At 59.8% G+C, this 57,671-nt stretch carries 37 protein-coding genes (1 of these 37 only partly in view); 25 read left to right on the top strand and 12 right to left on the bottom strand.

Annotated elements, in window-relative coordinates; all coding sequences use genetic code 11:
• The 4 genes from VGN12_20640 to VGN12_20625 form a co-directional block, all read left to right on the top strand.
• Window positions 1–892, top strand: partial view of a ParA family protein gene (locus tag VGN12_20640; GenBank protein HEY4311868.1) — the 3' portion only. Its footprint begins 23 nt before the window's first position; the window shows 892 of its 915 coding nt (coding positions 24–915); its start codon lies off the left edge, out of view; it ends in the stop codon at window positions 890–892.
• On the top strand, window positions 879–1,445 hold the full coding sequence (locus VGN12_20635; GenBank protein ID HEY4311867.1) for a hypothetical protein: 567 nt from the start codon (window positions 879–881) through the stop codon (window positions 1,443–1,445). Before VGN12_20640 ends, VGN12_20635 begins: the two co-directional genes overlap by 14 nt.
• Before the next feature lie 859 nt (window positions 1,446–2,304).
• Complete coding sequence (locus tag VGN12_20630; GenBank protein HEY4311866.1) at window positions 2,305–3,840, top strand: hypothetical protein; 1,536 nt, start codon at window positions 2,305–2,307, stop codon at window positions 3,838–3,840.
• A 121-nt stretch (window positions 3,841–3,961) separates the two neighbouring features.
• Window positions 3,962–4,942 (top strand): SGNH/GDSL hydrolase family protein, encoded by a 981-nt coding sequence (locus tag VGN12_20625; GenBank protein HEY4311865.1) that lies wholly within the window; start codon window positions 3,962–3,964, stop codon window positions 4,940–4,942.
• Window positions 4,943–5,116: 174 nt separating this feature from the next.
• Here the strand turns inward: VGN12_20625 and VGN12_20620 are convergent, their stop codons facing one another.
• The 3 genes from VGN12_20620 to VGN12_20610 form a co-directional block, all read right to left on the bottom strand.
• Window positions 5,117–5,341, bottom strand: coding sequence for a hypothetical protein (locus tag VGN12_20620; GenBank protein HEY4311864.1), 225 nt, complete (start codon window positions 5,339–5,341; stop codon window positions 5,117–5,119).
• Between the two features lie 425 nt (window positions 5,342–5,766).
• The gene (locus tag VGN12_20615) at window positions 5,767–6,234 is read right to left on the bottom strand and encodes a hypothetical protein (protein HEY4311863.1); all 468 of its coding nucleotides are present in this window, start codon (window positions 6,232–6,234) and stop codon (window positions 5,767–5,769) included.
• 295 nt (window positions 6,235–6,529) lie between these two features.
• Entirely contained in the window at window positions 6,530–7,162 is a 633-nt protein-coding gene (locus tag VGN12_20610; protein HEY4311862.1) for an MT-A70 family methyltransferase, read from the bottom strand.
• 940 nt (window positions 7,163–8,102) lie between these two features.
• Here VGN12_20610 and VGN12_20605 point away from each other — a divergent pair.
• From VGN12_20605 to VGN12_20570, 8 genes are all read left to right on the top strand, one after another.
• Window positions 8,103–9,032, top strand: a complete 930-nt coding sequence (locus VGN12_20605) for a hypothetical protein (protein ID HEY4311861.1) — start codon at window positions 8,103–8,105, stop codon at window positions 9,030–9,032.
• 1,062 nt (window positions 9,033–10,094) lie between these two features.
• Window positions 10,095–11,120 (top strand): AAA family ATPase, encoded by a 1,026-nt coding sequence (locus tag VGN12_20600; GenBank protein HEY4311860.1) that lies wholly within the window; start codon window positions 10,095–10,097, stop codon window positions 11,118–11,120.
• A gap of 50 nt (window positions 11,121–11,170) precedes the next feature.
• Window positions 11,171–12,031, top strand: coding sequence for a DUF58 domain-containing protein (locus tag VGN12_20595; protein HEY4311859.1), 861 nt, complete (start codon window positions 11,171–11,173; stop codon window positions 12,029–12,031).
• The gene (locus VGN12_20590) at window positions 12,028–12,903 is read left to right on the top strand and encodes a hypothetical protein (protein ID HEY4311858.1); all 876 of its coding nucleotides are present in this window, start codon (window positions 12,028–12,030) and stop codon (window positions 12,901–12,903) included. Before VGN12_20595 ends, VGN12_20590 begins: the two co-directional genes overlap by 4 nt.
• Entirely contained in the window at window positions 12,900–13,820 is a 921-nt protein-coding gene (locus tag VGN12_20585; GenBank protein HEY4311857.1) for a vWA domain-containing protein, read from the top strand. Before VGN12_20590 ends, VGN12_20585 begins: the two co-directional genes overlap by 4 nt.
• The gene (locus VGN12_20580) at window positions 13,814–14,854 is read left to right on the top strand and encodes a vWA domain-containing protein (GenBank protein ID HEY4311856.1); all 1,041 of its coding nucleotides are present in this window, start codon (window positions 13,814–13,816) and stop codon (window positions 14,852–14,854) included. Before VGN12_20585 ends, VGN12_20580 begins: the two co-directional genes overlap by 7 nt.
• Window positions 14,855–14,974: 120 nt before the next feature.
• Window positions 14,975–15,691, top strand: coding sequence for a hypothetical protein (locus VGN12_20575; GenBank protein ID HEY4311855.1), 717 nt, complete (start codon window positions 14,975–14,977; stop codon window positions 15,689–15,691).
• A gap of 80 nt (window positions 15,692–15,771) precedes the next feature.
• Window positions 15,772–19,776 carry a hypothetical protein gene (locus tag VGN12_20570; GenBank protein ID HEY4311854.1) on the top strand — a complete coding sequence of 1,335 codons (4,005 nt, stop codon included), beginning with the start codon at window positions 15,772–15,774 and terminating at the stop codon, window positions 19,774–19,776.
• A 44-nt stretch (window positions 19,777–19,820) separates the two neighbouring features.
• Here VGN12_20570 and VGN12_20565 read toward each other — a convergent pair whose 3' ends face one another.
• The 5 genes from VGN12_20565 to VGN12_20545 form a co-directional block, all read right to left on the bottom strand.
• On the bottom strand, window positions 19,821–21,560 hold the full coding sequence (locus VGN12_20565; GenBank protein HEY4311853.1) for a hypothetical protein: 1,740 nt from the start codon (window positions 21,558–21,560) through the stop codon (window positions 19,821–19,823).
• Between the two features lie 145 nt (window positions 21,561–21,705).
• Complete coding sequence (locus VGN12_20560) at window positions 21,706–23,448, bottom strand: hypothetical protein (GenBank protein HEY4311852.1); 1,743 nt, start codon at window positions 23,446–23,448, stop codon at window positions 21,706–21,708.
• Between the two features lie 408 nt (window positions 23,449–23,856).
• Window positions 23,857–25,299 carry a DUF1501 domain-containing protein gene (locus VGN12_20555; protein HEY4311851.1) on the bottom strand — a complete coding sequence of 481 codons (1,443 nt, stop codon included), beginning with the start codon at window positions 25,297–25,299 and terminating at the stop codon, window positions 23,857–23,859.
• Between the two features lie 76 nt (window positions 25,300–25,375).
• A complete protein-coding gene (locus tag VGN12_20550) occupies window positions 25,376–28,450 on the bottom strand; it encodes a PSD1 and planctomycete cytochrome C domain-containing protein (protein HEY4311850.1) in 3,075 nt (1,024 codons plus the stop codon).
• Between the two features lie 243 nt (window positions 28,451–28,693).
• On the bottom strand, window positions 28,694–29,335 hold the full coding sequence (locus tag VGN12_20545; protein HEY4311849.1) for a DUF2585 family protein: 642 nt from the start codon (window positions 29,333–29,335) through the stop codon (window positions 28,694–28,696).
• Between the two features lie 360 nt (window positions 29,336–29,695).
• Between VGN12_20545 and VGN12_20540 the strand changes: the two genes are divergently transcribed.
• A complete protein-coding gene (locus tag VGN12_20540; protein HEY4311848.1) occupies window positions 29,696–30,292 on the top strand; it encodes a DUF1080 domain-containing protein in 597 nt (198 codons plus the stop codon).
• Window positions 30,293–30,367: 75 nt separating this feature from the next.
• Here VGN12_20540 and VGN12_20535 read toward each other — a convergent pair whose 3' ends face one another.
• On the bottom strand, window positions 30,368–32,104 hold the full coding sequence (locus tag VGN12_20535; GenBank protein ID HEY4311847.1) for a class I adenylate-forming enzyme family protein: 1,737 nt from the start codon (window positions 32,102–32,104) through the stop codon (window positions 30,368–30,370).
• Window positions 32,105–32,277: 173 nt separating this feature from the next.
• Between VGN12_20535 and VGN12_20530 the strand changes: the two genes are divergently transcribed.
• The 4 genes from VGN12_20530 to VGN12_20515 all read left to right on the top strand — a co-directional run bounded on the left by VGN12_20530 (window position 32,278) and on the right by VGN12_20515 (window position 37,175).
• On the top strand, window positions 32,278–34,653 hold the full coding sequence (locus VGN12_20530; protein HEY4311846.1) for a protein kinase: 2,376 nt from the start codon (window positions 32,278–32,280) through the stop codon (window positions 34,651–34,653).
• A 155-nt stretch (window positions 34,654–34,808) separates the two neighbouring features.
• Complete coding sequence (locus VGN12_20525; GenBank protein HEY4311845.1) at window positions 34,809–35,063, top strand: hypothetical protein; 255 nt, start codon at window positions 34,809–34,811, stop codon at window positions 35,061–35,063.
• Between the two features lie 83 nt (window positions 35,064–35,146).
• Entirely contained in the window at window positions 35,147–36,175 is a 1,029-nt protein-coding gene (locus VGN12_20520; GenBank protein HEY4311844.1) for a hypothetical protein, read from the top strand.
• A gap of 94 nt (window positions 36,176–36,269) precedes the next feature.
• The gene (locus tag VGN12_20515; protein HEY4311843.1) at window positions 36,270–37,175 is read left to right on the top strand and encodes an alpha/beta hydrolase; all 906 of its coding nucleotides are present in this window, start codon (window positions 36,270–36,272) and stop codon (window positions 37,173–37,175) included.
• Window positions 37,176–37,213: 38 nt separating this feature from the next.
• On the opposite strand, the gene VGN12_20510 is transcribed toward VGN12_20515, so the two are convergent.
• Window positions 37,214–38,683: an inorganic phosphate transporter gene (locus VGN12_20510; protein HEY4311842.1), complete on the bottom strand. Its 1,470-nt coding sequence runs from the start codon at window positions 38,681–38,683 to the stop codon at window positions 37,214–37,216.
• A 382-nt stretch (window positions 38,684–39,065) separates the two neighbouring features.
• Between VGN12_20510 and VGN12_20505 the strand changes: the two genes are divergently transcribed.
• The 7 genes from VGN12_20505 to VGN12_20475 all read left to right on the top strand — a co-directional run bounded on the left by VGN12_20505 (window position 39,066) and on the right by VGN12_20475 (window position 53,741).
• Window positions 39,066–40,415: a PQQ-binding-like beta-propeller repeat protein gene (locus VGN12_20505; protein HEY4311841.1), complete on the top strand. Its 1,350-nt coding sequence runs from the start codon at window positions 39,066–39,068 to the stop codon at window positions 40,413–40,415.
• A gap of 242 nt (window positions 40,416–40,657) precedes the next feature.
• A complete protein-coding gene (locus VGN12_20500; protein ID HEY4311840.1) occupies window positions 40,658–42,367 on the top strand; it encodes a molybdopterin-dependent oxidoreductase in 1,710 nt (569 codons plus the stop codon).
• Between the two features lie 293 nt (window positions 42,368–42,660).
• A complete protein-coding gene (locus VGN12_20495; protein HEY4311839.1) occupies window positions 42,661–45,015 on the top strand; it encodes a tetratricopeptide repeat protein in 2,355 nt (784 codons plus the stop codon).
• A 192-nt stretch (window positions 45,016–45,207) separates the two neighbouring features.
• A complete protein-coding gene (locus VGN12_20490) occupies window positions 45,208–48,600 on the top strand; it encodes a hypothetical protein (protein HEY4311838.1) in 3,393 nt (1,130 codons plus the stop codon).
• 172 nt (window positions 48,601–48,772) lie between these two features.
• Entirely contained in the window at window positions 48,773–51,220 is a 2,448-nt protein-coding gene (locus tag VGN12_20485; GenBank protein ID HEY4311837.1) for a hypothetical protein, read from the top strand.
• A 59-nt stretch (window positions 51,221–51,279) separates the two neighbouring features.
• A complete protein-coding gene (locus VGN12_20480; GenBank protein ID HEY4311836.1) occupies window positions 51,280–51,858 on the top strand; it encodes an HD domain-containing protein in 579 nt (192 codons plus the stop codon).
• 260 nt (window positions 51,859–52,118) lie between these two features.
• Window positions 52,119–53,741, top strand: coding sequence for an acyl-CoA synthetase (locus VGN12_20475; protein HEY4311835.1), 1,623 nt, complete (start codon window positions 52,119–52,121; stop codon window positions 53,739–53,741).
• 28 nt (window positions 53,742–53,769) lie between these two features.
• Here VGN12_20475 and VGN12_20470 read toward each other — a convergent pair whose 3' ends face one another.
• Both VGN12_20470 and VGN12_20465 read right to left on the bottom strand, forming a co-directional pair.
• The gene (locus VGN12_20470; GenBank protein HEY4311834.1) at window positions 53,770–54,933 is read right to left on the bottom strand and encodes a DUF1080 domain-containing protein; all 1,164 of its coding nucleotides are present in this window, start codon (window positions 54,931–54,933) and stop codon (window positions 53,770–53,772) included.
• A gap of 147 nt (window positions 54,934–55,080) precedes the next feature.
• A complete protein-coding gene (locus VGN12_20465; GenBank protein HEY4311833.1) occupies window positions 55,081–55,761 on the bottom strand; it encodes a DUF1080 domain-containing protein in 681 nt (226 codons plus the stop codon).
• A 283-nt stretch (window positions 55,762–56,044) separates the two neighbouring features.
• Between VGN12_20465 and VGN12_20460 the strand changes: the two genes are divergently transcribed.
• Entirely contained in the window at window positions 56,045–57,667 is a 1,623-nt protein-coding gene (locus VGN12_20460) for a PQQ-binding-like beta-propeller repeat protein (protein ID HEY4311832.1), read from the top strand.
• The last annotated feature ends 4 nt before the right edge of the window (window positions 57,668–57,671 follow it).

Below are 57,671 nucleotides of genomic sequence, written 5' to 3'. Positions count from 1 at the left end.
AATCGCATTGGCAAATCAAAAAGGCGGCTGCGGCAAGACCACAACCGCTATCAGCCTCGCCGCTGCGTTTGCCCACGAAGGCTATTCAGTCACGCTGATCGACAACGACCCCCAGTGCAACGCGACTGATTCATTCGGCATAGACCGCGATCAACTGATCCGTGATGGCCGCTTCTCAGTGGCCGACGCCTACATGACGAAGCGACCCGCGCGAGACATCGAACTTGATTTCGGCGATCGCTTTAACGGATTGCTCAAAGTCATTCCGGGAAATCGGGGAATCAACACCATCGAGCGCCGACTCGAATCGCAGATGCAGACTGCACTTGCAAATGGAGAGCACTCGGATCTGGAAGGCGACGACATGAAGAGTGAGCACCGCAAGCGGCTTGCACTGTCGATCGACTCAATACGCGGCGCGAGAGATATCATCCTGATTGATACTCCACCGGAGCTTGGCTTTCTAATGACCACAGCCCTGATCGCTGCCGACTGGTACATCATTCCGGTATTTCCTTCCGGATTCGATCTTCGCGGCTTGGAAGCACTGCTCAGAAATGTGCAGAAAGTTCAGGAACGCTACAACCCGGAACTCTATCTGCTCGGTGTCTTGCTCGGTAACAGCGACGCACGCGCGAAACTCGATTCCGATATTCGCAACTTGCTCATCAAGGATTTCGGCAAGGGGGTGTTTGAAACGCCAATCGCTCGGAGTGTGCGTCATCGTGAGGCGACCGTAAATGGGTTGACCATTTTCGAGCACGCGGATCAGCAGCAAGCAGCCACGCAGTTCTTGGCGCTCGCTCGCGAAGTGCTCCGGCGACTTACTGCCGCCGAGAACATTCGCACAAATCACGCGAAGCTAAAGGAGGCGAACCGTGGCCAAAGGTAGTAGGGGACTTCCGGCAAATTGGAAGATGGACATTCCGGCGTCGGTGATCGACGGACCTGTCGATCTTGGCGACTACCTTGACAGTGATCGTGAACTCGCACCGCCGATTCAAAAACAGCCGGAACCAGTTCAGCCGAGAGCCGAGAACATTCTTCAGATGCCGCGCCCCGTAGACTCACCGCCCTTCGCGCCATCGTATGAACAGAGCCCGGTCTATTCTGAACCGCAAGCACCGTTGGCCCAAGGTCGCTTGCCTCGTCCGAGTCAAAGAAAGCAGCTCAACATGAATCCGGATACGCTTCGGATGGTAGATGAACTAATCGCACACGTTCAACGCTACAGTGGTCAGCGTGACGCAAAAGCGTCCGAGCTTTTTCACGGATTGGTGTCGGCGCTCTACGAAGCGCGAGATCTGATCGATCTGCAGGACATTCCTTCGCGAGGCCGCTGGGGAACTCCGACCGCGCGGGCATTTCCGGTAGCACTCAAGAACGCTTTCCAGCACGCGATCGCGGAGTGGTATCGCAAGCGACCAGTCGTGACAGAGAGGTAAGCAGTGCACAGGGCCATGTTCTTGATGGTCGCGCCCCGCTCACGCAAGCCATCACTCGATCCCCGGCCCGTCCAATCGGGACTCTTTCGATGATGGGGCCACCGACTATAATGACCGGATCATGAATCATTTCGACCTCGAAGGTCAGTCACGCTTGACGCTTGCCAGCATCGGTGATGCGGTGATCGCTACTGATTCTGAATCACGAATCATGGCCTAGAGTCGGCGCACTTTACGAGGCGCACGCTTTGGTCGATTTTCAGGATATACCAGCACGTGACCGGTGGGGAACCTCGACATCGCGTGCTTTTCCAGATGCGCTGAAGATTTCTTTCCAGCAGGCAATCGCGGAGTGCTATGGTAGGTGCCCGGTGGCACGCGATCACTGAAGCCACTTCTTTTTGGAGGATGCTACTAACCAACACACGGAGGACTCATCATGACTCGCACACGCTTAGCATGGACCGGTCAGCGCCCCGTTCTGTCGTTTCTAGTTGTGACGTTGTACTTGACACTTCTCTTTTGGTCTTCGACACCAAACGCCTTTGCCTCTCCAGGTTTCGACACGTTTATAAATTATCGCGGTGGCAATTCCTCAATCTACCCGCACTCTGGATATGATTATTCGCCTACACTTATGCGGGACACCAATGGCCGTTTCCGAATGTGGTGGTGCGGACAGAAGGCTTCGACCGTAAACAATCCGCCGTATGTCGACAATCTAGTAACCGCTGACTCCGCCTCTCTCGACTCAGGATGGACTAATTTTGCCACAGTCTTAACACCTGCGACAGGCAGTCACTTTGACTCCGGCGAACTGTGTGATCCGTCAGTAGTGCGAGTCAACGGGACGTACTATATGTACTACGAGGGCATTCCGACATTCACCAGCACTGAAAACCAAATCGGTGTGGCGAGTAGTAGTGATGGAATTACCTTCAGTCGCCTAAACGGCGGCAATCCGATAGTATCCCCTCACGCATCAGGAAGTGGATACGGAGCGGGGTATGCGAGCGTCAGCTTCCTTGACGGCTGGTACTATATGTCCTACTACGATAAGTCCGGTGCCGACGGGCTCTATCACATCTACGTAATGCGATCGACGGACCCATTGTTTCCTGCAAACAGCAGCGTGACACAGGAGGTACGTAACGACGGCGGCGTTGTCGGCTTTTATCCTTATAGCAGTATCCTCCATACGACTTATTCTGTCCTTCGTCTTATTGGCGGCGACATGGTAAATGCCGACCTCAAATACGTCGGCTCACTTGGAATGTGGTCTCTGAGCAATGATGGCGACACTGGCTTTTCCCGGACGGATGTCTTCTTCTTCAACAAAACATTCTCACAGTATCTCGGTGTTGCTGCGGTTGCGGGAACTTGGAGTCAAGGCCCTGCATTACTCGCGAGTCCGTGGGGCGTGACGATTCCAAATCGTCTTTCCAATCAATTCGCGAACGAGTGCAACGTTCCTCTGGATCTCGTTCGCACTCCGAACCAGTCCAATGTGGAACTGTGGGAGCTTGCGCATTCTGGAGAGGATCTACTCGTGTCCGGAACTTGTCCGAGAGGTGTGACCTACTTCGACTACGATTTGGATGGCATCGACGATCCCGTAATTTATCGACCCAGCTCTAATGCATTTTATGTCCGCGAAAGCACCCTAGGCGGAGTGGGTCCCGTAGGAACCGGAGCGGCTAGCGCGATTCCAATTAAAGGAGACTTTGATGGAGACTCCAAAACAGATTATGGTTACGTCGTGCCGGTTGCGGGCGGCTATCTCGATTGGCACATCAACTATTCGCACGGTGGCTCGCGATATCAGCCAACCTGGGGACTCACGACCGACAAGATTGCGATCGCTGATTACAACAATGACGGAAAGGACGACATAGCTGTTTTTCGCGCCGGAGCATGGTGGATTGTTTACGACACAGGAGCGGTGGCCAATCCAACGTTTGGCGGAGCAGGAGATATTCCAGTCCCTGCGGACTACGACGGCGACGGCCTGATCGATCTCGCCGTCTTCAATTCAGGTAGCTGGTCCATAAAAAACTCTTCTAACGGCGCGACCGTAAATGCCTCGTTCGGTTTGTCGGGTGATATTCCGATGTCAGGAGATTATTTTGCGGATGGCCGTTCGAGCCTAACAGTGTGGAGACCAGGCAGCGGCTACTGGTATAGCTACTCGCTGAAGCAAGCCACAAGTCAGTCGCTCCAATGGGGGCTGACGGGCGACGTGCCTGTATCGGGTGATTTCGACGGCGACGGGCAACTCGACTACGTTGTTTGGCGACCGACCGATGGCAACTGGTATATCAACAATCGTTTTGGCTACACCAAGACAATTCAGTGGGGCGGACTCGCAGGAGATGTGGTCCCAACGAATAGGTAGTGTGCTTTTAGACTGAGAACTGACGTCAGCGCGCATTATGCCATCCAGTTGAAATCGTAACTGGACGAGCCATGCGCGCTGATTGCTTGTGGATTTCGATCCACGACAAAAGAATGTGGTGATGAGCGTGCTGTCTCGGAATTTAATGCTATGTGCCGCGAGCATTATGTCCTGCTTTATTGCGGCGGAGATTCTTGCCAGGATACTCGTCTACCGCCAAACTCCAACGGGCATGATCTTTGCGGATGACATCGTCTATTCCTATGCTCCACACGCGCAGGTCGGCGATATCGTTATGAACGATATCGGTTGCATAGGGGACGACGTAAAGCAGCCGAAACGCACAGACGAACTGCGCGTGCTACTTCTTGGCGAATCAACATCGTTCTCGGTTCAATACGTGAACAGCGTGCGTGAGCGATTAAAGCAAGTATTGCCAGAGCGACCAGTGGTCGTGTTTTCATGCGGTCGTCCGCGATACACATCGTTTGTAAATCGAATCAACTTCGAAAAGCATCTGCTTCAGTACCATCCTGATGCGATCGGTCTGTACATGGGAATTAATGATAACATCTACAACTCGTTTCCGTGGCTCACGGATAGCCCTTCGATCGGATTCTTTGACTGGAAAAGCGGACGACAACTCTTGACGTGGGCACTTTTCAAGCACTATTTGCTTGAGAAGCATCTTTGGTCTAGGCCAGGGTTTGGGGTCAATGACTTGCGAAGTCCTGGCATCGTTAGGACGAACCTTGAACAGATGATTGCGACAGCCGCGACGAAGCAGATCAAGGTTGTGCTTTCAACATTCGCTGTAGCTCTGCCAACCGAAGACGCCAACCTCTCGACACACGTTCACGACGAAGAACCGATCATGGAACACTTTTGGGGGAAAGTCGACTCAACGCTGCTTGGAGTAACAGCACACAACGCGACTCTCGCAGCAGTTGCGACTGCGCGCGCTTTGCCACTCGTCGATGTCAGCTCTGCGATTCCTCACGACGGTCGTTATTTTGTCGACATTTGCCACCTGACTGATGCTGGCAATCGAATTCTTGGAAGCAAAATCGCGGACGGAGTGATCTCTTCAATCTCTCAGTGAAGAACGAGTCGTTAGCCGGTCAGCAACTTGTTTCTCACTACGAATACGCTGAAGAGACGAAAGCGATGTAGCGAGGTGAAGGAAAAACAAGGCGTGAAGGGCTCTAATCGCACGCGGATGCAAAATAAAAAGGGAGCGGGAAACGACATGATGTCGTGTCACGCCCCCAGGCGACTATTGCGTCCGAACTGGAACAACGCCAGCGTGTCCAATGACTGTCGCATCTAAATAGCAATCCAAAACCTGGAATGCCCTAAAGACGTGGCTGTCCTGTTTTTCTGGTGGCAAGCCCAGATACTCGCAGCACAGCGGGAAAAAAAGCTGGCCGTGTATCTCAAGTAAGGCTTCCCAAAAATGATCCGGAAGGATATACGCATTAGTCTGAATTGCAGTTTCCATTGCCCTCTCCTGGTTTGTCGATTCGTTAAAAAATAACGAGGGGCAACTTGCAGATGTCCCCCCGCGACGGACTTCCATCGTGACGCGATGGTCTTCCGTCGGGGAGAAACAAGGCAGGAGAGGTTTTTTTCTGAGGCGAAGCCTCTTGCGAACATCGCCCGTCTGGCGTCATTCGCTTCATCCATAATCAAACCCTTTCATGTTGAAGTGCCGGGCCACCATCCAAGGTGGCTGAAGGCGGAAGTGTGTGAGCGGGGAGCAATCCGGCTGGCCGCTCTTCGCGTTCGTCTTTAGTTTTGTTTCCCAGACGAAGAGAAAAGAAAGCGATGAAGTGACGCGACGGTTGCCGCTCCACGGTGGTTCTCGATAATTGCTTGGAAAAAAAAGTGCGGAGAGTGTCAGTCCTCTCCGCACACGAAATGTAGCTAGCTAACATCCTCTTGATCATCCGGCTGAATAAGACCGGCTCGAATCGCCAACAGTATGTAGCGATCGTAGATCAAAAAGGCGTTGAACACGTGCAAATGTCGTGTCTCTTGTTCTGTCTCGCGATACGACAGCTTCATCTGAGTGTAGAAGCAATCGTTGATCCACTTGGCAGCCTCCCAGAACTCGGCAGGCGGCGCTTCAATTGCAAGGTTTTTTCTCCAGAACATATGTCTCTCCATGTCTCGTTGTTTGCAAAACAGGGCAGTTGCTTTTGCATCTGCCCCTTCGCGACGGCTGTCCGTCGAGAAGAAACGAAACGGTGGAAGAACCAAGTTGCGAGGCACTGCCTCGCTGCGGAGCCTGAATGTGCTGGCTCCTGAATCCATAAAGCAGACCTTTCTTATTCGAACGCTCTGGCTCGCAATCATTGCGAACGGATGAGCAGTGACACCAGCGAGGGCCATCCGGCTGGCCGCTCTTCGCGTTTGTCCTTTTATTTTTCTCTCGGACGGAAGAGGGGAAATCAGTGAATGGACACTTGGTATTCAGGAATCGAAGAGGGGCTTTTGCTGCTGCGCATTTCTGATCGGTAACAATGACGTCTTCGGCGCGGAATCGCAGTTCCGGGGTGGAGTGTATTTGCTGTTTGAGGAGGCCCGTGCATTGCAGCGAGGACACCGGCTCCGCTTGGTTTGCAGGAACCACTTCGCACCGCAGCAACAGACGAAGTAAAACCAGTCGGCCATTTCTTTAGTCCTGCTAGAAGAGCCGTCTCTCAACGCGGTTCCCGTAGACGGTCCACGGCAAGCCTGGCAGATCCTCACGTCCGTAAAGTTCGAGATACGGGCCGGGGCTCACGTTCTCGATTAGCAATCGAATGCGATCCGGTTTGCGGCTATGCACGGAGCGCGGGGCGCTGATCCAGCTCCGCTGTGCTCGGTCGCTGAAGCGAAGGCTTCCTCTGACTCCGAGAAGCAAGTACTCGTGTGAGACTCGCCAATAGTTGCCCATCCCCAGTTCGTCTTTGATCCAAATGAGGCATGACTTGTATTTGAATCCCCACGCATCAATCACCCCGAAAGCCTCTTTCAGAAATCCGTTGGTAGTCCAGAGGTGCAGGTGGGCGTTGCTCGTTGCGAGCTTCTGCACCGGTTCGGCGAGAATCTGCTCAAGCGACATCACCGGGTAGTGGTTCACAGCCGCTCCGCGCGATGATTCGTTTCGATACGGCCACGGAGGATCTGCGTAGATGGTCGAGAACCTTTTGTGGCTGGCGACTAGCTGGTGCAGGTCATGAACGACCGCACAAGGACTCTGATCAGGCGGAACGTCCTTTCGAGGACGCTCTGCTACCGCCGCGAAGAGATCAGATTGGACTTCTTTGCTAGTCATCGCTTGAGACCTCAGCATCGGTGAGGCCAGCGGAAACTAGCGTTAGAACGGCTTCGCGAACGTGCGGTTTGAGGTGAGGCCAAGCGGATGCGATCAATTCGACGCTTGGGGAAATTCCGCCATGCAGTGACGCCCCGCGACATCTTCCGTCGCTCGCGCACTCCCCAATTGCTGTTCTCGCGAGCGGCTGTTCACCTAAGTCGTTCGCCGATACACTGGTTACAGCGATAAGTGGACAGGCTTCGGAACCGAGGGTTACAGGTTCGAATCCTGTCGGGCGTACTGCTCTTTTCTTCGTGTGCAGCGCGGTGCAATCTGGCGCATCGCGGCGCAAAATCGCACACAACTCGGCACGACTTTGGATTCTACGGCCGCCCTTGCCTTTGTCTTTATAGCGCCGGAAGTCCGAATCCCCTCGCTCTTTGCAGAGTTCCTCGTCCGCAACTGCAAAAAAGCGGCAAGTCGGCCGGGGCTTCGGGGGCAATCCGTCTGCCTGTCCCGGTTAAGCGCCAGGTGTTCCCCGAGCGACGACTTCTCAAAAGGGGTGCATTGTCGCTTGCTCACCATCGCGCCCAATCGGAACCGGCCGTTGGGCCGCGTGCGAGAAACTCACGGTGAGAGACAAGTCGCAACAGCCATCTGACAGCTTGACTTTGTAGCCAGCAGTGGTACTATCCCGTTTTCGTATTTTACGCAGACCACGTAATTGTCAAAGTCATTTTTAGCTTCCACTGGAGGGCACGTGATGCACAGTATGAAAACGGGGATGGTTGTTTTCGCTTTGGGGCTCGCGCTGGTTAATGCGAGCGATTCACTCGCGGCTGGGCGTCACGGTTGTCGGGGATGCGGCGCCGTATGCAGCGCCGCTTGTAGCCCGCAATCGCCCTGCAATTCTTGCGGAAGTACCACTAGTACTCCGTGCGAAAGTGCCGCGCCGACCATGGTGGAAAAGACGGTAATGGTTCCCAAGATGGAAACCGAGACCCGCAAGGTCAATGTTACCGAATACACCAATGAGACTCGTGAGCGCACGATCACCGTCATGCAACGCGTGCCGAAGACCGAGACGGTGACGCACAACTACACAGCAATGGTGCCAAAAACGGAGACGAAGACGGTCACGTACAACGTCTGTAAGCCCGTTGTCACGGATGAGACTCAGGAATACACGGTTTGCGTTCCTCACACGGAAACGCGCGAGGGGACGAGGAAAGTTTGTAAGGTAGTCCCTGTGACCAAGACACGTACAGTCACCGTCGATGAAGGGCATTGGGAACAAGCTGCTCCCGCGAGCAATGCTGCGGGCTGCGGTGATTGCGGAACCGCAAATGGTTGCGATGCACAATCGTCGTGCTGCGACAGTGGTTGCGGTCGCCGCCGTTTACTCTGCCGCCGCTCATGTGGCTCGGCGTGCGATACGGGTAATGGCTGTGGAACGGCTGCGGCCAACCGTGTGTGGGTCTCGAATCCCGTCCAAAAGGAAGTAACTTACACGGTCTGTGAAACCATCTGGGAAGACAAGCATTACACGTGCAACGTCACGGTCATGAAGCCCGAGACTCGCACACGTACGGTGCAAAAGCGCACCTTCGTCATGGAACCGCAGACTCGCGAAGTTACGTATACCAAGTGCGTTGCCGAGCAGCGGACGATGACCCGCGACGTGACGCGCTACGAATGCGTTCCCACGGAGAAGACCCTAACATGCACAGTTCGGGTTCCTCACCAGGTCGAAAAGGAAGTACAGGTTCAGGTCTGTAAAATGGTGCCCAAGACGATCATGGTTCCCGCTGGGAGCGATTCGGGCTGTGGCACCGCCGAATGTGGCGGATCCGGTTTACTGCGGGGCCGACGGTGCCGCGGCTGCTAAGCGAAAGACTATTAATCCACGCGATCGATAACAGGCCGGGCGGGGACGAGTCCCCACCCGGCCTGTGCTTTTTTTTAGATCTTTCGACGTTGACTAAAGATGTGTGGCCACTGACTTGAATATCACCGTTCGCGTTCGGGTGCCGAAAAAGGTTGCCTTCTTCCGACGACTGGCGCTCGTGGTATGGCGAGGTTCTGTGCGTGCGGCGTGACATAGGTCACGCATTCTTGATCCCAACGGTCTGCGCGTAATCGGTGATCGCGGCCCATTGAAAGGGACGTCGAGCATCCTTTTGGCGGAATATTCCACGTTCGGGCGGGGTATTTTGCCATTTCCCCACCGTTTGGCCGGAATTGCATTGCTTAGCCCGCGCAGCGCCTGCGACACTAGAGGTATGGCCGCACCGTTAAAGGAACACGAGGTCCCCAAGCCTCCCGAGACGCCTCGCCGTCCGGCTTGCCCGGTCTGCGGCAAGCCGTCCTACTCGGCATCCGGCGTTCATCCGCAATGCTCGCAGAAGAGGAACGCACCCGCGGTCGGCAAGGCCGAGCCTCGGCCCGCCAAGAAATCTTCTTGGCGCCTGAACGGCCGGCCGTAAGCTGTCGCTTCGTGCCGAAGACCATTCGCATTATTCAATTTGCGCCCCGGTTACTATTGCCGGATGCTATCTAACCTCCGCCCTGGCGATGGAATGCGGGGGCTGGTGAATTCTTAGCCGCATTCACGGACTTGCCCCGTCGGGTCTGCTTAGCCCTTCCGCAGCACGCCAGAACTTTCACAAGCGCCGGCGAATTTGTTTGTGATTCCCCCCTGGCGATTGGTACGATCTGCGGAAGGTGATCCTTGACCCGCCGCCTGCGCGGCGTTCTGTAGGCGGAAGCAATCGTCAGGGATTCGCTTACGGAACAATCGAGAGGAGAAGGCCCCTTCTAAAGGCAGCGAAGATCGCGGCCCTGCTGGCGTCGTCAGGCGCGCGGTTGCGCGCGCCGGTCGAGGCAGCGATTCGCCAGGCGCCTGACCGACACCGTCGGTCTTAAATCACCGTGATTCGGAGAGCATTGCATGGGAACAGGCTTGCATCCATCGACGCGGCTCGACAAAGAGGCGACCGAGAGCACGGTCGAGTTCATTCGCCGCGTGCGCGAGCGCATCGCCACGGTTGTCGTCGGTCAGGACGTCGTAGTTGAACGTTTGCTCGTAGCGCTTTTCACCGGCGGGCATCTGTTGCTGCAAGGAGTGCCGGGCCTGGCGAAGACGCTGCTCGTAGCGGCGCTATCGAAAACGATCGATCTCGAGTTCGCCCGCATCCAGTTCACAATCGATTTGCTTCCCTCGGACATTCTCGGAAGCGAAGTGCTCGATCAGCGGACGAACGACTTTCGCACGGTGAAGGGACCGATTTTCACGAACCTGCTGCTGGCGGACGAAATCAATCGCGCAGCCCCCAAGGTGCAAAGCGCCTTGCTGGAAGCGATGCAAGAACGACGCGTCACGATCGGCAAGGAGAGCTTTCGCTTGCCGGCGCCGTTTCTCGTGATTGCCACGCAGAATCCCGTCGAGCAGAGCGGCACGTTCGAACTGCCCGAGGCGCAGCTCGACCGCTTTATGCTGTGCCATCGCTTGAAATATCTCGAGCGGGCCGAGGAGCGCGACGTATTGAAACGCAATCTGGCGCTCGGTGTGAGACGCGAGGAACGCGGCGCGATTGTGCGCACGGAGTTCGACGTGCTGGCCGAAGGGGCCGTCGGTTCGACCGAAGATTTGGTGCGCGCCATGGAAGTGGTTCACCAGGTCCATGTTTCGGACACGTTCATCGAGCATGTCGTGGAATTGGTCGAGCGGACCCGGCACCATCCACGCATCGAATTGGGGTGCAGCCCGCGCGCGGGCATCTCGCTCATCAAGGCGTCGCGTGCCCGGGCGTTGATCCAGGGGCGCGATTATGTCGTGCCCGAGGATTTGTACTCGCTGGCTGATGACGTGATGCTGCACCGCATGCGACTGAATTACGAAGCTTTGGCTGATGGACTTACCGGGGCGGACGTGCTGCGGCAGCTTTTGGATGAGTTCGGTTTCATGCCGACGTGAACCTGGACGCCCTTGTGCGTGTACTTGGATCCTGACCGAGGAGCAGCGCAGTGGAAGGACGACTCGATAATCACGACGTGATGGACTCGCGGCGATTCGTCGTAGCGGTGCGACGCTTGGCCGATAGTTTCAACTACGGCGTCGATCGCTCGCCCTATCTGGGGTCGGGCATCGAGTTCATGCAGTCTCGCCCGTACCAGCACGGCGATTCGGTGCGGAATATTGATTGGCGAGTCACAGCCCGCACGGGGCGCGTGTTCGTCAAGGAATACGAAGCGCCGAAGCAATTGCCGTGCTACCTGCTATTGGATACGTCGGCATCGATGACCGTCGGCGCGGCGGCGATGACGAAGTACGCCGTGGCGCTGCACATCGCGGGGGGGCTGGCACTGGCGTGTCTCGACCGGGCGACGCCGGTGGGGATTATTGGAACGGGGGAACGTGATCTGCGAATCGACCCCAGCCTGGCGCGCGATCGCACGTTGGAATGGCTGCACCGGCTGCGAACGTTTGGCTATCACGAACGGACGACGCTAGCCAAGCGAATCGGGGAACTGGGCACCCGTTTGACCAACCGGGCACTGATCATCGTATTGAGCGACCTGCACGACCAAAATGCAACCGCATCACTGCGGCTGCTGGCGCAGCGGCATGATTGTGTCACGTTGCAAATGCGCGATCAGGCCGAGCGCGGATTGGCCGGCGCGGGAGTTCTGCTGGCGCGAGAGGCCGAGACGGGGCACGCCTTTGTCACTCGCGGCGGCAAGAACTGGGTCGATCAAGAGCGTATCGATCGTGAGTTGAAACGTTCGCGCATCGATCATTTGATCGTCGACGCGGATCAGCCCTTTGTACACCGATTGCGCAGCTTCTTTCGGGCACGCGATGTGCTCGGGCGAGGTGTGCGATGAGGGTTCTCGCGGCGCTGTTCATCGGATTGGCGCTCGGCGGCTCTGTGGCACGTGCCGAAGAGGTGGCGCCCAAGCTCGCGGAAAGCACTGTGGGCTTGCCGGTGCGGGCCGAACAACTGGTGCTGCCGGGCACCGAGCTCGAACCGGTTCCCTGGGATGACGCTTCGCCGGTTGTGGTACGTATCGAAGCCGTTTATCCGCATGGCACGGCCTTGCGATATGACCTGAACTATCAGGGGCTCGAGCCGGGCGAGTACGATCTGCGGAAATATCTGCGCCGTAAAGATGGCTCGACGGTCGATGATCTGCCGCCGCTAGAGATTACGATTCGCGGCCTGCTGCCGTCAGAACATATCACGCCGCATGATCCGGGATTTTCGGTGGTGCCTTGGCTGGGCGGCTATCGCGTTCTGCTAGCCGTCGGAACGGTCGTCTGGCTTTTGGTTTTGATCTGGGTCATTTTTCCGCCGCGTCGCGCGGACCAGGTGATCGATGCGCAGGAGACTCGCGTCACGTTGGCCGAACGATTGCGGCCACTGATTGGGCGGGCGATGCGTGGCGAGCTATCGAGCGTTGAGTTAGCGCAGTTCGAACGGGCACTGGTCAGCTATTGGCGACGGCGCCGATCGCTCGAAGATTGTTCGCCGGCCGAAGCCACGCGCCGACTGCGCAGCGATGCGCAGGCTGGCCCACTGTTGACACAGGTCGAAGCCTGGTTGCATAGCCCGACGGGCGCGCAGAATGTTGACGTCGCGGCACTGCTGGCGCCGTTTCAGGATTTGCCGGCCGAGGATCTAGACCTGGCACCAGTGGCGGTCGATGCCGGTGCGATTCCGAAGAGACCAGTCGTCGCGGGAGCATCGCACCGATGACGATTCCGTTTGGCCATCCGTTGTTGCTGTTGCTACTGGTGTTGCCCGTCTGGCTGGCGGTGCGCGTCTGGCGGCGCGCCGACAGCCGGCTGGTGTTGCCGCTGGACTTTACGCAGGCGCGCCGCGGGCGGCTGCTGGGCTTTGCTGTGAATATGGCCGAGATGCTGCCCGCCTTGCTGCTGGCGATTGTGATCCTGATCTTGGCCGGTCCACAGCAAGTCGGGGCGCCGCGTAATCGCCGAGCACTGACGAACATCGAGTTCTGCGTTGATATTTCCAGCAGCATGACCGCCAGCTTCGGCACGGGGAACCGCTATGACGCGGCGCTCGAGGCGATCAACAAGTTTGTCGATTACCGCGAAGGGGACGCCTTCGGGCTGACATTCTTCGGCAGCAATGTATTGCACTGGGTGCCGCTGACGTCGGACGTCTCGGCGATCAAATGCTCTCCGCCGTTCATGCGGCCCGAGCGCGTGCCGTATTGGTTCGGCGGGACCGAGATTGGCAAGGCCCTCCTGGCTTGCCGGCGCGTACTGCGCGAGCGGGACGAAGGGGACCGGATGATCGTGCTAGTTTCCGACGGCTACAGCGCTGATTTACACGGGGACCGGGCGACCGAAATCGCGCAGCAATTGAAGGAGAGTGGGATCGTAGTACACGCGGTACACATTGCCGAAACGACGGTGCCGGGAGATATCGTGACTTTGACGGCACTGACCGGCGGCGAGGTTTTCGCCGTCGACGATCCGCAGACGTTGACCAGAGTGTTTCAGCGGATCGACCAGATGCAGCAAACCGAGATGGTGCAATTGGCGCCGGAATCGCTCGATCATTTTCTGCCGTATGGCATCGTCGGATTGGGGCTCGTGGGTTTGTTGTCCGGTTCGCTGTTCGGCCTGAGGTACACGCCGTGGTAGAGCTGGCCTTGGCAAGCATCGTGATGCTACTGGCCGTGGCGGCCGAAACGCTGCATGCGGCGCGCTCGCGTCACGTGGCGGGGTTGGCGTTTGGTCCGGCGGCGCGTCCTCGGCCTTGGGCTCGGCTGGCTCCGGCGCTGCGAGTGGCGGCTTTGGGGGCGACGACCTGGGGGCTGGCAACGCTGGTAGCGTTAGATCCGAAGGTCCACAAGGGGGCCGATGAGATTCCCGAGAGCGAGATGCGCCATTTGCTGGTGGTCATCGATGTTTCGCCCAGCATGCGACTGGTGGACGCCGGACCCGAGGGGAAGCAGAGCCGGCGCCTGCGTGCCCGCGACCTTGTCGAGTCGTTGTTTTCGCGCGTAGCCGTTCGGCAGTACCTGATTACGGTCGTAGCGGTTTACAACGGTGCGATTCCCGTGGTCGAAAAAACGCGCGACGCCGAAGTCGTGCGAAATATCTTCGACGATTTGCCGATGCAGTATGCGTTTCTGGCAGGCGATACGGATTTGTTCGCCGGACTGAAGGAGGCGGCACGCATCGCCCATCCGTGGCGACCGAATAGCGCTACGCTTCTGTTGATCAGCGATGGCGACACCGTGGCTAGCACTGGCATGCCGCGGATGCCGGCCTCGATTGGCCACGCCCTGGTCGTGGGAGTGGGAAATCCACGGCAGGGAATGTTCATTAACGGGAAAAATTCGAAGCAGGACGTCTCGACCTTGCGGCAGTTGGCGATTCGTCTGGGCGGAATCTATCACGACGGAAATGAGAAGCACATCAGTTCGGACGTGATTCGGCAGATCGTGCAGGGGGGCGAGGCCAGTCCCTTGGACCGGCTGACACGAAGAGAATATGCGCTGCTGGCCTGCGGGCTGGGCGCGTTCACGCTCGCGCTGTTGCCGCTGGCGTTGCAACGCTTTGGCAGCGCCTGGCGCCCCGGCGTGCGCGTGGCGGCAAAGTCGAACGAAAGCTTGCCTCGGCGAAATCGCCGAAGCACGGAACCGGCCGTCCCGGTGCATGCCAGCGGATAAGAATATTGATCGGCCTCACAGAGGCCAGCTACAGAGAATGCCGCACGCGTGGTGACGAAGAGCAATGAGAAACCTATCGCGAACAATTCGCACAACGCCCATGAACCAGGAGGCCGTGTCATGCGAGGATTAATTCTTTCGGTATGGCTGCTGATCCCGGCGCTGTTGGGCGCGTATCACTACGGCCCAGGGCAAACGCGGATGGAACTTGACGCGACGCAGGACAGCCTGCGCGCCGCGCGGCAATGCATCGCCAGCGAGGATTACAAAGCCGCGGTCGAACATTTCAACGACGCGATTTCGCGATTGCCGAAGGATCGGGTGACCGAGGAGCGGCGCATCCGTGTCGAGCGTGCCAAGGCACAGATGCTGGCGCGACAGTTGCCGGCAGCTTACAACGAGTTGGTCGTCTTGGTACCCGAGCTGCAAGCCAACGACAAAACCGATCCGAAGTTATTGGCCGACGGCGAGGCGGCGCTGGCCAGCGCAAAGTATTATCTCACGTGGCTGATGCGGCTGGAAGGAAAGCCACGTGCGGAATGGGAGCCCGAGATCGACGGTTCGCGGCAGCTCTATCGGCTGTTGGCCGAGAAGGCGCGCGAGAAAAGTGACGACGCGCAATTGCTCGAACGCGAGGAAGATCTCGAGGCGGCGGTGCGTTTGGCCCGGCTGGACCTGAGCCAGTTGCAGGCGTTGCCCCTGCCGAGCCAATGCCAGGGATGCTGCAGCGGAAACTGCAAAGGGAAGGGGAAGAACAAGAACCCCAATCCATCGAAGAGCAAATCGGATGCCCGCGGCGCCAGCGCCGGACCTCCACCGGACGACCATGGGAACTAATCGTGGCAGGGTCGGAGCTGTAGTAGGGTTAGGAACAGCATCGTTCAGATTTTAAAGCGACCTTGATGAGGCAGAGTGTTATGAAACGTGGCTTGATTGCAATTCTCGCGGCGCTGGCGATCGGTATCCCAGGATCGATCGTTCTCGGCCAGGCGGTTGTGCAGTTCGGTCTGTCAGCGATCGATGAAGATGGCGACCCGTTTGGCGACCAAATGTCCTCCGAATCGTCAGGCCAAGACGGGGCCACGCCCGCCGCCGCAGGTGCGACGCCGGCGCAGTCGACCGAGACTGAGCGGCACAAGCGTTTGAAGGCGCTGACTTATGATCGCCGCCCGTCGGCCATTCTAAAGGCCTGGTCCGAGCCGCCAGGGAAAGAAGTCGAGGCGAAGAAGGACGAAGCAGATGCCAAGGCCGCCGACGAGAAGAAGAAAGAAGAGCCAAAAAAAGAAGCCGACAAGCCGGCAAACGAAAACGCCGGTGACGCCAAGCCCGCGACAGGAGCGGCGAAGGAGACAACCCCCGACGCTACTAAGTCAGCCGCCGATGAAGCGGTGAAGAAAGACGACGCGCAGCCGGCTGGACCCGTGACGCCCGAGGAACAAGAGAAGGCGAAGAAGGCCGAGGCAGATGCCAAGGCTGCCAAGGAAAAGACGAAGCAAGAGGAAGAGCAAAAGAAGAAAGAGGCCGAGGCCAAAGCGCTCGAGAAGGAGCTGAAGGAACTGCAGCGCCATGTGACCTTGGGCAAATGGTCCGAGGCGAAGGCGTATTTCGCGGGCATTCCCGCGGCCGAGGGGAAGGACGGTTACGCCCAGATGTTGCGCTCGCTGGCCGCGCCACCGCAGAACGCGGGGCAACCGCGTCAGCAATTCAATGCGCCCGGTATCGGCAACGTAGCCGAGCAGCAACAGTGCAACCTCGACGACGTGTTGGGCCTGGCGAGTGCCTGCCCTCACGAGCGCAATAAGGAAACGATCGGTCTGTTGGCGAACCTGCTGCGACAGACTTTGCAGTCCGGCGCCGTGGCTGCGGACGTGGTCGTGCGCTTGCAGAAAGAATCGACGCAGCCCGTCGAGACGTTGATCTTGTCGCCGCGGCAGTGTGCGCAACTGCTGGCCGGTGCAGGACAGTCGGCCGAGGTCGAACCATTCCTGCCGACGCTCGAGAAAGCGGTCGAGGAGAAGGATGCCGAGGCGATCAATTTGCTGGCCCGCATGCGAATCGCGCAGCACGGTAAGGATCGCAAGCCGGAACTGCTCGATCAAGCCTGGAAAACGATTCAAGCCAGTTTGGCCCTGGTCGATGGCGATGCGAAGCAGCAAGAAGAGGCGTTGAAGCTGGCCGTCGAGCTCGCGCCGAAAGTGCGAGAAGACCTCGGCCAGGCGTGGCTCGATCAGAGCTTCACGCAGGAGCCGCAACGGGGCATGAACATCTTGACCGCCATCGGCAACGCGACGTCGACGGGCATTCAGTCGCAGCCGCATTTGCCGGATTCGCGACTCAAGGCACTGGAATTGCAAAAGACCGCAGTCGAGGCGCTGCTGAAGTCCTCGCCCGAGCGGGCACGCGAATGGAGGGCGACGTTGGCCTTGCTCGCGCACTCCTGGCAGCGCGAGGCCGATTTCTCGCGAGTTGCTTCGCAGTCGTCGATGTACGGTCCGCGCATGCAGCGCGATAACTTCGGCAATATTTTCTACATGAACGACGACGACTCGGGCATGATGATGCAGCGGCAGCAAGGAAATCAGGCGCGGCCGATCGGCACGAGCCAGGTGCTCGAAGCGGCGCCCAGTGAAGCGTGGCTGGCCGAAGTCGATGCGCTGGCCCAGCCACGGTTTTACGCCCTGTACGCGCAACTGTATTTAAAGGTTGCCGAAGAAGAGCGGGCGTATCCGTACATCGAACGCGTGGCGGCATCCCATCCTGAGCTGGCGCGCGAGCTGGCTCAGGAATTTATTCGTGTATGGACCAAGAATCATGACCCCAACGCCAGCCGGCGGTATTCGAACCCGTACATGTTCATGTGGGGCTTCGAGCGCAAGGCCGAGAGCATTCCGCTGACACGTTCGAAACAGGAGAGGAATCTTGTCGAGTTGGCCGGTTGGGTCAAGCGGCTGCGGACCTTGCCGATCAAGGATCTGGACGAAACGCTATTGACGACGGCCTTCACCACTTGTCATAGCAGCGCCGAAGTCTATCGCACCGAGGCGATCGAAAAAGTGTTCGGCGCGGCGGATGCCCTGTCGTCGAAGACGCTTGCGCAGCTTGCTCAGCAGATGCGGCAGAACCTGGCGGCGCTGTGGCGTTCGCCGGCTGAGCAAGAGGCCAAGAAGACGAAACGCAAGAAGAAGGATATCGAGGCCGAAGTGCTGCGTGGCTATGGTGTCGCTAGCCAGGTCGTGGCCGACGGACTGAAACGCACACCGGACGATTGGCGCCTGGTGCTGGCGCAGGCCTGCATCGCGCATGACGAGATCGCTTATCGCCAGGAGACGGCACCGACATCCGAATTCAGCCACGATCGGCTTAGTGCGCTTGCTGATTTCCAGAAGGCCGCCGAGCTTTACGCCAAGGACGTTCCCTCGTTGCGCGAAGAGGATCAGACCACCGACGTGTACGAACATTGGTTCTACGCCGGACTCGGCGGCAGCGATTTGGCGCAGATCGACCATCGTTCGACTCCGGACGACCGGCAGCCGCCGCTGATCCGCCAGGCAATGGCCAGCTTGCCGGGCGACACGGCAAAGTTTCATCAGGATCGCTTCGCCAATCTGCTCTTTACGCGAATGAGCTCGCTCAAGCCGACGGTGAAATTTCGCTATCTGAAGGCGGGCTTCGAGATCGTGGGGGACCATAAGCAAGCCCGCGAGGCCCGGCAGTTGTACGACTATTATCAGGACCTGGTGAAGGAGATTCGACTCGAGACCCGGCTCGACGGTCCGGCCATGGTTGGCCACGACGAACCGTTCGGCGTGTTCGTCGAGCTATATCACACGCCCGAGATCGAGCGCGAATCGGGAGGCTTCGGACGTTATTTGCAGAACCAGAACGGCAACATATTCTTCTCCTACAATTACGGTCGGCCGACGGAGAACTATCGCGATAAGTTCAAGGAGGCGGTCACGGCGGTGCTGGAGGATAACTTTGACGTCGTGTCGGTGACCTTTCAGGCAGACGACGTGAATTCTCGGGCCAGCAACGAGCCTGGCTGGCGCGTCACGCCGTACGCGTATCTGCTTCTAAAAAGTCACGGACCGCAGGTTGATAAGCTGCCGACCTTGAAGATGGACCTCGACTTTCTCGATACATCGGGCTTCGTCGTGCTGCCGATACAATCGGCGGCGTTGCCGATCGACTCGGCGCCGGAGAAAAGCACCCGGCCCTACGACACGCTGGCCATTACGCAGACGTTGGACGAGCGTCGCGCGCAGGAGGGCAAGTTGATCCTCGAGGTGAAAGCCACGGCGCACGGCTTGGTGCCGCCGCTGGCCGAGATGCTGAACGTGAAGATCGACGGATTCGAAGTCGGTAACGTAGAAGATGACGGTGTCTCGGTTTCGCGTTTCGATCCCGAAAGCAGCGAGTCGGTCGTGATTTCCGAACGGCTGTGTACGGTCAGCCTGGTGGGAAGAACGGACCTGACCGAACGGCCCAAGACGTTTACGTTTCCGCAAGCGCGCGATGAGCATGCGGAAATGACTTATCAGCGTTACGATGACGCCGATCTGGCCACGGTCGAGCAAGAGATCTCGCTGGAAAAGCAGTACGGCGGTGTTCGCCGGCCGTGGCTATGGGGATTGGCTATCGCGGCGCCGGTGGGATTGATTGGTTGGGCCGGATACCGAGCCGCATCGAAGCGGCGACGTCAGCCCGTTGTGGCGCGCTTTCCCGTGCCGGCCACGATCACGCCGTTCAGCGTGCTGGCACTGTTGCGCAATATTCAGAACAACAATGGTCTGGCTCCGGCGGCGTCGCAGGAATTGACGGCGTCGATCAACTCGCTCGAACGGCATTACTTTGCCGACGAGTCGCTCCCGACTCCCGATCTGCGGTCGTTGGCCGAGACCTGGTCGGCGCGGGCGCGATAGAGCGCCGGCGCCGCCAGATCGCAGCAATCTGTTTTAGCAGCAACTCATTCTAGCGCTTCTCGCCTCGAGCGCCATCGCTGACAAAGTCTGGCCTTCCTAAAGCTGACGACCGCTGCCATTAAGAAGAAGAGAATTCCGCAGGCGATCAAATCCAGCCCGGCGATGACGTGCCGCAGATGGCGGTAACTTCGCCAGCCATAGGCGGCCGTGCAAAGGGTTGCACCGGAAGCGGCCGCGGCGTAGTACAGTCCACCGCCGACGAACCGCGCGTACACCAGTGCCACTGCAAGTGGCACGACCGGATAAACGTAGAAAAAAACCTCTGGCACCGGGCCAAAGGTGCGAGAGTTGGCGATCGCCGGAGTTACGCAGGCGATCACCAGCAGTGCAGCGCCGAGCCGTCGCAGTTTTTCAGCGAAGCGATCGCGAAACATCGAAGCCAGGATCAGTGTCACGACCAGGACGGCATGAAATAAGATAATCGCGCGGTACTGAGCGAGCCCTGCCAGTTGCCAATCAAGGCCCAGCGGCACCAGGGCGCATGCGGCGCCTGAGCTAGCGCGGGCCGAACTTCGTTGAGTCATTCCCAGGGCAAATTGTATTGCGCCGGCGACGATCATCGGCCACGCCCTGTCGTAGCTGATCGAATCGAGGTCGAAGCTGTACTTTGATACAAAGCTGACCGCGGCCAGTGACGGGATGAAGAAGTTTTCCGCTCCGCGCATTCCGCGCGTTATCGAATAGCCATACAGTGCGACCACGACCAGCAACGTCACATCGAGCGGCGAGCCGTGCATCGTTTCCGTGAAACGATCGACGAAGTTGGTGTAGACGGGCTCGGCCCGATGTCCGGCCATCGCCAGCACGACCATCGCTAGCGGAAGTGCCAGAGCGATGCGCCGCGCCGCAGCAGAGTGCCACACAACGGCTGCTTCGACGAATAGCAACGTTACCGGCAGCAAGACGGGGATCAGAAAATAGCAGCCGAAGATACTTTCCGTTCCGAAGATCGGATGGAAAGAAACACAAAGTGAATAGGCCCGCAAGCAGACGCACAGCCCCAGCATGCCGAACAAAACCCAGGGATACAGCGGCCACCGCCAGGGGCTGCCGTTATCGTTCACATAAGCGGCGCCGCGACGTACGGCCGGAATTAGCGTGAGTGCGATCGCACCGGCTACGGCCGAAAACCCGAACAGAGCCCAATAAAGTGCCGGGCCTGGTGGATGGGCAAGGAGCGGGCTCATCGCCAGCGGATAGAGGAAGAACAACGCGATCGTCAGATAATAGGGCACGCGAAACAGCGCCGGCAAACGCAGCGGCATGGTGCGCAACAAGGCTTCGCTGACGATGAGGGCGAACAGAAAGCCCCCCAGCACGAACGATGTACCGTGTTGCTCCTCGGCATTCAGCACAGGATCCAGGCTGATCGAAATCGCCAACAACATCAGCACGACGATCAGCAGAATGCTGCGCGCGTCGTCCCAGACGCCCAGACGGACGATCAGCCAGGCGGTCAGCGCCAACAGTAGCGTATAAACGGCCAGACCGAGCGCGATGATCCCGGCCTCGACCATGGCCGGCTCCTGGCTGAATGATCTCCACAGGCCGGAGAAGACGCACAGCGCGCTGATGACGTAGAACGGATTGTGATTGTAGAGGAATCGTGCGAGCTGCGCAAACTCGTTGACAGACCTGGCCCGATGTTGCGCGGTTGACGCGGATGTCGATGCCACAAGGGCATCATCAAGTTCAATCGAAATCGCCTGCGATTGTTCGTCCATGGCACACCGGACCTTTCCAAGGGATGAAGAATGAGAAGGAATAAAAGAAGATAGAAATGGAGCATTTCACGATGCCTTATGAATGAATGATTGACGTAGGTGCCCACGATTGCGGGCTCGGTAAATTTGACGTGGTTCAATATTCTTAATCCGTGACCCGCTGTGTTGGATACCAGCGCTGCCACAGACCTGCTTTGAAAAAGCTGAGCGTGGCGGCAAGTAGGAAAACCAGTACGCCGCCTGTGATCTTGTCGAGCCCTAGGATGGATTGCCTCAACTGCCGATAGATTTCCCAGCCGTAGGGGACCAGCCAGACGGTGGCTCCGACCGCTGCCGCGGCCTGGTACAGTGTTCCGCCCCTGCGCCTTGCGTAACCGAGCGCTATTAAGACCGGTACGAACGGATAGAGATAGATCACCGTGGCCGGCAGATGAGGAAAATCGTTCGGGGTAACATTGGCCGCCGCCAGAGTACCAGTCGCCAACAGGCCTGCTCCCGCGATTCGCAGAAAGCGCGCCCACTCGTCGTGAAACAACGCGCCAACGAGTAGTACGGCAGCAGTCGCCGCGTGCGCGACAACAATTGCGCGATACGGCGTTAGCCATCCCAGGTGCGCGCCGAGCGCCAGCGGCGCGATTGCACATGCGGCGCCCAGCGAGGTTCGCAGGGAATCACGCCGCTCGCAACCGATCGCGGCTTGCACGCCGCCAACTGCAATTAAGGGCCAGGCATATTGATACGTCATGCCGTCCAGGTCCATCGTCTGGGGTGCGACGAACGCCAACAGCGACACAGCCCCGGCCAGGGCATTTCCGGCGCCGGGCAATCGCCGTACGAGGGCGTAGGCGTACAGCCCGACGACGGCCAGCAGTGTCAGATGGAGCGGCGTCGAATGGAGCGCGTCGATGAAGCGATGTAAAAACCGCGAGTAAACCGGGTCGCTGCGATGTCCTAGCATGGCAAGCACCAGCAGCAGGCCGGGCAGGATTAAAGCGACTCGGCGGGCGAACGTTCCACGCCCTTGCGCTGCACCTTCGACATACAGGACATTCACGGCCAACAGGAAGGGAATCAAAAAGTACGGGCCAAAAATGCTCGCCTTGCCGCCGACAGGGAGGAACGACACGCACAGGTAATAGGCACGCATACAGACGCACAGCCCAAGTGTGCCGAACAAGACCCAAGGGTAGAGCGGCCAACGCCACGGGCTGCCATTGTCATTTAGATAGGCGGCGCCGCGGAGGACTGCAGGCACGAGCGTCAGGAACACGGCTCCGGCCACGGTCGAAAATCCAAATAGCGCCCAATAAAGAGAGGGCCAGGTCGGATGTGACGATAGCGGGCTGATTGCCAACGGATAGAGAAAGAACAGCGCGAGCAAAAGGTAATACGGCCCACGAAACAAGAACGGCAACCGCAGCGAGATACCGTGTAAGACGGACTCGCTCAAGGCTACCGCAAACGACAGTCCGGCCAACGAAAACCACAGGCCGCGCTGCCCTCGGTTATTCAACAGCGGGTCCAAGCTGATCGAAATGGCCAGGAACATCATGACGATGATCAGCAGAATGCTGCGCGCATCCTCCCACACCCGGCCCAGGCGTATGATCAACCACGCGGTAACGGCCAACAACACCGTATAGGCGGCCAGGCCCAACGGAATCGTACCGACCACGAGCCATTTGCTGTCATGACTGAACGATTGCCACAACCCCGTCAGCACCAGGTAAGCGCTGATCACATAAAACGGATTGTGGTTGTAGAGGAAGCGAGCCAGTTGTGTGACTTCGCGCACGGAGCTTGCTGGCTTTGAGAGTTGTCGCGTAAGAACGCTCGAAGGAATCTCGACCTGCGGCTCGCTTGACGTATTCTGCCTCTGCTCGTCCATAGCACACCGGGCCTTTCCCAAAGGTGGTGAGTTGTCGCGTTCAGGAACGAGCGCGACAACTTTGAATTGACGCGATGCAAGCAATGTTCCGACGGACAGCGCGCCCACGGCGGTGCCAGGTCATGCAAGGATCAGCATCGCGCGGCGTGCGAAGCGTAAGGATTTGAAAAGAGCCAGCACGACCGACGACTTGGCGTGAACGAACTCACAGATGGGAAACGTCGCGGAGGTGCCTTCAATCGCAATTGTGCCGCTGGTCGTCAGGAATCACAAGAGAAATTTCGCGTAACGAGCTAGGCATCATATGGAGACGATTTGCGCGAGAATCAATTGCGCTAAAACTATCAGAACGGCCTGACGCGCGGTCGAAGGAAGCAGCGATCGTCGGCGTGTATCCAGGCACTCGCCTTACGCGTTAATAATCTCACGCACCAGGCGGGCCGTTCGGCCGGCCGTGATTTGTTGCTCGCGGCCGCTGTGCAGATAGCTTAGCTGCTCGTGGTTCAGGCCGAAGAGGTGTAGCAAGGTGGCCTGGAAGTCGTTGGGAGTGACGATGTCCTTTACGGCGCGATGGCCGAATTCGTCCGTCTCACCGTAAGTCATGCCCGGCTTGAATCCTCCACCGGCGACCCACATGCTGAAGCCCTGTCCGTTATGGTCGCGGCCCGCCTTCGATATGTCTCCTTGACTCTGCGTGACTGGGAGCCGGCCGATCTCGCCGCCGAAATGTACGACCGTCGTGTCGAGCATGCCGCGCTGCTTCAAATCCTTGACCAGGGCCGCGGCCGGCTTGTCGGTCCGCTTGCAATTGGCGGGCAAGCCATTGCGAATGTCGGTGTGGTTGTCCCAGGGTTGACCGCCCATGAATAATTGCACGAATCGCACGCCGCGCTCCACCAGGCGGCGGGCGATTAGACAGCGCGTGCCGTACTCGCGCGTCGCGGGTTCGTCGAGTCCGTACATGGCGTGCGTGGCGGCCGTCTCGCGCGAGACGTCGAGTGCCTCGGTCGCGGCGGTTTGCATCGCGGCTGCTAATTCATAGCTGGCGATGCGGGCTTCAAGATCGCCTTCGCCAGGGTGGTCGGCTAGGTGGCGCTGGTTGAGATCGCGCAAGAAGGCCAGGTTCTGATCCTGCACGGCGCCGCGCAGATGGGCCGGCGCCTCGAGGTTCAATATCCGCGGCTCTTTCGGCCGTAGCACGGTGCCCTGGAACAACGGAGGCATAAAGCCGTTGGACCAGTTCGTGACGCCGTCGACCGGCAAGCCACCGGGATCGGTCAGCACCAGGTACGCGGGCAACTCCTGGCTTTCGCATCCCAGCCCGTAAACGAGCCACGAGCCGAGCGTCGGCCGGCCAACGATCCCTGGGATGCCGCCATGAAAATAGCGGATCGAAACTTCATGCCCGTTGGCACCGGTGTGCATCGAGCGAATCAAGCAGACGTCGTCGACGATCTCGGCCAGGTGCGGCAGCAGCTCGGAAAGCTCGGTGCCGGATTGGCCGTGTTTCGAAAATTTCCACGGGCTGCCAAAGAGCGCTTTGCTGGCGTTGTTGACGAAGCTGAATACGACCTCGCCTGGATAGTCGGTACCGCTTAGCCGGGTAAGTTCGGGCTTGGGGTCGAAAAGATCGACGTGCGACGGCCCACCATGCTGAAACAGCGAGATCATCGCCGTGGCTTGCGGGGCGAAGTGCGGCGCCTTGGGCTTGAGATCAAAGCGAGCCGGATCCTTCGGTACTTTGGCCGGGATGGCGCGCGCTTCTTGCGATGTCATCCAAGACAAAGCTAGCGCACCAATGCCCATCGCGTTTTCAGCCAGGAACTGTCGGCGGGAATATGGTAATTGCATGGTGCTGTTTGCTGGGAGTGCCGCGTTGTCGTGTCGGGAATGCGCTGCGCGTTATCGCGCCAAACATTGCGTCGCGTCAGTCGACGTACAGGAATTCGTTCGAGCTCATCAGCGCCTGGCATAGATTCACCAAGGCCTGGCTTTCGGGCGAGCGGCCGGCTGCCGTACGCTGCGGGTGCAGACGCAGGAAGTCGACTTGAGTGGTCAAGAACGAACAGGCGGCTTCCAACTCGCTGCGCGATGGCGGGCGCGAGTAGGCCAACTGCCATGCGCGGACCAGGCCGGCCAGTTCGACGCCCGTTGTATCACCCAGTGGGCCATGAAAACCATCGTGCGAGGTGAACGTGGCCGGTTCGTCTCCTTCGCGCGTGACCGTGATCTCGACCCGCCAATTGAAGGAGTCGGAGCTTACGTTCTCGACGCAATCGGTAACGAAATCGATCGTATCACCGCGAGCAACGACGACGCGTTCGACTGTCGTGGGAACCTCGCCATTGCGTGCTGTGAATTGGCCGACGATGCCCAAGGCGCTCGACACGATGTGTCCTCGCACGCCGTCGCCGTTTTCGCTGCCATGCGACAGGGCACCTCGGATCGCGATCGTGCCAGCGGCGGGGGCCGTCCAGCGGCGGATGGCCGCGAAATCGGGATTCTCGCCCGTGTGACCGCCGTCAGCATGCAACGATACCCAACCAATGCGTTCGTCCGGCAGATTCACGCCCCCTTGCCAGCGACCGTTGGCGAAATGCGGCAGCAACGTAAACGAAGCAGTCCGGCCCGACGCAACGTCGCAGCGGCCGTAGCCGAATTGCCACAGCGGCGGGCCTGCTTTCCAGTTTTGCGCCAAACCGGCCGTCAGCTCGGCATTCAGATTGCGAACTGGCTCGCGCTGGGCGCGATCGGCAAGTGCCGCGGCCTGGGCGAGCCAGAATTCACCGTTCATTAGCATTAGCGATTGCGTGGCGACGGTGGAACTAGCGCGAGCCTCGCAGTTGGTTTGCATCGACGGCGCGTCGAAGGCCTGCATCAGAGCGACCGGCTGGCTGCGACGTTGCATCAAGTAAAGACCGCGCCGCGGAACGTCGCCGGCAACCGTGACTTGTCCGCTGTCGTCTTCCTTGACCGAGATCGGCGGACCGAACAGCGTGCGATCCAGTGTGCCGCTGGTAGCGAGCATGCGATCGCGCAACGACTCGGCATCGAGCCGCACGACATTCTGCCGGCCAAAGAAATGGTTGTCGCTGTCGATCGCCGCCTGTGCCGGATCGCGGCGTGACGTTTGGCGGTAGGCGGTCGACAGCATGATCGTGCGGTGCAGCTTTTTCAGGCTCCAGCCCGACTCGCGAAACTCTACGGCCAGCCAGTCGAGCAGATCGGGATGGGTGGGGAGCGTTCCCAGCCGGCCGAAATCACCCGGCGTGGTGACAATGCCGCGACCGAAATGGTGCATCCAGATGCGATTCGCAATGACGCGCGCTGTCAGCGGGTTATCCGAACCGGTCAACCAATGCGCGAGCGCCACGCGCCGCCCGGTCGTTGGAAGTGCCTCACTTTTGACAGCGAATTCCGCGCGACCGCTGTCCGGTCCGCAGACGGACAGCGCCCCAGGGGAAACTGTTTGCTTCGGCTGCTGAAAGTCACCTCGATAGAACAGCTTAGTTTCTGGAGCGTGCGCCGCGGGTTCGACCAGCGAGCGCAGAAATTCTTGGGGTGGCTTCGCGCTGCGCACGGTGGCAATGCGTTCGTCGAACTTTTTCAAATCGTCGGCGGCCGCCTGGTTGTATTGATAAAGCACGCCTGGCGTGATGTTGACGCTGGGGTACTTGTCGAGCAATTGTTTCTGAGCGTCGGTGCGTTTATCGGCCGCGGTCGTGTAGGCGGCACGGAGCTCGGCCCGCAGCGGCTCCTCGTACTTGGATAGTTCCTTGTCGATCGCCTCGGCCATGTAGACGGTTTCTTTTGCCGCGCGTTCGGTGGCGATCTTTTGGGCTTCGGCCTCGATGTCGGCGGCCTTCTGACGGTCGGCCGCGGTGTACAGCGAAACATGTCGCTGGTCAGGCACCTTCCAGTCTTGCCAGTCGAGCGCTGGTTCGAACACGGCGCGCAGCGCGTAGTAATCGGTCTGCGGCACCGGGTCGTAGCGATGGTCGTGGCATTGGGCACACGCCACCGAGACGCCCAGCAGTGAACTTGTGACGATCTTCAGCGTATCGGCGACGACCTGGTTGCGAGCCTCGGGGGAGTTATCGCCACTGCCGGTGCCGTCGGCCGCCATCCGCAGGAAGCCTGTCGCGGTGAGCAGTTCGATCTGCTCGGGCGTCATATCGCCCGAGATGGGGCCGGCCACTTCGTCGCCGGCCAATTGCTCGAGGATGAAGCGATCGAACGGTTTGTCAGCGTTCAAGGCGCGAATCACGTAGTCGCGATATTTGTACGACCAGGTACGAATTGCGTCCTGGACGGTCGCCCCTTCGCTATCCGCATAGCCGGCGGCGTCGAGCCAGTGACGCGCCCAACGTTCGCCGTAGTGCGACGAGGCGAGCAAGCGGTCGATCAAGCGCTCGTAGGCGTCGGGCGAAGTGTCGGCAACAAATTCCTCGACATCCTCAGGTTGCGGTGGCAGGCCGAGTAAATCGAACGAAGCTCGCTGGATAAGCACGCGCTTGTCGGCGTCGGGCGAGAATGACAGGCCCTCGGGCATCGCCGCGCGCAATAGCGCGTCGATCGGATTTCGCACGCGCGGATCGGTCGATATTGGAACCGCGGGGCGACGCAGTGGTTGGAAGGCCCACCACGAACGCTCTTCGACCGAAATGCCGACGCCGGGCGGAATCGTCTCGGGCTCGGGGCGCGCGGTTTTCGCGCCGGCCGCGATCCAGCGTTCGAGAATTTCGATTTCCTTGGCCGTCAGCTTGCCGTCGCCCGGGGGCATTTCGCCGGCGCGAATCCGGGCGAGCAAATTGCTGCCTGCCGGATCGCCTGGCGTGATCGCAGCGCCCGAGTCTCCACCGGCGAGGAGGAAACGGACCAGCCGGAGGTCGAGGTTCCCCTTCTTTTCATCGTTAGCGCCGTGGCAGTCGAAACAGTGGGTCCGCAAGATCGGGCGGACGTCAGATTCGAATAGCGGCGCAGCGACTGGGACCACGGTCACGGTTGGGTCAGCAGGAACGTTATCAGCGCTCTTCGCTGCGCGCGCCGTAACGCTGCACAGAAGCGCGACGAGAGCTATACGCAAATAAATAGGCATCACTTGGCCCACGGAGGGAGGGAGTGATTGGGCCGCAACCGCGCGGGTTTTCAAACAGGCAGGTAGGGTATCTGGCAGGCAAGCCCCATTATCGACTGTGCGGGGTGCGAAATGCAAGAGCCAGTCATGGCCGGGAAGCCATCGGCCTTAGCTTCCTTGCTGCCAGTTTTTCAGAGACTCGAGCGGATGAATCAGCATGAGGGTGCTAAGGATCAAGCTATCGCGGATCCAGAGCACGAGCGTGAGCTCCGTTGCGAGAAATAAGGCCAGCGAGCCCCATGCTCCCAGCCGCAGCGCCAGAAAGAACCCGAGCGAACAGCTCAGCACGTCGCCGAACGAGTTGCCGATTGAATCCCCTTCGTAGCCGAGCGCCATCGTGGCCGTACGGTAGCGCTCGATGACCATGTTCGAGTTCTCCAGTAGCTCCCAGAGCGTCTCGATCGTCACGGCGCCGACAAAACGCCACGGCACCGAGAGCCTGGGCAGGCATAACGCCAAGACCCAAAAGAAGACCACGCCGTGCAGCATGTGAGTAAAGCTGTACGGGTCGAAAAGGTGCTGTGAATTGTGCGAGCTCTGAACCTGGCCCGACCATAGGAACGGCTGACCGCAGGCGCACCACCAGGGTCGGCTATTGGCGCGCAGCCAGACGCCCCCGGCCAGTAAGATCGCGACAATCGCGAGAGCGACGGGCAGTGTGGCGAAACGCCGCATGCCAGATGTTACGACATGGGGTATCGATGCGCTGTCGTTTTCCGGTGGGTCAGTATCGTGCGGTATTTCGGGCATGATTTGTTCGCCGGCTGCTGGAGTGGATGGTGCCGGCAGCAAGGGCAGAGGATGCGATTTATCGAGTGCGGTCATCCTAACCGCAGCGGGTCGAAAAAGCGCCCGCCGTGCGAGAGAAAGGGCATGCCACTAGCGCCGCATGGGAACCCTGGCACCCGTTCGCTGCCGTGTATGGCTTCGCGGAGCGCCTTGTTTTCCTGCGACCAGGCGAGGTGCCCCGCTTGACGTGCCGAACACTCGATGTAAGGTGGCTCGCAGTCCCGCGTTGTGCAAGACAACCAACTTTACTGTTCGATCACGATGAGGAATCAACCAATGAAATGTGCGTTTTGCTTGCTGTCGATGGCGGCCGTTACCTTGATGATTTCACAGGCGCCGACGATCGCGACAGCTGCCGAGCCGGAATGGGTCGCGCTGTTCGACGGTAAGAGCCTGGATGGCTGGGAAAAGGTAGGCGGCGACGCGAGCGTGTGGGAAGTCAAGGACGGGGCGATTTGCGGTTCGGGTCCGGCATCAATGCTGGTCTCGACCAAGGGCCCATACAAGAACTTCCGCTATCGCGCTGAAATCAAGATCAACGACAAGGGCAACTCAGGGCTCTATTTCCGCACGACCCGCAAGCCCTCGTTCATGGACGGCTACGAGGCGCAGATCGATAGCACGCACAACGACCCGATCCGCACGGGATCGCTGTACGGCTTCTGCCATGTTTACAAGCGACTGGTCGAGCCGGATACCTGGTTCACCTACGATATCCAGGTGAAGGACGAGCCGTGGCGCGGCCGCCCGGTGACCAAGATCAAGATCACGGTCAACGGCGACGAACTGTATGAGTACTTCGACTTTGCCCAGAGCTTCAAGGAAGGGCATTTCGCCTTCCAGCAGCACGATCCGGGAAGCAAGGTTTGCATCCGCAAGGTCGAAGTGGCCGAGCTGCCCGAGGCCAAGAAGAAGTAGTCCGAAAACTACGAGCCTCAGCGGTGAGCTACCGACATACACGGTAGCTCACCGCTTTTTTAACGCGCGGCGGATCTACCGATCCCAGCCACCGGCTTCGCGTAGTTTTTCGACCGTCGCGGCGGCGCGTTCGCGTAATAGCACGTAATCCGTTTTTGCCACACGGTTAAGTGGCAGGCCGGCCGGCGGCAGCAATTCGTAGTGCGTGGGACGCATGTAGGCCGCGATACCTCGGGCGTGCTTTTCAAGCTCGGCGATGCTGAGCTGGTTTTCGGCCTTCGTTTCGACGAAGAGGACGATGGCCTCGCTGAAGATCTCGTGCGGTTGCCCGACCGCGGCACAGGCCGAGACCTTGTCGCTGAGCATGGCGAAATGCCCTTCGATCTGGGCCGGATGCACCTGGTAGCCCTTGGGCTTGATTACCAGTTTGGATCGTCCGGCAAAGACCAATCCCTTCTCGGTCTTGTAGCCGAGGTCGCCGGTGTAGCAAAAACCATCGCTGGAAACGGTGTGCCGATACGCTTCGTCGTTGTTGACGTAGCTGATGAAAACCTGCGGGCCGCTAAAGCAGATTTCGCCAGGTTCGCCATCGGGAAGCTCGTCGCCGGCCGTGCCATCGTCGTTCATGGGCTTGCGAATTGACAGCGGCGTGACCGGCATATCGAAGCCGACGCCGGCCAACAGCTCGTCGACCGTGCCTCCCAGCGGGCTGTAGGTGACGAAGCCGGCCATTTCCGACAGGCCTAGCCCTGTGCCGCATTGCGGCGCCATGGTTTGCAACTGTTCGAGGAACTGCCGGGTGACCGCCTGTCCGCCGTAGAGGGCAAAACGTAACGACGAGAGATCGTACTTGGCATAATTTGGCAGCCGCCATTGTATGGCGAACATGGCTGGGATCTGCCCGAAGCAGGCCACGCGGTATTTTTCAATCGCAGCCAAGGTCTTTTCCGCGTCGAAGATGTGCAGCACCACGGCTGTTCCCCCCGAGAAAAGCGTGGTCATCAACTGCTCGGCCTGGCAGCCAACGTGGGACGGGGGAAGATTGACCAACATGCGCGGATGGTCCGTCATGTCGAAGCCGCCGGCCAGGCACATGTTCTGCACCGTGATATTGCGATGCGACAGTAGCGCCGGTTTGGGAAAGCCGGTCGATCCGGTGGTGTAGATGACTTGCGCGCCGTCGGTTTCCTGCACCGCGGCGACCGCGGCCAGGTACGCGGGAAGTTCGGGCCAGCTTTGCGGATCGGCCGCTACGGCGCGCGCTTCGGCTTCAGCCTCGGCTGCCAGAGTCAACGCTGACGTCGCGCCGGGAATCGTTCCGGCGGGGGGCGCGAACTGCACCAGTTGTTTGACGAATGGACAGTGTTGCTGGACCGCTTGACCCAGGGGCGAAAAATCGGCCACCGGCGTCTGACCCAAAAAGGCAAAGCCGCGGGCTTTAATCAATTCCAGCGAGCGCACGACTTCGGGCGCTTTGAGCCGCAGGTCGAGCGGCGCGTGGATAACGCCGATTTTGAAACAGGCGTATTCCAGGAAGACATGCTCGGCCAATAGCGGCAGTGTGGTCGCGAAGAAATCGCCGGGTCGAAATCCCATTCGCCACAGCTTCATCGACAGCGCGGTGATTGTTTGCTCGAACTGGGCGTACGTGAACTCACGCCCGGTGTCGACCTCGATAATCGCGACAGCGTCCGGGCGCTCGCGAGCCCATTTGGCGATCACGCCATGCAACAGGTGGCGATCGGCAAAGTCCGTCTGGTAATGCTCCCAGGTGTACTGGGCAACTCCGTGGCGATGCGTAAGCGGCGGCATGTAAAGAGGATTCGTCTGCGTTGCTAGGGTCGAAAGCGGCGTGCCGGCCCAAGCCATTCTGGGCGGCGAGAAACAGCCATTGTAGCACGCGGATCAAGGCTTTCGTCCCCACGGCGAGAGGGCCATTTTCGCCAAAGGGATTGCCCGCGACGAGGGCCGCCGGGCTGTTTATAATGACCCTCCTCTGGGGGTTTTTCATGCAGATTCGCTGTCCGCAGTGCCATAAGCCAATCGACGTTAGTCAGGCAACAGATTTTATTGACGTGACCTGCCCACAGTGTGGCAGCACGTTCAATTTGTTGGCTGACGTCAGCACCACCAGCCGGGGTCGCGGCTCGATCGATCGGCTGGCCCACTTCGATCTGCTCGAAGCGGTCGGTGTCGGCGGGTTCGGAACCGTTTGGAAGTCGCGGGATACCGAGCTCAACCGGATCGTGGCGATCAAGATCCCGCGCGCCCAGGGCGCGTCGATCCGCGATCAGGAGGAATTCCTGCGCGAAGCGCGGGCCGTGGCACAACTGCGCCATCCGAACATCGTCACCGTGTACGAAGTAGGGCGCAGCGACGGCTTGATCTACATCGTCAGTGACTTCATCGCGGGCGTCACGCTGGCCGATCAGATTCAAAGCGATCGGCCGAATCCGCGCGAGGCGGCCGAGTTGTGCGCGGTCGTGGCCGACGCGCTCGACCATGCCCATCGGCGCGGCATCGTACACCGCGACTTGAAGCCGAACAATATCCTGGTCGACCATCAAGGGATGCCGCATGTGGTCGACTTCGGCCTGGCCAAGCAAGAGTCAGCCGAGATCACGGTGACGATTGATGGTCGGGTGTTGGGTACTCCGGCCTACATGTCCCCCGAGCAAGCGCGCGGCGAGGCGCACCTGGTCGACGGTCGCAGCGACGTCTATTCGCTGGGTGTCATCCTCTACCAACTGCTGACGGGCGAGCTGCCGTTTCGCGGCAACAAGCGCATGTTGATCCACCAGGTGTTGTTCGATGAACCACGCGCGCCGCGAAAGCTAAATGATCGGCTGCCGCGTGATCTGGAGACGATCGCACTGAAGGCCTTGGCCAAGGAGCCATCGCGTCGCTATGCGACGGCCGGCGAGTTGGCCGAGGATTTGCGACGATTCCTCGAGGACCGGCCGATCGTCGCCCGACCTGTTAGTACGGCCGAACGATCCTGGCGCTGGATGCGGCGCAATCCAATGGTGGCCAGCCTGGCCACGATCGCGGTGACCGCGATGTTGATGACAACGGTCATCTCGGCCCTGGCCTATGAGAGGACACGACGGGCGCTCGACGGGGAAACCGTGGCTCGCCAAGAAGCCGAGCAGCGGCGGACCGAATCGCAACAGGCGCTGGCCGGCGAGGCACGGCAGCGGCAAGAAACCGAGCGTCAGCAACTGCGCGCGGAGGAGAACTTTCGCCGAGCACGGCGCGCCGTGGACGACTACATGACCCAGGTCAGCGAGAGCACTTTGTTGGACGAGGCGGGCCTGCAACCATTGCGTAGCGAGTTGCTCGAATCGGCGCTCGGCTATTACCAGGAATTCATGCGCGACCACGGCAGCGACCCACAAATCAAGGCCGAGGTTGCCTCGGCGTATCTACGGTTGTCGCAATTGCAACTGACGATGGGAAGTACGGACGAATCGCTGGTATCGCTGCGGAAGGGGCTGGACCTGGTCGAGCAAGTCATGGAATCGGGATCCGACGTCAGGCAATACGCAAGCTGGATCGGCGGGTTCTTTCGCGGACCGCGCTACAATCGCCGTGCCGAGGTGCCGCCGTCGAATCCGCTTGCCGCGCTGGCGCTAGTTCGCAAGGGGAGCCTGATCTGGGAGAAGTTAGTCGCGCAAGCGCCCGACGTCCCAGGATTTCGCCAGGACCTGGCCGGCTTTTACTACTATTTGGGAATTGCCAGCTACACGCTGCGCAATGAAAAGGCGGCGATGGAGCAGATGCGCGGTTCGGAGCAATTATTGAAAAGTCTGACGGTCGAATACCCCGATTCGAAGTTATACCGCGAGGAGTGGGCGCTGGTCGCGTCGACTCTGGGAGAGATGTACGAGGTGGGGCAACAGCCGGCCGAGGCCTCGGAGATTTATTTTGCCGCTCTGAATTACTTTCCCGATAGCCTGGCACTGTGCAATCAAACGGCGAAATTCCTGGCGACTTATCCGGATCCGCAGGTGCGCAAGCCAGAAGAGGCGTTGCGTTTGGCAAAGCGCGCGACTGAAGTAGGGCCGCGCGACGCGATGGCTTGGAGCACGCTGGGCATCGCGTATTATCGCAATTCGCAATATCAGGCGACGGTCGAAGCACTCGAGCGCAGCATGCAACTCTCCGGCGGCAAGGGCGAGGCATGGGATTGGTTCTATCTGTCGATGGCGCTCTGGCAACTTGGTCGGCAGAATGAAGCGCGCCAATGGTTCGCGCAAGGGGTCGAGTGGGCGCAGACGCCGCGCCACTTGCGGCAGGTTCGTTTACTCTACGAAGAAGCCGCGCATCTGTTAGGCGAGACGGGGCCGCCGGCCGCTTAGTGGCAATGCAGAGATTTAGTGCCCCCCATTCGCGGTCGACAAAAATTGTTGACACGCGAGCCAGCAATCTAGACACTTTGCACGATCGCCGCGGCGCAAATCGTTCGCCGTGCGGCATCGTAGGAAACCACCATCTTCTGACAAAGGAATGAAGAATGGCGAAAAAGAAGAAACCGAAGCCGAAGGCCAAGGCCGCTGATCCTTCGACAACAATCGAGATCAGGCTGCCGAAAGCACTTTTCGACGAGGTAACCGATATCCAGAATACGCATCCCGACGTGATTGAAGAGACATTGAAGCTCATCTTTCACCGCGACGTCACGTATGGCATGAGTGCCGTTAAGATCACCGAGAAGGATGATGATGAAGCTGATGACGAAGGGATATTCAAGCTCTGCCAAGGTTCGTAGGCCACGATCAAACAGGCTCGCGGCATGATCACGAGCGTAGGCTTGCGTTCCCTTCCGGGCTGTCGGCGATGCGAGGAAGCCAGGTGAATCGAAACTCGTTTGCCCAACGACTCGAGGCAGACTTGGCAGTACTGCCTCGTGTCGACGCCATGAATGGCCTGCCGCGGCTGCTCTACGAGTGGCTGAGCGATGAATCGTGGGTTGCCGCCGCCGGCGGGATACCATCCGCCGAGCGGCGGGCCCTATTAATCGAGGCCGGTGCCGCCACGTTCGACAACGATTGGGGCGGGTACGCATCGCGACTGCGCGGATCAACCAAGAGTCTAGATTACATTTGGGCTGCGCGCGATCGAGAGCAGCTACTGCGGCGCCACACGCAAGAACTGCTTGTGAATCTTTCGGATACGCTCGACTTTCGCCACGTGACAGCGAGCGAACTGTTTGACCAGGTGACGATCCTGGGTGACGAGCATCTACATAGCGCGCTCGACGCGGGGCGAGGCGTCCTCTTATTGTCGGTGCATCAAAGCCATCCAGGCTTCGGGTTTTTACATCCCGCTTGGCGCGGAATCGGTGTCAGCACGGTCGCGAATCTGGGGGACCGCACGGCGCCTCAGGCATCGCTGTTGCTCGATGGTTTACGCGACCGCGTTGAAATTCTGCCCACGACCGCCGCGGCGCTACGGCCGATGATCGCCCGATTGGCACGTGGCGAGTGCGTGGCCATTTACGCCGACTTTCTTTATCCAGGCACGCCGGGCATTCCTTCGGCGCTATTAGGCGGCGTTGTGAAGATTGCCAGTGCGCCCGTCGCCTTGGCCTTGCGCACTGGCGCCGCGGTGGTGCCTGTTTTAGTCGCGCGGCAGGAATCGCCCGAGTCTGAGGGGGTGCTCGTCGAGTTCGGCGCCAGGTTGCCACTGTCGGAACTCGATCCGCGCGATCCTGCGGCGCAGCGTGCCGCGGCGCTGGCCTTCGGCATCGCGATGGAAGGCATGATCCGCCGCGCACCGGCGACATGGCGTCTGTGGGGGTCGCTTACCAGCCGTTGGCGAGCAGCCGAACGCCAGTTGATCGCGGAGCGCGAAGCTCTCGACCGGCAAGGCGCGCGGTAAGCCCATTGACGCGCGCATCTGGCCAATAAGAATGAGGCGCTAGGCGCGACCCTCACGTATCTCCCCGCCAGTAAACACCCAAGGACATATCACGATGCCATGCGGACGTTCGATCTTAGTAGCGCTTGCTATTCTCTTCGTCAGTGGGGCTTCGCAAGTTGTTGTTCAAGCTGCGCCGGCAAAGGTGGAGGTGCCCGAGAGCGTCATTTTCGAGACGAACATCGAATACTCGCGCCCTGAGGGAGAGTCGCTGTCGCTGGACATGGCGCACCCTAAAGATGGCCAGGGGGTACGGCCGGCGATCGTTTGCATTCATGGTGGAGGCTTTCGCGCCGGGAATCGCGAACATCATGACGCGTTGTGCGTAAAATTGGCCGAGCGCGGCTATGTGGCGGTGACGCCGACGTATCGCTTGGCGCCGAAGCACCAGTTTCCGGCCGCTGTGCATGACGTGAAAGCGGTCGTCCGTTGGCTGCGCGCCAATGCCGGCAAGTATGGCATCGATCCGACCCGTATCGGCGCTACGGGCGATTCGGCCGGCGGCCACTTGGCACTGTTCCTCGGCTTGACGGGCGAAGTTAAGAAGCTGGACGGTATGGAGGGGGGCAATCTGGATCAATCGAGCGCGGTGAATTGTGTCGTCGACGTTTACGGCCCAAGCGACTTTACAAAGTCTTACGGCAAGAGCGTGGACGCGGCCGAGGTCTTGCCGCTGTTTCTCGGAGGGGACTTGCAAACAGCCCGACATCGGCATCTGCAAGCCAGCCCGCTGTATTGGGTCACGCCGGACGCGGCGCCGACACTGGCGATCCATGGCACCGATGACAAGTACGTGGCCTTCGAGCAAGCCGAATGGCTGATCGACCGGCTGCACGCGGCGGACGTCGAGGCCGAACTCTTGAAGTTGGACGGGGCAGGGCACGGCTTCAAGGGTGAGGATGCGAAGCGAGCCCAGGAGGCGATGTTCGCCTTCTTCGACAAGTATCTGAAGCCGCGCTAGAACTCGGATGACTCGTCGCGAACCTGGACTTCGACGGATTAGCGGCGGGCCGCGCCCGATTCGGCCTGGGCCACGGGGGCGGCGTGCGAGGCCGCGTGCATTTCGCTGGCCTGTGTCGCAGGCTTGGCCCGGGCGCCCGGGATCAAAGCGCCGCCGAGCGTGAACAGGCTAGCCGACAACAGGATCGCGGCCGGCAGGGTCATCGCCCAGGCCAGGCCGATCTTCTTCACCGTCTGCGATTGAATACCTGAGCGATTGGCCCACATCGTGCCGGCGATGCCGGAAGAAAGAACCTGGGTTGTGCTTACAGGCAGGTGAAAGACGTCGGCCATGCCGATCGTTGCGGCAGCGACGACTTCGGCCGCGGCCCCTTGGGCATAAGTCAGGTGCGACTTGCCGATTTTCTCGGCCACGGTCACCACGATGCGCTTGTAGCCGATCGTCGTGCCAATGCCCAATGCCAGGGCCACACCGACAACGACCCAGAACGGGACGTACTCGATGGCACGTGTAAATTCGCGATGGTGTTCCTTCAAAGCCTGATGCGTTTCCGGCGTCAACTTCGAATTGGCCAGCGTATATCTAAAGCGAAAAATCGCCTGGCGCACGTGCCAGCGGTCTTCTCGCGAAACATCGGCCAACGAGTCTTTGCCGGCCAGCACAGTGGCGATGGTCTGCATGTCGGGCCGTACCTTGTCGGCTACGGTCGGCGCTTCGCTTTCAACGATGCTATCGATGGCGATCGCAGCGTCGCGCAGACTCCCGGCCAGGCCGGCGTCGTGAACGTTCAGCGAATAGTAGGTGGGCAAAAATCCAATCAGGGCCAACAGGATCAGCCCCATCCCCTTTTGACCGTCGTTCGAACCGTGGGCGAAGCTGACGCCGCCACATGTGGCCAGCAGCACGCCGCGGATCCAGTTCGGAGGGCTATCTCCTTCGCCGGGCGGGTGATACAGGTTCGGATTCGTAAACACTCGTTTCATGACGAGCAGCAAGATGGCCGCCGCCGCGAAACCGATGGCGGGCGAAATCAACAGCGACATTCCCACGTCTGCGGCCTTGGCCCAGTTGATGCCGGTCATGTTGCCGCGCTGCACCAGGCTATCGGCCAAACCGACGCCGAGGATCGAACCGATCAACGTGTGCGAACTCGAAACCGGCAATCCGTACCACCAGGTCCCCAGGTTCCAGATCATGCCTGCCAGCAGCAGCGACAAGACCATTACGATCGAGCGGACCGACGAGCTTTCGATCAGTAAATCCACGGGCAGCAGGTTCACGATCGCAAACGCGACTGCCGTACCGCCGAGCAATACGCCGAGAAAGTTGCAAAAGCCCGAGAAGAGCACGGCGGGCGTGGGCCGCAATGTGCCGGTATAGATGACGGTGGTCACGGCGTTGGCGGTGTCGTGAAAACCGTTGATGAACTCAAAGCCGAAGGCAATCGCCAGCGCAAGGAGAAACGCGAGTTGGTGTCCGAGCGGAAGGGCGCTCCAGGCGTCCCACATCGAAATGCTCGCAGCGCGAAACGAGGAATGAGAATAAGAGCGAGAGAAACAGTAAGCTCGCGGCGCCTCTTTCGTCCGCCTTGCCGTTTAAGGTCTGCCCCCTTCGCTGGGCAAACCTCGAGGACTGGGCGAAATCGACACCATCAAGATACCCACGAACCGCTAATAAGCTAGCGGGTCGCGGACAACATGAATTAGGCACGCATTGTCTGCTGTGCGAGTCGGATCGTCCAGAGAGCTTTTCGAAGACGCAAGTCCTTGTCCGGCAAGGCGCCCGAGCAGTTACGTCGCGAATTCCGCAGTTGCTGGTTCGGTGGTAAGCGATCTGCGACAATCCTTTATATCATTCGAGGGGATCACCATTCTCGCCGCGAGTTCCACCATGCTTCGCCGTGCTGACGTCCTCGTGATTTGCTGGTCGTTGGTCCTGTGGTTTGGGAATACCATCGCGCAGGGGCAAGAGAATTGGACCCGCTTTCGCGGTCCTGACGGGACGGGCGTGGTGGCGGACGATCCACGCCTACCCGATACGTGGGACCAGGAAAAAAATGTTCGCTGGAAGGCGCGCATTCCTGGTCGTGGATGGGGAAGCCCAATCGTCTGGCAGGATCGGGTGTTCATATCGGCGGTCGACAGCGACGATGAGTACGAAGCACCGAAACGCGGTTTGTATCTGGGCCTTGGTCGTGGCGAGCCTCCTGATTCGATTCATCACTGGAGGGTGTATTGTCTCGATTTCAAGACCGGCGAGGTGCTATGGAAGAAAGATGCTCATGAAGGGAAACCAGTCGTCCCGCGCCATCCCAAGAATACGTACGCGGCCGAAACGCCTACGACCGACGGGCAGCGCCTGTATGTCCTGTTCGGCGACCTGGGGCTGTATTGCTACGACTTCGACGGCAATCACTTGTGGACGTACGACATCGCGCCGAAGAAGTCGATGCTCGCCTATGGGGCGGCTGCGTCGCCGATCGTCGTCGGAAACCAGGTCGTCTTTGTTTATGACAACAGCGAGGATTCTTACATTGCCGCCGTCGACGGCGCGACCGGCAAGCTGCTCTGGAAGACTTCTCGCGATGAGCAAAGCACCTGGGGAACACCGCTGGCCTGGCATCACGGGGACACAACCGAAATCGTAGCCACCGGGCGGAAGGAGAATCGTTCGTACAACACGGCAGGTGAGCTGCTTTGGCACTTCGACGGGCATATGTCGTCGCTGACGATCCCTTCGCCGTTTGTCGTCGATGGGCTGCTCTATATCACCAGCGGGTACTTTCAAGACAAGAACCGCCCGGTATACGCGATCAAGCCGGGGGCCAACGGCGACATTACGCTCGGTGAAGGGCAGACGTCAAACGACTATATCAAGTGGTCGCTGGAAAAGATGGGGCCCTATAACACGTCGCCAATTGTTTATGGCGGGCTGTACTACACGCTGCTCGATCTCGGGATGGTCACGTGCAATGACGCCGCGACCGGCGAGCAAGTTTTCAGCCGCACCCGCTTTCCGCAAGGGGCCAGTTTCACGGCCTCACCCTGGGCCTATAACGGAAAGATTTTCTTCTTGAGCGAAGCGGGAGATACGTACGTGATGCCGGTCGGTCGCGAGTTCACGATCGACCACACCAATTCGCTCGACGAGTTGTGCATCGCGACGCCAGCGATCGCGCAGGGGAAACTCCTGATCCGCACCGCCGAGCACGTCTACTGTATCGGCCGCGAGGCGCCTTGAGCGACCGTTAATCGTCGCTCGATCCTGTGACGGCACGTTTTGAAAAGCCATTGCCGTAGCCGCAATACCAGCAGCGGCAACCGGTTTTCCTGCGACGATTGCGCCGGAAATGCGCATTGCGCCACCGAAAAGCCGGTGCTTCTAAGCATTGGGCTCAATCACGATTCTAGCCGCAATCTACGTTTGCTCGGGTATCCGAAACGCAGATTCATGCGATCGATTTAACGAGCGAGATCAAGCGTATGAGCGGAACATTGCCGTATCACACGGGCGAAGGATTCGCGACAGCCGAGATGGCGACGAATCCGCTGCAAAATCATCTGGTCTATCCGCAGGATCGGCGCCCCTGGATCAGCGTACGCCGACCCTATTTGATCGCTCTGATTGCCTTGGCAATCGGTCCGGTGATCGCGGCCTGGGGATACTATCTGATTTTCGGATTGCCCGTCGTGCCCAGCCCGCGCGTCGTTGCGTACGCGGGAGAACCGCACGGCTTTCCGCTGTGGCTGCGGGCCGCGCACTTCATCAATCTGTTCTTGATGGTGCTACTGGTGCGCAGTGGGCTTTCGATTTTGCACGATCATCCACGCCTGTACTGGAATGACCATAGCACGCCCGGTTCGGATTGGCTGCGTGTGACGCCGCTCGAGGTGCCGCGCGATCGGGTTTGGACCGCGAAGGATGACAGCCGTTACCTGTCGCCGTGGATTGGTCTGCCAGGATACCGACACACGATCGGCATTGCGCGATACTGGCATTTTCTGGGCGCTGCGTTTTGGCTGGTTAACGGTCTGATCTTCGTGGCGCTGCTGTTCGGCACCGGTCAATGGCGCCGGTTGTTGCCGACCGATTTGACCATCTTCGCCGATGCCTGGCATGTGATGGTTCATTACGCCACGTTTCACTTGCCGGTCGAGCCGGACGGCTTCTATCACTACAATCCGCTGCAGCAGCTGGCGTACGCCGGCGTCGTGTTTTGCATTGCACCACTGACACTGTTGACCGGCTTGGCGATGTCGCCAGCAATCGACAATCGATTCTTGTGGTATCCGCGACTGTTCGGTGGCCGTCAAAAGGCGCGTTCGCTGCATTTTCTGGCACTGTGCGGATACGCTGCGTTTCTCGTGCCGCACGTAGCGATGGTTGTCATCACCGGCTTGCGGCAGAACATGAACCATATCGTCACGGGAACCGACGACACGCAAGCCACCGGCCTGATCTGGGGCTTGGTGGGACTGGCAGGAATCGTGATGGCCTGTTTTGTGGCGCACTGGGTGTCGTGGCATCGGCCGCGAATCTTGCAGATGACCTTTCGCCGCGTCCTGGGGCCATTTCAGAAGCTATTGGTCAATCGCTGGAAGAGCCGGTCGCGTTACACGCGCGCCGATATCTCGCCATACTTCTGGCCCAACGGAAAACTGCCCAATAGCCAAGAGTGGCTATCGCTGGGCGAAGGACGACGCGAAGGCTACACGCTGTCGATATCCGGTATGGTGGAAAACCCCATGGATTTGACGATTGCGGACCTGGAAGAACTGGGGAAGCAAGAGCAGATCACGCTGCATCATTGCATTCAGGGGTGGTCCGGGGTCGCGCAGTGGGCCGGTCTGCCGATGGCGCGGCTGGTCGAGCTGGTGCGTCCCTCGCCCGAGGCAGGCACCGTCGTATTTCGTTCCTTCGGGGAAGGGCATTACGGAGGTGCCTATTACGACACGTTGACGATGCAAAATGCGTTGCACCCCGAGACACTGCTGGCGTATGAGATGAACTACCAGCCGCTGCCGGATCAGCACGGCGCCCCGTTGCGATTGCGCGTCGAGAACCAACTCGGCTACAAGATGGTGAAATGGATCCACGCGATCGAGTTCGTCGCCTCGCCCCAAGAGGTCGGTCGCGGGTATGGCGGCAAAAACGAGGATGACGAGTATTATCCGGTGGTGGCGAATATCTGAGTGGGCTGCGCTGTTCGGGTGGTGAGAGAACTCGGAGCCCGCTGCTAATCGAACGGCTTTGGGATTATGATGATGCACTGGCAGTTAAAAACTGCCGTGGGCTTTGCCGGCGTCCCGTCGGTCGTCTGCGCCGTCACCGTTTGAATCTCCTTCAGCGAATCATCCACAGCCGGCCGATGCCAAAGCCCGACGAACAAGGCGATCCTCGCACGTCGGTTCGGCCACGCGCCAGCGGAACTGCTACCTCACGAGCGCCGGGAAGCTCGCGGTTTCGGTTTGATCGGCGTTCACTGTTGGCTGGTGGCGCGCTGTTGGTGCTAGTGCTGGTCAGTTATGCCCCGGTCGTCCGTGACACCTTTATTTGGGACGACGATGCGTATGTGACGCAGAATACCGCGCTCCATTCGCTAAATGGCCTGTGGCGAATCTGGTTCGTCCCGTTCACTCTGCCGCAGTACTACCCGCTGGTTCATTCGACGTTCTGGATTGAATATCATCTGTGGGGGCTGAAGCCGGCCGGCTATCACGTCGTTAACGTGTTGCTGCACGCTTCGAGCGTTCTTTTGTTGTGGCGGCTGCTCGTGCGGTTGCGCGTGCCGGGTGCGTGGCTGGGCGCGGCGCTATTTGCCGTTCATCCGGTGCATGTGGAATCGGTGGCGTGGATCACCGAGCGCAAGAACGTGTTAAGCCTGCCGCTGGCGCTGGCTGCGCTGTTGTGCTATTTGCGATATTCGCCGGCGGACGAAGACATTGCTGAGAGAGTGAGTGCCGAGAGTGGGACCCTTCCGCGATCGGGACGCTTGCTATGGTACGCAGCGGCGTTGCTCTGCTTCGTGGCAGCGTTACTCAGTAAGACAATCGTGGCATCGGTGCCGGCTGTGCTGCTGGTGATTTATTGGTGGAAGCGCGGGCGAATCGGACTGCGCGACGTGCTGCCGCTGGCGCCATTTTTCGTCATTGGGGCCGCCGCGGGACTCTATACGGCATGGCTGGAAAAATACGACGTCGGTGCGGCGGGGGCCGAATGGGATTTCTCGCCGGCCGATCGCGTCCTCATCGCGGGGCGGGTGGCATGGTTTTATGCGGCGAAGCTGTTTTGGCCCAAGCCGTTGATGTTCTTCTATCCTCGCTGGACGATTGATGATCATGCTGTGTGGCAATATCTGTTTCCGCTCACGGCTTTCGCCCTGGTTATAGGCCTGTGGATGGCGCGCAAGAGAGTTGGCCGTGGGCCGCTGGCTGCCGTGCTGATATTCGGCGGAGTGTTGGTGCCGGTACTCGGCTTCTTCAACGTCTATCCGTTTCGTTTCTCGTTCGTGGCCGACCATTTCCAATATCACGCGAGCATTGCGTTGATCGCGCTCGTGGCGGCGGGGGCGGCCTGGGGAATGCGGCAAATCGCGGACGATTCACAGGGGCTTGCGCGTTGCATCGCCGGCGCAGTGCTCGTGTTGTTGGCCGTATCCACGGTTCGTCGGGTGATGATTTTTCATGATCCCGAGTCGCTTTATCGCGATACGCTGGCGAAGAATCCCGAGTCCGTGGTGTCGCTGGCAAACCTGGCACTGTTTCTTGCCGATCAAGGGCGTACTGAAGAAGCGCTGCCGCTGGCACGTGAGGGAGTGAGATTGGGGCCGAACGAGGCGGCCGCGCAAAACAATCTCGGTATGGTGCTGTTGCGCGCCGGTGATCGCGACGGTTTTAAACCGGGACAACTGGAAGAGGCAGTGGAGCATATTGAGGAATGCCTTCGACTCAACCCCAAGTATCTCACGGCTCACAGCAACATGGCCTACACGCTGCTCACTCATGACGATGTGGAGGGGGCCGCTAAACATTTCCAGCAGGTCTTGGAATTATCGCCGGCCAATGCGCGAGCACTCTATGGCACGGGAGTGTGCCTGGAACGACAAGGGAAAAACGATCAGGCAACGGATTACTTCCAGCGTTCCGTCGATAGCGATCCCGACCTGGCACAGCCCCGTTATGACCTGGCGCGGCTTCGGCTAGCTGACGGGAGACTGGACGACGCGATTGAACAATTGCAGCAGGCCCTGCGAGTCGATGGCGGGAACGCGGACGGGCATTTTCTGCTTGCCAGTGCTTTGGTGCGCCGCGGTGACCTGGCCGGAGCTGCGCAACATTTTAACACGGTGGTGAAATTGCGTCCGAACCATGTGGCGGCGCTTGTAAACCTGGGCATCGTGTTGTTGAACCTGCATCAGAATGACCAGGCGCTCGTATGCCTCGAAGAGGCGCTGCGGCAGCAGCCGGATAGTGTGAACGCTCATTACGGAATGGCTACGGCGCTTGCGCAAATTGGTCAGCCGGCTGCCGCCGTCGACCAACTGCGGATTGTGCTGCAATTGGATCCGCAGCATGCCGAAGGACATTTCGATTTGGGGAACCTGCTGTTCCAGCAGGGTAATTCGCAGGGGGCGGTGGCCGAGTATTCCGCGGCGGTACGGCTGCGTCCGACGTACGTCGATGCTCTTATGAACCTGGCAAAGGCCGAGTTGAAGCTGGGGGACATCGCGGCGGCTGCTAAACATCTGGCCGAGGCAAATCGTCTGCAACCGGAGAACAGACAGATTCGCGAATTGTTGGGACAGATTGGCGGTGCCCCAGCACCTGTTCCCGGCAAATGAATTGTCCGCGCGGGACTCGACGAGCGCCCCGCTCGACCCGTCTTGCCCGGAATCCCTCCCATCGGCGATACTAAGGGCAGCCGCTGCCTGGTGGCATTCTGCCGCTGGTACACACGCCCGAGCGACCGTTTCAGCCGTAAAAAATGGTAGTCGCGAGGGCCGATGGCGCCCTGGTCCGCGGCGTACATTTCCATGATGGTTCAAGTCAGCCGGGCGACAGTTTCCGATGCAGTTCCCTCGCGGATCGGTCTGCGCGAGTTGGAACGCGCCGTGCGCGCAGCTGATCCGGCGGCCCTGCTCGTGGCGCCGCGCATCTTGCGCCGGGTGATCAAGCAGAATGCCCGGCTTCCTGGCTTCGGCCTGCACGTACCGCATCGAAAAAGCTATGTGCTGCCACGTGGCGAGCTGCTCGAGCTTGTCGATCCCGACGAACTGGACCTGGCATCGGGGGACGAGTTGCCGGAGACGGTAATCCTCTTATCACGGCCAACGGCCGAAAGATTGGTCGTGAACACGGCGGCCGACAACCTGACGAGTTGCTGGCGATTGTTGTTTCACGCCCGAGTGCATCAGGCGCTCGATCAGCAGGTCGCGGTAGGGCATCTGAGTCCGGCCGAGGTTCAGAAAAGAATCGCGCAGATCGGCACGAGTGAATTCGCCGAGATTCGCGCGGTGCTGAAACAGGAAGATTTTCTGATTCCGCCAGCGACCGATCTCTCGATTTACATCGAGTTTGCCGCGTTATTCCTGGAGCTACGGTTTTTCGCTGACGCATTCTTGCATTCGTATTTTCCTGCAATCGACGACTTCGCACGGATCGACAAGCTGCTGGCCGAAGACCTGGACGCCGCGGCCCTGTTTCAGGCGACGCGACCGCCCGGCGCGCCAGAGCTGCCGGCGCGGCGCGATACCGCGGCCGAGGAACTGGCACATCAGATTCCCGAGCCGCAACCGCCGATGTACGGCTTGCCCTCGATTCGCGCCATGCGCCGATTGCTGGACAAGGCGGCGCGGTCGAGCGTGCGCGGAAACCTGGTCCGCGCGGCGATCTTGCGCGTGGCGGCCGCGACCCGCGGCAATGCCGAACAGAGTCGGTTGGCACGCTCCGAAGCGCGCGCCGATATGGATCGCCTGGCCGAGCGGCTGCAAGCGGCGCTCGGCTTCGACGATGATGAGCGCGAGGATTGGGCGCGCATGCTGGCCCTGTTGACGACGCAGGCGGCGCGGGGCTTTTGGACGTCCGAAGCTCGGCTGCTCTATGACCTGCAAAAGGTGTGCGTCGATCACGAACGGGGTGTCTATACCTTTGACTTGCCGCGCTGGATTCGATCCGGATTTCGCGCGCCGATCAAACGACTGTTGCCTGGGCAGCGCAATGTGCTGTTTTCGAAGCATCTGCGCAGCGCCGTCCGGCGATTGGCCGCCATTCGCGTTTCGGAACGGGTGCGTGCGCGGATGGGCGTGCTGCTGCAAGTGGCGGTGGAGCGCGCCGAGGAGAATCTACGCAGCCGGTTCCGACCGACGATCGCCGCGGCGCTCGATCGCGTCCCGTTGCGTTCGCAAAACCTGCCCGAGGGAGTGGCGCGCGAGAAGCTGATCGAGGAGCTCCTGGATCGGATCGTCGAGCGCGGCTTTCTGACGATGGGAGACCTGCGCGACGGGCTATCGCGAAACAACTTGAAGATGCCCGACGTGGCGAGCCTGCGGCAACTGATATTGGGGGATCAACTGCTGCAGACGAATTGGCAGTTGGCCGAGAACATGGACGGCGTCTACCACCGCGGCGAGATCTACCTCACGCTGCCGCAGCGGCTTAGCTCGCTGGCATTCGGCACGCCGTTGGGGCGATTTCTAACGCAATACGTGGTGCTGCCGTTCGGCGGGGCGTTCTTGATTCAGAAGGGGGTGCAGCACATCATCGCCCCGCATTCCGAGCAATCGGTCTTCGACCCGTTCGGCTTGGTGGCGTTGGCCTACATGGGGTTCTTCCTGCTAGGCCTGTTGCACGTTCATCGCTTTCGGATGATCTGCCTGGACGTGGTTTGGCTGGCTGGTCGGGCAGCGCGGTCGTTGTTCATCGATCTGCCGAAGCAGCTGCTGGAATTGCCGGTCGTGCAATCGATTGTGCATAGCGTTTATTTTCGTTTGCTGCAGCGAGGGCTGTTCAAGCCGCTGTTGGTTACTGCTGTCGTGGCGCCGCTGATGTCCTATGGATTCGGCGTCACGATCACTGCGTGGCGCGGTCTGACGATCTTTCTGATTGCGAACCTGGTGCTGAACTCGCGCATCGGCCGGGACGTCGACGAGCTGATCTCCGATTGGCTGGCCCAGGCGTGGCATCGCTTCCGGATCCGGGTGCTGGCCGCGCTGTTGCGGTTCATCATGGACGTCTTCAGCCGGCTGCTCGAGAACATCGAGCGGATGCTGTACACGGTGGACGAGTGGCTGCGCTTTCGCACGGGGGAGCGGCCGACGGCCGTGGCCGTAAAGGCCGTGCTGGGAGTGCTGTGGTTCTTCGTCAACTATTTCATCCGCTTCGCTGTAACGCTGCTGATCGAGCCGCAGATCAATCCGATCAAGCACTTTCCGGTTGTGACCGTGTCGCACAAGATTCTGTTGCCGCTGACGGTGCCGTTTGATCACTTTCTGCGCGGTCCGCTCGGAAGCGTGTGGGCCGCCACGATCGCACCGACCGTGGTGTTGTTGCTTCCCGGTGTGTTCGGCTTCTTGGTGTGGGAGCTGAAGGAGAACTGGCGTCTCTACGCGGCCAATCGTCCGAAGAATCTGGGACCGATCGCGATCGGCCACCACGGTGAGGCGATGGTGCAGTTCATGCGCGTGGGTTTTCGCTCGGGGACGCTGCCGAAATTGTTCGCCAAGCTGCGTCGCGCGAATCGCAAGGCTTATTGGTCCGGAAAGTGGAAGGTCGCCAGCAAGCACTTGGCCGGATTGCATCACGCCGAGGAAGATCTGCGGCGATTCGTCGATCGCGATTTGCTGTTGATCTTGAGACACAGTCATGGCTGGTGCGGGTTGCCGATCGAAGCGGGGAGAATTGGGCTGGCCACGAACCGGGTGTTGTTCGAGCTGGTTTGCCCCGACGTGGCCGACGACAGCTTGTGGCTCGAGTTCGAAGAGCGCCATGGTTGGCTCGTGGCAGGAATCTATCAGCGTGGCTGGCTCGATATGTTGCGCGATACGCAACGTAATACGCTCGATAATGCGCTGGCAGGTTTTTACAAGGAGGCCGGCGCGGACCTGGTGCTCGATCAGCTCGAAACGCAGCTCGCGGCGCACGATGTCTCGTATGCGATCGATGATGCCGGCTTGATGGTCTGGCCGGATCGCTCTTCCGCCGACGCGACGCTCGTCCCTTTGCGCGATTGGCCGCCCGCGCCTCGCGGTCATCTACCGGCGATGTTGCCCGCCGTGCCGCTGAATCGTCCCGAGCGTCTGGTATTCGCCCGGGCCGCGATCTCGTGGCAACGCTGGGTGACTGTGTGGGATCACGATCAATCGCACGTGGGCACCACGGAGCATGCCATTAACGGCGTTTCGTTGCTGCCGACACGAAACGCGACGTGAAACGCCGGGCGGTCAAGCCGTGATTCAGGTACGACCGGCGGGACTGGCGGATGACGTTCCGCCTGCGTATTCTGGGTCATTAGTTAGCCAGCCGCCCAAACCTGTGAAGCAGCGTCGTGTTCTTGACGATGGTTGCTCGCGAATCTTCCCCCGCCTTGATGGAACTTCCTTGATGCATTCGACTCGATTCTTCCTCGCACTGCCGGCCTTGTTGTCGCTGTTTTGTGTTTCTCCGAATGTGGCACAATCGAAGACCATTGATCTGGCGAAGGCCGTAGTTGTCGTCGCGCCGACGGCGACGGCGCGCGAGCATAAGGCCGTGGCGATGTTGGTCGACGAGGTTGCCAAGCGTACCGGCGTACACATTCCGACCGGCAAGGATTGGCCGCAAGGCGTCGGGCCCGCCATTGTCGTTGGTCAAGAATCGGCACTGCCGGCTATCGGCGGGCGCTTCGCCAGCGGTCTGGCCAATGATCCCGATGCCGTGGGAGGGAAGGAAGGCTACCGGATTCGTGTCAAGCAGGATGACCGCGGTGCCGCGGTTGTCATTCTCGGCAATGACGAGCGCGGCGTGCTGTTTGGTATCGGGTACCTGCTGCGGGCGCTCCACATGTCCACGGGCAAGTTGACACTGGACGCCGATTTTGGCGTCGCCACGGCGCCTGTGTATCCGCTGCGCGGGCATCAGTTGGGCTATCGTCCGAAGACGAACAGTTACGACGCCTGGGACCTCAAGCAATGGGAGCAGTATTATCGAGATCTGGCCGTGTTCGGCAGCAACGCCATCGAGCTCGTACCGCCGCGCACCGATGATGCCGCCGACAGCCCGCATTTCCCCTTGCCGCCGTTGGAAATGATGACCGGCATGTCGCGAATCGCGGACGAATATGGGTTGGACGTGTGGATCTGGTTTCCGGCCATGGATCGGAATTACAACGATCCAAGTACAGTCGAGCATTCGCTGAAAGAGTGGGCGAACGTCTTTGAGCATTTGCCGCGCATCGACGCGGTCTTCGTGCCTGGCGGTGATCCGGGGCATACACAGCCCAAATACCTGATGGCGCTTCTCGCGAAGCAAGCCGAGGTTTTGCACCGCACGCACCCGAAAGCCCAGATGTGGGTTTCGCCACAGAGCTTCAACGATGTGTGGTTCGACGAGTTCATTCAAATACTGCGTGACGAGAATCCCGACTGGCTGGCCGGTGTGGTCTTTGGCCCACAAGTGCGCGTCAGCTTGCCGAAGCTGCGTGAAGTGGTGCCCGAGCGTTACCCGATCCGCCACTACCCCGACATCACCCACAGCCGACAGTGCCAGTACCCGGTGCCGAATTGGGATTCGGCCTTTGCCTTTACCGAGGCGCGCGAGTGCATCAATCCTCGCCCGCGCGATGAGGCGGCGGTTTTTCGGCTGCTGCAGCCATACACGATCGGTTTTCTCACGTACTCCGAGGGATGCAACGACGACGTTAATAAGTTCATCTGGAGCGGGTTAGGCTGGGATCCGCAGGCCGACGTGATCGATATTCTGCGCGATTACGCCGGCTACTTTATTGGCGATGAGTATCGAGACGATTTTGCTCAAGGGCTAGTGGCGCTCGAGCGAAATTGGCGCGGGCCTTTGGCGACGAACAAGGGCGTTGACACGACGCTGGCGCAATTCCGGGCGATGGAGCGCAAGGCGACTCCCTCTGAGTTGGGCAATTGGCGATTTCAGCAGGCGCTGTACCGTGCTTATTACGACGCGTATCTGCGCAACCGCCAGATCGCGGAAACGACGGCCGAAGACCGCGCGATGGATCGATTGCGAGTTGCGAAGGAGGGTGAGACCGAGCAGGCGATGAAAGAGGCCGAAGCGATCCTCGATGCCGCCGTGGCTCCGTTGGTGTCGGTTGATCTGCGGCAGCGGGTTGTTGATCTGGCCGCGGATCTCTTTAAGAGCATCCGGATGCAGCAAAGCGTCAACCTGTACAAGGCAATCGCGGTCGATCGCGGAGCCTCGCTCGACACGATCGATTATCCACTCAACAATCGCGCGTGGCTGAAGCGCCGGTTCGTCACGATCCGCAAGAGTTCGGACGACGCGGCACGACTCGCGGCCCTGCGCGAAATTGTCGAATGGACCAATCCTGGGCCGGGCGGTTTTTACGACGATCTGGGCAATACGGCCCGGCAGCCGCACCTGGTTTTGGGCAAGCCGTTCGACCAGGACCCGGCTTCGCTCCGCTCGGCCCGCAACGGTCACGGAGGACCAGAAACGGTAAACGGGGCCAACGCGAATATTACCGGGCCGTGGCGCACCAGTTGGCTGGACCATGCCGAATCGCTGCTCGATCAGCCACTGTTGATGCGCTACACGGAGCTCGACCCGACGGCGCAATATAAGATTCGTGTCGTGTATGCCGGTGACGGGCTGGAGAAAAAGATTCGCCTGCGGGCCAACGATGGCATCGAGATTCATCCCTACATCGCGAAGCCTAGCCCGATCGTGCCCATCGAATTCGATATCCCGGCCGAAGCGACACAATCGGGCGAGCTGCTATTGCGCTGGAACCGTGAACCGGGACGCGGCGACAATGGCCGCGGCTGCCAGGTGTCCGAGGCTTGGCTGATCAAAAAGTAGGCGGCGGGCAGAGGGCAACGGGCAGTAATTGTTTGATAGTTTTGCAGGGATTATCTGCCATGATGCTTTCGCCCCGTTTCGAGCAAGCGTTGGTATACGCGACGACGATCCATGCTGGGCAGACGCGAAAGGCTTCGGAAGTTCCCTTTATCTCGCACCTGTTGGGCGTGGCGTCGTTGGCGCTGGAGTTCGGTGCCAACGAGGACGAGGCGATCGCGGCGCTGCTGCACGATGCGGTCGAAGACGCCGGCGGCGAGCCGCGACTAGCCGACATTCGCGTCCGCTTTGGCACGGCCGTGGCCGAAATGGTGAAAGACTGCACCGATACCAGCGCGACGCCCAAGCCCCCCTGGCAAGCACGCAAGGAAGCGTATATCGCACATTTGCCGCATTCGTCCCCGGGGGCGCTGCTCGTTTCGTGCTGCGACAAGCTTTACAACACGCGCACGATCGTTGCTGACCTGCGCGAGCGCGGTGTTGTGACGTGGGAAAAGTTCCGCGGCGGTCGGGATGGCTCGCTGTGGTACTACCGAACGCTGGCGGATTTCTTCAAGACTACGAACCTGCCGCGTGGTCTGGTCGAGGAATTGCTGCGCACGGTCGCGACGATGGAGCAGTTGGCGGCGCAAGCCGGTTGAAGGCCGCGGGATCGAAGATTTCACCTGGCCAGCAGCATCAGGAGAGCGCAAAGTTCAGAGTCTGCGCTCCACCTTCTGTGCCTGGCCTCTTCGAGGCCGGGACCCAACAGGGATGCTGCGGGATCGAAGACCCCAGCCGCAGACTTTGCAGTTCTGCAGCCGGCAGCATGTCATGTGTCGACTGATGCGTCGTCGACGGATAGATTCACGTGTCTGGCAACTGGAATTTGGTTTCGGAATCTTTTGGCAGCAGCCCTAGCATGAACAAGTATGAAGCGGGCTTGGAACGTGTGCCGGCCAATTACATGGCCCTATCGCCACTAACGTTCCTGGCCCGGGCGGCGCTTGTCTACTCGGATCAAACAGCATGGATCCACGGCGAGCGCCGTGCCACTTATGCCGAGTTCTACGCCCGTTGCCGGCGGTTGGCAGCGGCGCTTGCGAATCATGGCGTGGGTTTGGGCGATACGGTCGCGGTCATGGCGCCGAATGTGCCGGCCATGCTCGAGGCCCATTACGGTGTGCCGCTGGCGGGCGCTGTGATCAATGCCTTGAACATTCGTCTGGATGCCGCGGCGATCGCCTTCATTCTCGACCACGGCGAAGCAAAGGTGGTAATCACAGACCGCGAATTCTCGTCCACGATTCGCGAGGCGCTGAAGCTGTGCAAAGTCCGACCGCTGGTGATCGACATTGACGATCCCGAATACGACGGTCCGGGCGAGCGATTGGGTAACATCGAGTACGAAGAATTCATTGCCGCAGGCGATCCCGAGTTTCCCTTTGCGCTGCCAGCCGATGAGTGGCAGGCTATTGCCCTGAACTACACCTCGGGCACCACGGGTGATCCCAAGGGGGTCGTGTTTCACCATCGCGGCGCATACTTGAACTCGCTGGGCAACACTATCGTCTGGAACATGCCGCCGCATGCGCGCTATCTGTGGACGCTGCCGATGTTCCATTGCAACGGTTGGTGCTTTACGTGGGCGCTGAGTGTCGTAGCCGGCACGCACGTCTGTCTGCGCAGGACGACGGCCGAAGCGGCCTATGCGGCGATCGCGGAATACGACGTCACGCACTTTTGCGGTGCGCCGATCGTGCTGAACATGCTAGCCAACGCTCCCAGCCATTTGCGCCGGCAAGGAGGACGTACGATCGAGGTGATGACCGCCGGCAGCGCCCCGCCGGCCGCCGTGATCGCGGCGATGGAAGGGCAGGGGTTCCACGTCACGCACGCCTATGGATTGACCGAGACGTACGGCCCGGCGGTGGCCTGCGCCTGGCACGAGGAATGGGATGCGCTGCCGCTCGCGGAACGCGCGAAATTAAAAGCACGGCAGGGTGTTCCTTACCCGGTTCTAGAAGGATTGATGGTCGCCGATCCTGAAACACTTGTGCCTTGCCCGGCTGACGGACAGACGCTCGGTGAAGTGTTCATGCGCGGCAATATCACGATGAAGGGTTATTTGAAGAACCCTCGCTCGACGCAGGCTGCCTTCGCCGGCGGATGGTTTCACTCGGGCGACTTGGCCGTGATGCATCCGAACGGCTACATCGAGCTGAAAGATCGCTCGAAGGACATCATCATCTCAGGGGGCGAAAACATTTCGACCATCGAAGTCGAAGGAGTGCTTTATCAGCATCCAGCGATACTAGAAGCTGCAGTCGTGGCCCGGCCCGACGAAACGTGGGGCGAGACGCCATGCGCGTTCGTGACGCTTCGCGATGGTGCGGCGGCGTCACCGAGCGAGATCATCGAATTTTGCCGACAGAATCTGGCACACTTCAAGGCACCGAAGACCGTCGTGTTCGGCCCGCTGCCGAAAACATCGACCGGTAAGATCCTGAAATACGCCTTGCGCGAGCGGGCCGCGGCGCTTTAGGTGAGCTAGCCCGCAGGGCGACGAGCAATTAGCGTTCCAGGATGCGGATGTTGCGGAACCAGACCGGCTCGCGGTGATCTTGCAGGCCGAGGTAGCCGCGCAGTTCGCGCCGCTTCAACTCGGGCGTCTTTTCGGCATCGGTATCAACGACGATTACGCCGTTATGCGTGACGCGATAAGCGTTTCCTTGGCAATCGATTTCGAGCGTGTTCCATTGGCCGGCCGGACGACTGACGTGCTTCGTGGCGGGGGCTGCCTTGTAGATGCTGGCCGCGAATTGCGCAGGCTCGATCGTCGCATAGCGCTCGGCCGCGTCGTCGAGCAGTTGCACCTCGACGCCGGACGCGTGCGTCTCGCCAGGTTCATGCTCGCGATGCGCACCATCGTGGGGAACGCGAAGATAGACGCCCGAGTTTCCGCCCGGCTGCAGCTTGTATTCGAGCCGCAGATTGAAATCGCCGTACTGCTTTAGGCTGCGAAGCCAGGGGCCAGGCTGGCCTGTGCATTCCAGGACTCCGTCCGCGAGTTTCCAGCATTGCGCCGCGTCGCCGCTGCCCCCTTCCCAGCCGCGGCCGTCCGTGCCGGCCAGGTTGGTTTTATCTAGCAGCGAGTTGTAGCCTAGCTCGGTGACTTTGATGTCGCGGAATTCGAATTGTCCGCCCGTGGGGACTTCGGACTGCAGGCCGATATAGCCGTCAGGCGCGGCCACGGCGTCGGTATGCCAGGCATGTTGGCCGTTGATTTCCAAATCCGCGTTCCGTCCGACAACCGTCAGCTTGAAATGGTTCCACTCTCCTGGCTTGACCAGGCCCGTGCTCGCGGCGCCGGGCAGGTCCTTGATATTTCCCTCCAGTCCCGTGGCCAGATTGACCTGGTAGCGAGTCGGCCAGGCTCGGCCTGTCTCGCCCGGCAGTTCCGAGCGGATGTAAATGCCTGAGTCCCATTTGTCGGTATTGCGGGCCTTCCAATCCAGCTCGAGGACGAAGTCGCGGTAGCGATGATCGGTGCGCACAAAGCCGTTGCCGGAGTGCAAGACGAGCGCGCCGTTTTCAACCACGGCTTCGCAGCGCGTGACATGCCAGCCGGACAGGTCCTGGCCGTTGAAAAGCGACATGGCGAATCCGTCGGTGGCAGCGGTCGCTAGCGCCGCGCGAGCGAAGACGATTGCAAACACGAACAGGAGCCGGCGCATGGTGGAATTTCTCGCAGGAAACAATTTCGGGCGTAGGAACTGATGAATATCGAATCGTATCGAGAGGAAGACGACCACGAATAACACGAATCGGCGCGCCGCTATTCGTGCAATTCGCATTAATCGCGGTTTAGCTCGTTTGCTTTTCTACGGCTTCAATTCCAACAGCTTCACGTTCTTGTACCAGCATTTGTGGTCGTGATCCTGGAAGCCGAGGTAGCCGACGCGCGGCATGTCCTTGATGGCGGCCCCGAATTTGTGCTTCGTGCCGTCGGGACGTTTACCCTTCTCTGGCCACTCGTCGACGTTGATCTTCGAGACTTCCTCGCCGTTGACCTTGACCGTGATGTTCGGTCCCAGGGCTTTGATTTCGATGGCGTTCCAATCATCGGGCTTGATGTTGTTCGTAGTCGGCGGCACCAGGTCATAGATCGCGCCGAAATCGTGCAGGCCGGTCTTCTTGCTATTGAAGACCTGCACTTCGAAACCGGTGTAGACCGGATTCTTCGGCTCGCCGACGCGGAAGAAGATGCCCGAGTTGCAGTCGGCGTCCCCCATCTTGGCGTCGCACTTGAGGATGAAATCGCCGAACTGCTTGTCGTAGATGATCAAGTAACCGCCGGCCTTGTGCGGCAACAGCGAATTATCTTCGACCTTGGTGGCGATCGGCTTGTCGTTATTGCATTTCCAGCCGGTGGTGTCATGACCATTGAAAAGGAGTTGCCAGCCAGCGGCTTTTTCCTCGGCCGTCAATTCATTGTCAGCCGCTCGAACGGCCGGGGAAGCCAGAAAAGCGAATAGCAGGGCAAGCGAGAGTCGGATGCGCATCGATATGGCTCCTCGGGCGTGGAGAGTCAGGGTGATTGCAGGGGGCGCGACTGCAAAAATTGTAACCAGCCGTCGGGACGGACGAAACACGGCCCCGAAACCGGCAGCGCGTGGCGATTTTTTGGTCACTTCGCGAACGCGGAACGGCGCGGGCGTCGTGTTTGGTTGTGGTATCATGCGATATCGAGATGGAAAGCCTTCCCGCCAATGATGGAAGATGATTTCGGAGCGGATCAGCCGGCACTACTATCGAGAAAGCTCTGTGGGTTCGGGGAATGTTTTGATGAGCGAGAACATGGCAGTGGCCAATTCACCTTGGCACTTGAGGTGGCGTGCCGTACCGACGGTCGCGCTGTTGCTGATGGTGATTACCTGGCTGTTTTTATGGGTCTCGCCCCCCGAGCGATTCGATCGCGGCATGCGCAACTTGTTCGGCGTTCTGGCAGCGCTGTCGGCTGTCGGCGTGATCGCGATCTGGTTCTTTGGGTTTTCAGGCATCTCGCGGCGCACGCGGGGTATCACGGCCATATTGCTCGTGCTGTTGGCAAGTGGAGTCGTGGCCTCGGTGCGGGACGTGGAATTCTCGGGCGACATGGACCCGACTTTCGACTTTCGTTGGCAGCCAACGCGCGAGAGCAAACTCGAAGGGTATTTGACGAGTGAGGCGCCGGCGCCGCTCATGGTGGCCGGGAACCAGTCTGGCGAACCGAGCGTGGCCAGCGCCGATGACTCGCCGGCCTACCGCGGCGCGAACACAGACGGCATCGTCGTAGGGCCGGCGCTCGCGCGCGATTGGACAGACCAGCCACCGCGTTGCCTGTGGCGGCATCCCTGCGGCGGCGGTTATGCGTCGTTTGCCGTGATCGGCGATTCCGCAGTAACGCTCGAGCAACGTGGGCCCGACGAAGTCGTGGTTTGCTACGACATCGCGACCGGGCGGCATCGTTGGACTTATGCGTATTCTGCGCTGTTCAGCGAAAAGATGGGCGGCGATGGGCCTCGCGCGACCCCCGCCATTCACGACGGATTTGTCTATTCGTTGGGCGCGGCAGGCGACCTGGTGAAGCTTGACTTCGTCACGGGCAAGTTGCAATGGCGGGCCAACATCCTTTCCGAAAATGGCTCGGGCAACCTGGAGTGGGGCATGAGCGGTTCGCCACTGGTCTACGACGGACAGGTGATCGTGAACCCCGGAACTCAGCAGGGAACCGAAGCGAGCGCCGCGGTGCTGGGCCTGGCCACTGCCGACGGCAAGGTCGTGATGCGCGGCGGAGATGCACGCAGCAGCTATTCATCGCCGATGCTGGTGACCTTGCTCGGATTACCGCAGCTCGTGATTTTCGACGCGGCGGGATTGGCAGGCTTCGACGCCGAGTACGGAAACAAACTGTGGAGTGTGCCGTGGACTAGCGACTTTGATATCAATGCCGCGCAGCCGGTGGTGCTCGACGATCGGCACATCGTGATTTCATCACAAGCCGGTTGTGCGCTGATCGAGTTTTGCCGGGCCGAAGGGAATTGGACAGCCACGCAAGTCTGGCGCAACCGTTTGATGAAATGCTCGTACGCGAACCCGATTTCGCATGCCGGGTATCTGTATGGTTTGGACGAGGGGATTCTTTCCTGCCTGGACCTGCAGTCGGGAAAACGCCTGTGGAAAGATCGTGCTGCGCAGTATGGCCATGGCCAGTTGCTGCTGGCCGGCGACCTACTGATCGTCTTGAGCGAGAAGGGGGAACTGGCTCTAGTCGAAGCCACGCACGAGGCGTTCCACGAGCTGGGACGGATTCAGGCGCTCGAAGGTAAAACCTGGAACAATCCGGTCCTGGTGCGTGGTCGCGCCCTGGTGCGCAATCACCTGGAAATGGCCTGCTACGAATTGCCGCTGGCCGAGCCGGCGAAATGAACCG

It is taken from the genome of Pirellulales bacterium, from assembly GCA_036499395.1.
Lineage (GTDB): Bacteria > Planctomycetota > Planctomycetia > Pirellulales > JACPPG01 > JACPPG01.
Note: the sequence above shows the minus strand (reverse complement) of the source record. Positions and strands in the feature narration are given on the sequence as shown.

Bases quoted from the DNA above. Each gene is read 5' to 3' on its own strand.
- VGN12_20630 (HEY4311866.1), top strand. From the start codon at position 2,305: ATGTACTACGAGGGCATTCCGACATTCACCAGCACTGAAAACCAAATC.
- VGN12_20625 (HEY4311865.1), top strand. From the start codon at position 3,962: ATGAGCGTGCTGTCTCGGAATTTAATGCTATGTGCCGCGAGCATTATG.
- VGN12_20620 (HEY4311864.1), bottom strand. From the start codon at position 5,341: ATGGAAACTGCAATTCAGACTAATGCGTATATCCTTCCGGATCATTTT.
- VGN12_20615 (HEY4311863.1), bottom strand. From the start codon at position 6,234: ATGGCCCTCGCTGGTGTCACTGCTCATCCGTTCGCAATGATTGCGAGC.
- VGN12_20610 (HEY4311862.1), bottom strand. From the start codon at position 7,162: ATGACTAGCAAAGAAGTCCAATCTGATCTCTTCGCGGCGGTAGCAGAG.
- VGN12_20605 (HEY4311861.1), top strand. From the start codon at position 8,103: ATGGTGGAAAAGACGGTAATGGTTCCCAAGATGGAAACCGAGACCCGC.
- VGN12_20600 (HEY4311860.1), top strand. From the start codon at position 10,095: ATGGGAACAGGCTTGCATCCATCGACGCGGCTCGACAAAGAGGCGACC.
- VGN12_20590 (HEY4311858.1), top strand. From the start codon at position 12,028: ATGAGGGTTCTCGCGGCGCTGTTCATCGGATTGGCGCTCGGCGGCTCT.
- VGN12_20585 (HEY4311857.1), top strand. From the start codon at position 12,900: ATGACGATTCCGTTTGGCCATCCGTTGTTGCTGTTGCTACTGGTGTTG.
- VGN12_20575 (HEY4311855.1), top strand. From the start codon at position 14,975: ATGCGAGGATTAATTCTTTCGGTATGGCTGCTGATCCCGGCGCTGTTG.
- VGN12_20570 (HEY4311854.1), top strand. From the start codon at position 15,772: ATGAAACGTGGCTTGATTGCAATTCTCGCGGCGCTGGCGATCGGTATC.
- VGN12_20565 (HEY4311853.1), bottom strand. From the start codon at position 21,560: ATGGACGAACAATCGCAGGCGATTTCGATTGAACTTGATGATGCCCTT.
- VGN12_20560 (HEY4311852.1), bottom strand. From the start codon at position 23,448: ATGGACGAGCAGAGGCAGAATACGTCAAGCGAGCCGCAGGTCGAGATT.
- VGN12_20555 (HEY4311851.1), bottom strand. From the start codon at position 25,299: ATGCAATTACCATATTCCCGCCGACAGTTCCTGGCTGAAAACGCGATG.
- VGN12_20545 (HEY4311849.1), bottom strand. From the start codon at position 29,335: ATGCCCGAAATACCGCACGATACTGACCCACCGGAAAACGACAGCGCA.
- VGN12_20540 (HEY4311848.1), top strand. From the start codon at position 29,696: ATGATTTCACAGGCGCCGACGATCGCGACAGCTGCCGAGCCGGAATGG.
- VGN12_20535 (HEY4311847.1), bottom strand. From the start codon at position 32,104: ATGCCGCCGCTTACGCATCGCCACGGAGTTGCCCAGTACACCTGGGAG.
- VGN12_20530 (HEY4311846.1), top strand. From the start codon at position 32,278: ATGACCCTCCTCTGGGGGTTTTTCATGCAGATTCGCTGTCCGCAGTGC.
- VGN12_20525 (HEY4311845.1), top strand. From the start codon at position 34,809: ATGGCGAAAAAGAAGAAACCGAAGCCGAAGGCCAAGGCCGCTGATCCT.
- VGN12_20515 (HEY4311843.1), top strand. From the start codon at position 36,270: ATGCCATGCGGACGTTCGATCTTAGTAGCGCTTGCTATTCTCTTCGTC.
- VGN12_20510 (HEY4311842.1), bottom strand. From the start codon at position 38,683: ATGTGGGACGCCTGGAGCGCCCTTCCGCTCGGACACCAACTCGCGTTT.
- VGN12_20505 (HEY4311841.1), top strand. From the start codon at position 39,066: ATGCTTCGCCGTGCTGACGTCCTCGTGATTTGCTGGTCGTTGGTCCTG.
- VGN12_20500 (HEY4311840.1), top strand. From the start codon at position 40,658: ATGAGCGGAACATTGCCGTATCACACGGGCGAAGGATTCGCGACAGCC.
- VGN12_20490 (HEY4311838.1), top strand. From the start codon at position 45,208: ATGATGGTTCAAGTCAGCCGGGCGACAGTTTCCGATGCAGTTCCCTCG.
- VGN12_20485 (HEY4311837.1), top strand. From the start codon at position 48,773: ATGCATTCGACTCGATTCTTCCTCGCACTGCCGGCCTTGTTGTCGCTG.
- VGN12_20480 (HEY4311836.1), top strand. From the start codon at position 51,280: ATGATGCTTTCGCCCCGTTTCGAGCAAGCGTTGGTATACGCGACGACG.
- VGN12_20475 (HEY4311835.1), top strand. From the start codon at position 52,119: ATGAACAAGTATGAAGCGGGCTTGGAACGTGTGCCGGCCAATTACATG.
- VGN12_20470 (HEY4311834.1), bottom strand. From the start codon at position 54,933: ATGCGCCGGCTCCTGTTCGTGTTTGCAATCGTCTTCGCTCGCGCGGCG.
- VGN12_20465 (HEY4311833.1), bottom strand. From the start codon at position 55,761: ATGCGCATCCGACTCTCGCTTGCCCTGCTATTCGCTTTTCTGGCTTCC.
- VGN12_20460 (HEY4311832.1), top strand. From the start codon at position 56,045: ATGAGCGAGAACATGGCAGTGGCCAATTCACCTTGGCACTTGAGGTGG.